Genomic DNA, 48,617 nt, shown 5'->3' with positions numbered 1-48,617 from the left:
CCCTGACACTGCCGTACGCCGTCGACGCCGAGGCCGCCTTCGCCCACCTGTACGGCGACGCCGAGTACGCGTTCTGGCTGGACAGCTCCCGCCCCCAGGGGCCGGCCCGCTTCTCCTTCCTGGGCGCGGCCACCGGCGAGGTCCTCACCTACCGGGTGGGCGGCCCGGTCCACGTGCGCACCCCCGACGGATCCGCGCACGAGGAGCCCGGCACCGTCTTCGACGCCCTGGAACGCCGCCTGCGCGAGCGCGCCCCGAGCCCGCTGCCGTTCGACTTCACCGGCGGGTACGTCGGCTACTTCGGCTACGAGCTCAAGGCCGACTGCGGCGCCGCCGCGGCCCACACCGCGCCCACCCCCGACGCTGTGTGGCTGCGCTGCGACCGGTTCCTCGCCATCGACCACCACCGAGGCCGCACCCACGTGGTCTGCGCCGACGACCTCCCCGACGGCGACACCTGGCGGGCGGACACCGCCGCCGCCCTCGCCGACCTGGCCCCCCTGCCCGCACCGGAACCGGCGGCCACCCCCGTCGACCTCCCCGGACTGCTCCAACGCCCCCGCGAGGGGTACCTGACCGACGTCAAGGAATGCCTGGGCCACCTGGCGGCGGGGGAGAGCTACGAGATCTGCCTGACCAACCGCCTCCACCTCCCCTACACCGGCGGTGACCTGGACTTCCACCGCCGACTCCGGGCCGCCTCACCCGCCCCCTACGCGGCCCTGCTGCGCCTGGGCGGGATGAGCGTCCTGAGCGCGTCCCCCGAACGCTTCCTGCGCGTGAACGGCCACGGCGACGCCGAGAGCCGCCCCATCAAGGGCACCGCGCCCCGCCACCCCGACCCCGACATCGACGCCCGCGTCGCCGAGGAACTGCGCACCGGCGCCAAGACCCGCGCCGAGAACCTGATGATCGTCGACCTGCTCCGCAACGACCTGGGCCGGGTGTGCGAGGTGGGCAGCGTCGAGGTGCCCGCGTTCATGTACACCGAGTCCTACGCCACCGTCCACCAACTGGTCTCCACGGTCCGCGGCCGGTTGCGCCCCGAGGTGTCGGCGGTGGACGCGGTCCGCGCCTGCTTCCCCGGCGGATCGATGACGGGCGCGCCCAAACTGCGCACCATGGAGATCATCGACGCCCTGGAGGGCTCGGCGCGCGGCGTCTACTCCGGAGCCCTGGGGTACCTGTCGCACCACGGTGCCGCGGACCTGAGCATCGTCATCCGCACCGCCGTGCGCCACGACGGAGGGCTGACCGTCGGCGCCGGCGGCGCGATCGTCCTGGACTCCGACCCCCAGGACGAGTACACGGAGATGCTCCTCAAGGCCGCCGTCCCCGCCCGTGGCCGCTGAAAACGGTTTGCGGACCACCGACACCGCGGTCCAAGGTGTGCGTCGTGCACACCAACGTTCCCCGCTACCGGATCCGCGCCCGGCACACCGACACCACGGTGACCGTGTACCAGGCCTACGCCCCGCGCCTGGGACTGCCCGCCGCCCGCGAGGGCCGCTTCCCCGCGACGTGGAAGCGCGACCGCATGACGTGGATCAAACCGTCGTTCCTGTGGATGATGTACCGGTGCGGGTGGGGCCTCAAGGAGGACCAGGAGACCGTCCTGGCCGTGGAGATCACCCGCGACGGGTTCGAGTGGGCGCTGCGCAACGCCTGCCTGTCCCACTACAAGGCCGACGTGCACGCCGACCGCGCCGCCTGGAAGCGCGACCTGCGCCGGGCCCCCGTCCGCGTGCAGTGGGACCCCGAACGCGACCTGCGCCTGAACCCGCTGGAGCACCGCTCCCTCCAGCTGGGGTTGGCGGGCGAGGCCTCCACCCGTTACGCCGACGAGTGGGTCGTCTCCATCACCGACGTCACCGCCACCGCGCGACGGATCCACGCCCTGCTACAACGGGAGGACACGGAGGGGGCCGCCGCGCTGCTGCCCGCCGAACACCCCTACCCCGAGACCCCCGGCCTGCTCGACCGCCTGCGCCCCGCCCCCTGAGGAGCCACGCGCGTCGTCGACGGTGACCGTCCCGGGAACGGCGGCCCCCGCTCGGGATACCTGCCGCGGGCGGGGGAGCGGGCGCACCCGACCGGAAAACACGAAAAGCCCTGGACTCCGGGAGTACCGGAGTACGGGACTTCGTGGTGTGGCAGGGTCCGGCGGGGCCGTTGCCCCTTTCGGGCTTACTTGGTTCGCCCCCTACAGGAGGATCCGGGCGGCCTCGGCGGCCAGCGGGGACGCGGCGGCGGCCAGTAGCAGCAGGGCGCACCCGCCGCCGCCCCTGCGGGGGCTCCCGCCCGCGCCGGTCGCGTAGTGGTCACGCTCGGCCTCGTACTTGCGACGCTGGATCTCGGCTCCCATCGCCCGTCCCAGGCAGTAGCCGCACTGGCTGTCGGTCTTGTGGCGTCCGCAGGTGTTGCAGGTGCTCACGCATCCTCCAAAGGCGCACTGGGGGTGGGGGCACGACGATAGTCGGGCAGAGCTGGAGCGCCTAGTGCTGTGTCCGGAAAGGTTCGCCTGGGTGTTCTCACGCCGCGAGGGGTAGCGGTCGGCCTCCCCGGGAACGGCCCGCTCACCCCGACCGGGCGGGTCGACCAGGGGAGTCACCGTCGTTTGCGACTGGTGCCACGTTCATGAGCGGCACCCCCTCTCGGGCCGCCCCGAGCCCCGGCAGCCTCTCAGATGGTCTCAGCGCCGGATCCTGTTCCGATGTTCCTCGCCCCCGAACACGCCTTGCGCGTCGCGATTTGCCCCTGACACCGGTGTCAGGTTCTAACGTGGGCGGGTGCTCCGTGCGCCAACGTGCGCACGGACGCCGGACGGCCACCACGAGGAAGAGGAACAGACGATGTCGTCTCTGGGGATTATCGGAAGCGGGAACATCGGAACCGCGATCGCGCGGCTGGCGGTCGCGGCGGACATCGACGTGGTGATCGCCAACTCACGGGGCCCGCAGAGCCTGACCGCTCTGGTCGAAGAGCTGGGACCGCGCGCCACCGCCGCCACCGTGGAGGAGGCAGCCCGTGCGGGAGAGGCGACCGTGCTCAGCATCCCGCTGACCGCCTACAGCTCCCTCCCCGAGGGACTGCTGCGCGGGCGGACGGTGCTGGACACCGGCAACCACTATCCCTTCCGCGACGGTCGCATCGCCGAACTCGACTCCGAGGAGATGACCACGACCGAACTCGCCCAGCGGCTCCTGCCCGGCGCCCTGCTGGTCAAGGCCTTCAACAACATCCTGGCCCACCACATCCCCCAGCTCGCCCGCCCCGCCGGGGCCGCCGACCGCAGCGCCCTGCCCATCGCCGGTGAGGACCCCGACGCCAAGGCCCGAGCGGCCGTGCTGATCGACCGACTCGGCTTCGGCACCGTCGACGCCGGAACCCTGGCCGAAAGCTGGCGCTTCGAACCCGAGTCCGATGCCTACACCCGGATCTACCTCGCCGACCCCGAGGTGCCGCCCGAGCAGATCATGCAGGCCCCGGCCGCTCCGGTATCGGCTGAAAAGCTGCGCGCCGCCCTGGAGGGGAGTCGACGGGTGAAGGTGGCCGAGCGCACCTTCTGACCACGCATGACGGAAGGCCTCCGCCGCAGAACCGGCGGAGGCCTTCATGTGGGCCCAGGCCGCTCCGGCGAGGACGCCGGTGGGACCGCGCGCCCTCCCGAGGCCGGCACGTCGGCCTCGATGGTGTGCGGGCCGCGTGAGTTGGCCACCTTCACGTCGTGTCCGGCGGCGCTCAACCGCTGGGCCAGGGTCTTGCCGATGTGTCCGACTCCCACAATGCCGACCTTCACAGTGGATCTCCTTCGCAGTGATGTGTGTGGTGAAACGGAACTGAGCGGCCCCCACGCTGTCGTTACGCCGACGCCGGGACGGTGGCCGCCGGCGACACACCTGACCGGCACAGGAGCAGGCGCCTGCGCGGGGCCGGTCAGAGCCCGTGATGAGGGCCTTGCGTTGGTCCCCGGCGCGCCCCGCCCAGGACGCCGGGGGTCTCGTGGCACAACGGTTCCTTCTGGGCAGGGTCGGCTCACGCGCACACCGCACGACCACGTCCCGGTGGTGCGCGGTGGCCGCGCCGCTACACTAGAACCTGACATCGGTGTCAGGGGCAAATCGGAGCGGAGGCCGCTCGTGCGGATCGGAGAACTGGCCGAGCAGACCGGGGCCAGCGTGCGTTCCCTGCGCTACTACGAGAAGCAGGGCATGCTCTCCAGCGAACGCAGCGCCAGCGGGCAGCGCCACTACGGCGAGGACGCCGTGAGCCGCGTGGTGTTGATCCGGCAGTTCTTCGCTGTGGGGATGAACAGCACGACCATCGCCGCGCTCTTGCCGCACATCAAGAACAACGGGGAGCGCTGCCCGCCACAGGTCCTGCGCCGGCTCGTCTCCGAACTCGAACGCATCGACACCCAAGCGGAGGACCTGGCCCGCGCACGCCGGACCCTGAAAGGCATGGTCGAGGCCACCCAGGAAGCCATGCGCGGCGAGTGAACACCGACTGAGCCACGGCTCTACCGCTCAATCCCGTAGCAATCCTCCTCGCCCCCCTCCTCACGCGCACGGGTCCGCACCCGCCTTCGGAGGCGGCGGTCGCCCGCGCCGGGGCGGTCTGGGGCGGGCGGGCCGAACGCGCCCGCGAGGGGAGGCCCCATGGATGTGACCCCCACCGAACTAGAACATGTTCTACAACGGTGTTAGGTTCCGGCCATGCGAGTTGACGAATACCTGCACCATGACGCCGTCGGCCTGGCCGCACTCATCGACAAGGGCGAGGTGAACGCCCTCGAAGTCCTCGAAGCCGCCATCACCCGCGCCGAACAGGTCCAACCCCGGCTCAACGCACTCGTCCTCACCATGTACGACGAGGCCAGGCGCATCGCCGCCGACCCCCCGAAAGGCCCCCTCTCCGGAGTCCCGTTCCTGCTCAAGGACCTCTTCCAGGACTACGCCGGCTTCCCCACCTCCGCCGGCAACCGCGCCCTGCGCCACATCCCCGCCCCCCACCACGCCGAAATCGTACGCCGCTGGCTCGACGCCGGACTCGTGCCCTTCGCCAAGACCAACGTCCCCGAATTCGGAGCCAAGGGCATCACCGAACCCCGCGAGTTCGGCCCCACCCGCAACCCCTGGAACACCGCCCACACCCCCGGCGGCTCCTCCGGCGGATCGGCCGCCGCCGTCGCGGCCGGAGTCGTCCCCGCCGCCGGCGGCAACGACGGCGGCGGATCCATCCGCATTCCCGCCGCGTGCTGCGGCCTGTTCGGCCTCAAACCCGGACGCGGCCGGGTCCCCTTCGGCCCCTCCTGGGGCGAACCCATGCACGGCGCCTCCGTCAACGGGGTCCTCACCCGCACCGTCCGCGACAGCGCCCTGCTCCTGGACGTGATGGCCGGCCCCGAGGCCACCTCGCCCTACCCCATCGCCCCACCCGAACGCCCCTACACCCGCGAAGTCGGCCACGACGTCGGCCGACTGCGCATCGGCTTCACCGACCGCTCACCCCTGGGCACCCGCGTCCACCCCGAGGCCGTACGCGCCGTACGCGACGCCGCCGCCCTCCTGGAGTCACTCGGCCACGACGTCGAGGAGGCCGAACCCGCCATCGACGGCCGCGCCCTCACCGAGGACTTCCTCAACCTCTGGTACGGATCCATGGCCGCCCTGGTCGATGGCATCAAGGCCGACACCGGCTGCTCCGACGACGACTTCGAAACCGACACCCTCTTCCTGGCCGCCATGGGACGCGCCCGCACCGCCTCCGACTACGTCCGTGGCCACGACCGCTGGAACGCCCACGTCCTGGCCCTGGCCGACTTCCACTCCCGCCACGACCTGCTGCTCACCCCCACCATCGCCGGCCCGCCCCTCACCATCGGCCGCCTGGACCCGCCGACCTGGCTGCGCTCCGCCGAACGCCTCCTGGTGCGCACCCGCACCGAACGGCTCGTGACCCGCACCGACCTCGTCACCACCGAGGTCATGAACAACCTCACCGCCACCCCGTTCACCCTGGTGGCCAACCTCACCGGCACCCCCGCCATGTCGGTGCCCCTGCACCGGACCCCCGCCGGGCTCCCACTGGGCGTACAGTTCATCGCCCCCGCCGCGGGGGAGGGCCTGCTGCTCCGCTTGGCCGCCCAACTCGAACAGGCCCGCCCCTGGGCCCACCACCGCCCCACCGGGGTGCCCTTCCCCGACCCCGCCGACGCCTGACCGCGCAGCGAACAAAAGGGGGCGCCGCCCCACGGCGGCACCCCCCTTCACGACCTCACCCGGCGTCCACCACCAGCACGACCTTGCCGGTCACATGACCGGTGTCACCCAACGCGTGCGCCTTGGCCGCGTCCGCCAGCGGAAACGCCTCCTCCACATGCGCCCGCAGCAGACCCCGCTCCACCAGATCGGCCACGGCGACCATCCCCGCGTGGTCGGCCTCCACCAGCAACGTCCGGGCCCGCACCCCCAGCCCGTCGGCCTTCGCGGCGTGCTCGGGCGTCGCGGCCAGCAGCGACACCGCGATCCCACCCGGCCGCAGCACCTCCAACGACCGGCTCAACGTCTCACCCGCGAACGGGTCCAACACCACGTCCACCTCACCGGCCGCCTCCACGAAGTCCGTGCTCCGATAGTCGATGACCTCATCGGCGCCCAGCCCCCTCAAGAACGCGTGCTTGGGCGCGCTCGCCGTACCGATCACATGCGCCCCGAGCGCCTTGGCGATCTGCACCGCCACGTGCCCCACCCCACCCGCGGCAGCGTGGATCAGCACCCGCTGACCGGGACGCACCCCGGCGGTGTCCACCAAGGCCTGATACGCGGTCAACGACACCAACGGCAGCGCCCCGGCCTGCACATGATCGATCCCGGCGGGCTTGCGCGCGAACGCCCGGGCCGGACCCACCGCGTACTCGGCGTGCGAGCCCACCCCGTACGGATAGGGCAACATCCCGAACACCTCGTCGCCGGGTTCGAACAGGGTGACCCCGTACCCGACCGCCTCCACCACACCCGACACGTCCCAGCCCAGCACCAGCGGCGTCCGGTTCAAGAACCCGGCGTGCTCCCGATGCTTCCAGTCGGTGGGATTGACCCCGGCGGCGCGCACCCGCACCAGGATCCCGCTCGGCCCGGCCACCGGCCGGGGCACGCGCACCTCCCTCAGGACCTCGGGGCCGCCGTGGACGTCCTGGGAGATCGCCCTCATCGTCATCTCATCGGTTTCGCTCATGGATCCCAGCCTGCCCAAAGCCCCCGGGCCACGCCATGGCATGATCGCCATCTTTCAATAAGATCGTGCCATGAGCAGCCCCGTACACCACGTGGCCGTCCTGGCCCTGGACGGCGTCTACCCCTTCGAACTGGGCATCCCCTCCCGCGTGTTCGGCGCCGCCGACGGCCGCTACGAGGTGCGCACCTGCGCCCTGGACGGACCCTCGGTACGCACCAACGCCGACTTCTCCGTCACCGTCGACCACGGCCCCGAACTCCTCACCCACGCCGACACCGTCGTCATCCCCCCGTTCGACACCACCCGCATCACCCGCCACCCCCCGCCCACCCTGCGCGCCGCCCTGGACTCCCTGCGCCCGGGCACCCGCCTGGTCTCCATCTGCACCGGCGCGTTCGTACTGGCCGCGACCGGCCTACTGGACGACCGCCCCGCCACCACCCACTGGGCCCTCACCGACACCTTTCGCGCCTGGTTCCCCCGCGTGCGCCTGGACCCCGACGTCCTGTTCGTCGACGACGGCGACGTCCTCACCTCCGCCGGGGCCGCCTCCGGCGTGGACGTGTGCCTGCACCTGGTCCGCCGCGACCACGGCAGCCGGGTCGCCAACCACGTCGCCCGCGTCTGCGTCGTCCCACCCTGGCGCGACGGCGGCCAGGCCCAGTACATCGAGCACCCGGTACCCGACCCCGACCGGACCGGCACCGCCCCCACCCGCCAGTGGGCCCTGGAACACCTGGCCGAACCCCTGTCCCTGGCGGACCTGGCGGCACACGCCCGCATGAGCCGACGCACCTTCGTACGCCGGTTCAACGAGGAGGTGGGCCTGAGCCCGGGCCGCTGGCTCACCGCCCAACGCGTGGAGCGCGCCCGCCACCTGCTGGAGTCCACCGACCTGACCGTGGACGAGATCGCCGGCCGGATCGGGTTCGCCACCGGCACATCCCTACGCCAACACCTGCGCACCGCCCTGGGCGTGTCCCCGATCACCTACCGCCGCACCTTCCGCGGCGCCCCGGACCCCGTTCCCTCAGGCGAACCCCCTATTCCCACCAGAGCAATAGGATTTCCGATACCGACATCCAGAACATCATTGGATATCCGGCGCACGCCGTCCTAACGTCGAGGACACCGCACCACACAACGAGAGGACGGTCCCCATGAGGATCGGCATCATCGGCGCCGGCAACATCGGCGGCAATCTCACCCGCGGACTCACCGCCCTGGGCCACGACGTGAAGGTAGCCAACTCCCGCGGACCACAGACCCTGACCGACCTGGCCGCCAAGACCGGCGCCACCCCGGCCACCACCGCGGAGGCGGCCCGAGGGGCCGAAGTCGTCGTGGTCACCATCCCCCTCAAGAACATCCCCGACCTGCCCACCGACCTGTTCGCCGAAGCGACCGAAGGCCTCGTCCTCCTGGACACCAACAACTACTACCCGCGCGAACGCGACGGCCGCATCGCCGCCATCGAGGACGACGGACTCACCGAGAGCCGCTGGGTGGAACACCACCTGCGCCACCCGGTGATCAAGGCCTTCAACGGCACCTACGCCTCCGACCTGCTGGACCGACCCCGCCCGGCCGGAGACCCCGAACGCATCGCCGTACCGGTCGCCGGCGACGACGAAGCCGCCAAGAAGGTCGTACGCGACCTCGTCGACGCCCTGGGCTTCGACACCGTCGACGCCGGAGGCATCGACGACTCCTGGCGCCAGCAGCCCGGCACCCCCGTCTACGGACTGCGCGGGGGAGTGGAGGCCGTGACCGAGGCCCTGGCCCGAGCCTCCTCGGACCGCCCGGCGGACTTCCGGGGCTGAACCCCGGACACCGATCCCGCTCTCGGCCCGCCCGGCGACGGCCTCACGCCGGGCGGGTCGACCGGCCATCACCCTGCGTAGGATCGGCGGCATGGCGATTCGGCTTGTTCAAATTCATATGAGTGCTCAGGACGACTCCGCGCTCGGCGGGTTCTGGGCACAGGTGCTGGGCTGGGATGTCTCCAGTGAGGGACCCGGCGTGACGAACCTGGAACCCGAGGGCTTCGTCTATCCGGACCCCGTCGCCGTCTGCCTCGACGTCGTCGCCGTCCCCGAACCCAAGACGGTGAAGAACCGTGTGCGCATCGACCTCGCCACCACTTCCGTGACCCATCAGACGGAGTTGGCCGCGCGCCTTGAGGATCTCGGCGCGACACCCGCCGACCTCGGCCAGGGCGACGTGCCGTGGACGGCCCTGGCCGACCCCGAGGGCAACGAGTTCCGCGTGCTGGAGCCTCGGGAGATCTACCGGGACACCGGGCCGATGGCCGCGGTGACGGTCGACTGCGTCGACCCCCGGGCCATGGCCCGGTTCTGGGACGAGGCGATGGACTGGACCCTGCACGAGGTGACCGACGATCGTGCGGTCCTGCGCTCCGCCAAGGGCGTCGGCCCGTATCTCGAATTCCTCCGCACACCCGACGCGAAGACCGTGAAGAACCGCGTCCATCTGGACCTCCGACCGTACCCCGGTGAAGATCAGGCGGAGGAGGTGGACCGGTTGCGGGCGCTCGGCGCCATCGCCGTCGACATCGGTCAGGGCGACGTGCCGTGGACGGTCCTGGCCGACCCCGAGGGCAACGAGTTCTGCGTCCTCACCCCGGCCTGACGCGGACTCGCGCCGACCCTCCCGGCATCCGGTCGGGCGTCACCTCCGAGCCCGGCGGGTCACGTTGACGTGTACCGTTCCGCCACGGGATCGGCGGGGGAGTGGCGCACCCTTCCCGGCTCGCCGGGGCCCACGCCGCCCGGTGGCATCGCCTGATCGTCCGGGCCGAACCGACCGTGGGGGAGAGGTCCTTGGAGGTGGAGGGTCTCTCCTCGGCCCAGGCTCGGGAGCACGAGCAGCCGCGCGGTCAGCGCAGCACGTACAGGTCCGCGAGCGGGTCCAGTGCGGTGACAGAGAGTGATTATGTGCGTTCCCTGGTACCGCCACGTCGCCTCGGTGGCCGCAGAGGGCGTCACCGTGGCGGCGCTCATGGGCGCGCCGCCCGAGAGGCAGGCGCCGGCCCATCGCGGTGCCGGCCACGAACCACGAAAGGATTCTGCGCATCGGTCTCTCCGCGTCCTGTGTTCTCCACGCTGTGAGGTGAGAGCCAACCCGCCCGAGCCGATGCGCACGGGGGTCACAGGAACGCCCAGGGGAAGGGCGATTCCAAGTTTAACTTGACATAATGTGCATTATCGGCGGTGGGCCGGTGAGGGCGGAGAGGGGCTGGAACGCCTGGTGCGCCGGGACTTTTCACGCGCATCCCGTTCTCCGCGCGCCCCAGGGCCCTCCGGGCATCGCACCCGAGGACGCTCCCGGCGGCCGTGCTCCGAAGGCCTGAGGTGACGACCGGCGACCCCGAAGGCTGATCCCGGTGTGGGCGGTCACTCCGAGTCACCAGGATTCTTCGGGTGCCCGACGATGCGCGAACGCCGGAACGAGCCTCCCGCCGCCGCCCGCCGGAGCCCCCGCCCGCGAGAACGCTCGGACCCTCGCGGGTGTCTCCCCTGTTCCAGGGGTTTCTCCGGCCCTCGCCCCCGAAGGATCGACCCGTGTCCACCCTCACCCCCGCCCCCACCGGGCGCGGACCCCGGAGTGCGCAGGGCCCCTGCCCCGATCGGTCGAGTTTTGATGCATAACATGCTTTATGCATCATTTGCGTGTCTTTGTGAAGTTCAATGTCTTTCGTCATCTGAACAGAAACTATGACCGTTTAGTGACGACTTGCCCTCAGCCCCGGGACCCCCGCCTCAAAGAGATCCGATTCGGCTCGGCGTCTGGAGTTCGGCGATCCCCGGCGGTTACCGTGGCCCTTGATCGACGCGCCCCTCCCCCACCCCGGTGGTGAACGCCGACCCCGGAGTCCCCCGTTGACACGACCATACGGATCCATGTTCAGGGAGGAACAACGGCATGGGAATCGGGCAGGACGAAATCGACCTCATCGACGCCTACTGGCGCGCCGCGAACTATCTGTCGGTCGGCCAGATCTACCTTCTGGACAACCCGCTCCTCCGCGAGGAACTGCGCCCCGAGCAGATCAAACCCCGCCTCCTGGGCCACTGGGGCACCACCCCGGGCCTCAACTTCTGCTACGCCCACCTGAACCGGGTCATCAAGGCCCGCGACCTCGACATGATCTACATCATGGGCCCCGGGCACGGCGGCCCCGCCGCCGTCGCCAACGCCTGGCTGGAGGGCGGCTACGGCGAGATCTACCGCGACGTCAGCCGCGACGAGGAGGGCATGAGGCGGCTGTTCCGCCAGTTCTCCTTCCCCGGCGGGATCCCCAGCCACGTCGCCCCCGAGACCCCCGGCTCCATCCACGAGGGCGGTGAGCTCGGCTACTCCCTCTCCCATGCCTTCGGGGCCGCCTTCGACAACCCCGACCTGGTGGTCGCCTGCATCATCGGCGACGGCGAGGCCGAGACCGGGGCGTTGGCGGGAAGCTGGGACGGCAACAAGTTCCTGGACCCCGAACACGACGGCGCGGTCCTGCCGATCCTGCACCTGAACGGCTACAAGATCGCCAACCCGACGATCACGGCGCGCATCCCCGAGGACCAGCTCCTCAAACGGTTCGAGGGCCACGGCTACCACCCGATCATGGTCAGCGGTGACGACCCCGTGTACATGCACGGTCGGATGGCCGAGGCGCTGGACGAGGCGTTGGACCGGATCTCCGACATCCAGCGGTCGGCGCGCGTCCCCGGGGCGGGTCCCCGGCCCACGTGGCCGATGATCATCCTGCGCTCCCCCAAGGGGTGGACCGGCCCCAAGGAGGTGGACGGCGTCCGGATCGAGGGCACCTGGCGGTCCCACCAGGTGCCCTTGTCGCAGGTGCGCGCCAACGACGAGCATCGGCGGATGTTGAAGGAGTGGATGCTCTCGTACCGTCCCGAGGAGCTGTTCGACGAGAACGGCGAGCCCGTGCCGGAGTTGCGCGACCTGCCGCCGGTGGGTCCGCGTCGGATGAGCGCCAACCCGCACGCCAACGGTGGTCTGCTGCTCCGGGACCTGCGGCTGCCGGACTTTCGGCGGTACGGGGTGGAGTTCCAGGGGCACGGCGTCCACACCAGCGAGGCGACCCGGGTGCTGGGGCACTTCCTGCGCGACGTCATCCGCCACAACCCCGACAACTTCCGGTTGGTGGGGCCCGACGAGACGGCGTCGAACCGGCTCGCGGCGGTGTACGAGGTCACCGACAAGGTGTGGGACGCGCAGATCCTGCCGGTGGACGAGCACCTGGCCCGGCGGGGGCGGGTGATGGAGGTGCTCAGCGAGCACCTGTGCCAGGGCTGGTTGGAGGGGTACCTGCTGACCGGGCGGCACGGGCTGTTCAGTTGCTATGAGGCGTTCGTGCACATCGTGGACTCGATGTTCAATCAGCACGCGAAGTGGCTGAAGGTCACGCGGGGGTTGGCGTGGCGGAGGCCGATCGCCTCGTTCAACTATCTGCTGACCTCGCACGTGTGGCGCCAGGACCACAACGGTTTCACGCACCAGGACCCGGGGTTCCTGGACGTGGTGCTGAACAAGCCGTCGGAGGTGGTGCGCGTGTACCTGCCGCCGGACGCGAACACGTTGTTGTCGGTGGCCGACCACTGCCTGCGGTCCAAGGACTACGTCAACGTGGTGGTGGCCGGCAAGCAGCCGGCGTTGGACTACCTGTCGGTGGAGGAGGCCGTCTGGCACTGCACACGCGGGATCGGGATCTGGGAGTGGGCCAGTACCGACGGGGGCGGTGAGCCCGACGTGGTGCTGGCGTGCGCCGGTGACGTGCCGACTCTGGAGACGTTGGCCGCCGCCGACCTGTTGCGGCGGTCGTTCCCGGAGCTGCGGGTGCGGGTGGTCAACGTGGTGGATCTGATGCGGTTGCAACCGGAGAGCGAGCATCCGCACGGGCTGCCGGACGCGGAGTACGAGGCGCTGTTCACCTCGGACAAGCCGGTGATCTTCGCGTTCCACGGGTATCCGTGGTTGGTGCACCGGTTGGCGTACCGGCGTCGCAACCATCCGCACCTGCACGTGCGGGGGTACAAGGAGGAGGGCACCACCACGACGCCGTTCGACATGGTGATGCTCAACGATCTGGACCGGTTCCATCTGGTGATCGATGTGATCGACCGGGTGCCGGGGCTGGCGGAGAAGGCGGCGCACATCCGGCAGCGGATGGTGGACGAGCGGTTGCGGCATCGGGCCCACACCAGGGAGCACGGTGAGGACCCGGCGGATATCAGGGATTGGGTGTGGCCGTACTGATGCGGGTCCTGGTGGTCAACGCGGGGTCGTCGACGTTGAAGTCGAGCATGGTGGACGGCGACGACACGGTGCTGGGGTCGGAGACGATCGAACTGGTGGGGGGTGCCTGGGATCCGGTGGCGGTGCGGGGTTTCCTGGACCGGTTCCCCTCCCCCGACGTGGTGGGGCACCGGGTGGTGCACGGCGGGCGGGAGTTCGTGTCCCCCGTGCGGTTGGATCCGACCGTCGTGGGGCGGTTGGAGGAGTTGACGCCGTTGGCGCCACTGCACCAGCCCAAGGCGCTGTCGGGGATCGCGGCGATCACGGAGGCGTTGCCGGGGGTGCCGCAGGTGGCGTGTTTCGATACCGCGTTCCACGCGTCGTTGCCGGCGGAGGCGTTCACCTACGCGGTGCCGGTGGAGTGGCGGGAGCGGTTCGGGGTGCGGCGGTACGGGTTCCACGGGTTGTCGCACGCGTACGTGTCGGGGGTCGCGGCGGAGCGGACCGGTGGGCGGCGGATCGTGACGGCGCATCTGGGTGCGGGCGCGTCGCTGGCGGCGGTCCTGGAGGGGCGGTGCGTGGACACCACGATGGGGTTCACGCCGTTGGAGGGGCTGGTGATGGCGACGCGTTCGGGGAGCGTGGACCCGGGGATGGTGCTGTGGTTGCAGCGTCAGGGCGGGTTGGACGCGGACGAGGTCGCGGAGGGGTTGGAGCGCGGCGGGGGTCTGACGGGGTTGGCGGGGACGGCGGACATGCGGGAGGTGCTGGCGGGGGTCGAACGGGGCGAGGCGCGGTCGGTGTTGGCGTTCGGGGTGTACGTCCACCGGTTGCGGGCGTCGGTGGCGGCGATGGCGGCGGCGTTGGGCGGGTTGGACGTGTTGGTGTTCACGGCGGGTGTGGGTGAGCGGTCGGCGCCGGTGCGGTGGGCGGTGGCGGAGGGGCTGGGTTTCCTGGGGGTGGCGGTGGACCGGGCGGCCAACGAGGGGGTGGACGGGGAGGCGGACATCTCGGGTGCGGGGGCGTCGGTGCGGACGTTGGTGATTCCCGCGCGTGAGGACGTGCAGATCGCGCGGGGCGCTCGGGAGGTGGTGGGGGGCTGATCGCCTCTCCCCCGGGTCGTCGGGCGGGCGCGGGCCGTGGGGTCCGCGCCCGTTCGTGTGCGCGGGGTCAGGTGGGGAGGCCGGGGAGACCGTCGATGCTGGTGGCGTTGCGGGTGCGGTGGTAGTCGGTGAAGTAGGCGGTGTCGTGGCGTTCGTGGTGGCGGTCGAGGAGGTCGCGGTCGGCGCGCAGGTCCATGAGGGGCACGGAGAAGCCGCAGGAGTCGGAGACGCGGTGGACGTCGACGACGATGATGGCGCGTTGGCCGAGGGTGCGTTGTTTGGTGAATCGGGGGCGCAGTGCGGTGAATTCGGGGTCGGTGGGCAGGAGGGTGCGGCCGGTGCCGTGGAGTCGGACGATGGTGGGCGGTCCGGTGAAGGCGCAGAACATCAGGACGATGCGGCCGTTCTCGCTCAGGTGGGCGATGGTCTCGGTGCCGGATCCGGTGTAGTCGAGGTAGGCGACGCGGTGTTCGTCCAGGACGATGAAGGTCCCGGCCATGCCCTTGGGTGAGACGTTGACGTGGCCGTGGGGGTCCAGGGGTGCGGTGCCGACGAAGAAGACGGGTTGGTCGAGCAGGAGGCGGGCCATGCGGTCGTCGATGGCGTCGTAGATCTTTCCCATGAGGGGGATTCTGGCACCCCGGGGTCCGTCGGCGCGTGGTGGGTGTCGTGGGCTCGTCCGTCGTTTCGGGGGAACCGGTGTTCCCCCGTGCGGTCCTGTCGGGGGCTCGACGCGCTCGGATCGGGGATGCTGGGGGCATGAGCGGTGAGCGGGGTCTGATGGCGGCGGTGGAGGAGTATCTGGTGGCGCGGCGGGCGGCCAAGCCGTCGGAGCACACGGTGGCGGCCTATCGGCGTGATCTGTTGGGTGTGTTGGGGTGTGCGGCCCGGGTGCGGGGGGTGGGGCCGGAGGAGCTGGGGTGGGCGGAGTTGGACGTGGCGACGTTGCGGGGGGCGTTCGCGGAGTTCGCGTCGACGAGGGCGGCGTCGAGTGTGCTGCGGGCGTGGTCGACGTGGAACGGGTTCTTCGGGTTCTGGGTGTCGGAGCGGGTGATCTCCGGTAATCCGATGTCGGCGGTGCCGCGGCCGAGGGTGCGGCCGTCGGGTCCCAAGCCGTTGATGGGCGAGGACACGCCGGAGCGGTTGTTGGAGGCGTTGGCGCGGGGGGCGCGCAAGGCGCGGGACCCGTGGCCGGAGCGGGATCTGGCGGTGTTGGCGTTGGCGTTGTTGACGGGGATGCGGTCCGCGGAGATGTTGGCGTTGCGGGTGGATTCGGTGTCGGGTCGGGCGGGTGAGCGTCGGGTGCGGGTGGTCGGCAAGGGGGGCGGTGAGCGGGTGTTGCCGATCGAGCGACCGTTGGAGGTGTTGTTGGAGGCGTACCTGGCGACGCGGCGGGAGCGGTTCGGTCCGGTGGGCGGCGGGGATCCGTTGTTGGTGGACAACCGGGGTGAGGGGTTGCGTCGGGGTGGGTTGCAGTACCTGGTGAAGCAGTGTTATCGGCATGCGGGGGTGAACGATCGGGTGGCGCGGGGGACGTTGGTGCACGCGTTGCGGCATACGTTCGCGACGCGGTTGGCGGAGGACGGGGCGTCGGTCACCGAGATCATGCATCTGTTGGGGCATGCGTCGGTGGCGTCGTCGCAGGCCTATATCGAGGTGACGGCGCGGGCGCAGCGGGAGGCGGCCTCGTCGAACCGGACCTATGGGGTGGTGCGCAGGTTGGTGGCGCAGGGCGAGCGGGAGTGAGGGGGTGGCGCTCGACCTGGACCGGTGTCCGCTCGGGGAGGAGGGTTCCGGCCGTCGCGGGTCGGTCGGTCCCGGATCGTCGCCCGGCCCGAAGGCCTTGGTGTCCTCCCGGAGCGGGGGTGACTAGTCTGTGTGCGTGCAGACGACGATGACGATCTCGACGGTCAATGTGAACGGGTTGCGGGCGGCGGCGAAGAAGGAGCCGGGGTTCTCGGACTGGTTGGCGGCCTCTTCGGCCGACGTGGTGTGCCTTCAGGAGGTGCGGGCGGAGGCGTCGCAGTTGCCGTCGGAGGTGGTCGATCCGGACGGGTGGCATGTGGTGTTGGCGCCGGCCGAGGCCAAGGGGCGGGCCGGGGTGGCGGTGTATTCGCGGGTGGAGCCCGACGCGGTGCGGGTGGGGTTCGGCGAGGCGGAGTTCGAGGGGGCGGGCCGGTACCTGGAGGCGGATTTCGGTCGGGTGTCGGTGGCGAGCCTGTACCTGCCCTCGGGTGAGGTGGGGACCGAGCGCCAGGACGAGAAGGAGCGCTTCATGAAGGCGTTCCTGCCCTATCTGGTGAGGCGGCGTGCCGAGGTGGAGGCGCAGGGCCGGGATCTGGTGGTGTGCGGGGATTGGAACATCGCGCACCGGGAGGCGGATCTGAAGAACTGGCGGGGGAACGTGAAGAACTCGGGGTTCCTGCCCGAGGAGCGGGCATGGATGGACCGGGTGTTCGGTGAGGCGGGGTACGTGGACGTGGTGCGGGGGTTGTTCCCGGATCAGGAGGGTCCGTACTCGTGGTGGTCCTACCGCGGTCGTGCGTTCGACAACGACACGGGGTGGCGTATCGACCTGGTGTGCGCGACACCGGGTATCGCGAACCGCGCGGTCGAAGCACATGTCGAACGCGCGGCGTCGCACGCGGAACGGTGGTCCGATCACGCGCCCGTCACGGTCGTTTTCGGCGTGTAGGGCGTCTCGGCCGGATCCGGTGCCTACCGGCGCCCCCGCGCCCGTACGGGGATGTGGGGGCGCTCGTGTGGGGCCGGTACCGCGGTTCGTCGATGTCCGGGGCGCGCGATGTGTTCACGGCTCGTCCGGGTCCGTTCCCTGCGGTTCCACCGCCCGGGCGTTCCTCGGCCACGACCACTCGGGGCATCGCGTGCCTCTCGCCGGTTTCCACGGTCTCGGTTCGGGTTCCGGTGCGGGGTGTTGCTTCGAGGGTCGCGGCCTCGCGGCGTTCGTGTGCGGGGTCGTCACCCTTGTGCGTGTGTCACGTGGGCGGTCCGACGTCGGGCTCGTCGTGTGGAGCGGGTATCCCGTATCGTGCGGGGCGTTGGTCCGATCATGCGCCGGTGACGGTGCGCTACCAGGTGTGAGGGGTGGGGTGCGTGGGCGGTCCGGTGGGTGTTCCGATCGTGTTGGTGCACGGGTTGCGGGTCTCGGGGAGCATGTGGCGTCCCCAGGTGGATCTGTTGGTGGAGCAGGGGCGTCGGGTGGTGGCGCCGGATCTTCCGGGTCACGGGGCGCGGCGGGGTGAGGAGTTCTCGCTGGGGCGTGCCGTGGACACGGTGTTGGAGGCGATCGACTCCGTGGGGGGTCGGGCGTTGGTGGTGGGGTTGAGTCTGGGCGGTTTCGTGTCGATCGCGACGGCGGCGGCGGCTCCGGCGAAGGTGGCGGGGTTGGTGGCGGCCAGTTGCACGGCCAAGCCGGCGCAGTCGCTGGCGCAGGTGTACCGGATTCCGGCGGTGTTGATGGATCGGTTGCCGGACAAGGGGGCCACGCTCAATGAGCGGTTCCATCGGTTGACGTTGCGCGACACCGCGGCGGACGCGGTGTTGGACGGCGGGTTGGCGGTGGAGGCGGCCACGGCGGTGATCGACGCGGTGGCGGAGATGGACCCGTTGCCGGCGTTGGCGTCGTATCCGGGCCCGGTGTGGTTGATCAACGGGGCGCGGGATCATTTCCGGATCCATGAGCGGCAGTTCTTCGAGGCCTGTGTGGAGGGCCGGTTGTTGAACGTGCCGCGTGCGGGTCACATGGTGAGCCTGGACCAGCCGGTGGACTTCACCCGGATCGTGTCCGATGCCGCGGATGTGGTGTGGGTGCGCGAGTTGGGGGTGCGGGGGCAGGGGTCGATGGAGTCCGACGGGACCTGATCCGTGCCGGTGTTCCGTATGAGGGGGTGGCCGTGGGCCGCCCCCCTTTTTCGTGTCCTCAGGCGGTGGCGTGGGCGCGGGGTCGGGTGGGTGAGGGTGGTGCGGGTCGGGCGGGCAGGTGGAAGAAGATCGCGGGGTCGGTGCGGGTGGCGGTGAGGGGGGTGTTCAGCGTCAGCTCGGTTTTGAGGTCGGTGAGGGCCTGGTGGGTGTGGGGGGCGCGGGCGGCGGAGGCGGTGAAGTAGCCGGTGGTGTTGTTGGCGAGCCAGGACAGGACGAGGGCGCCTTCGGTGAAGGGCGCGGTGCGGGGGTGGCGGAAGACGCCGTGGACGGCGATGGGGGTGTGGGGTCGGAGGGTGGGCAGCAGGTGGTGCAGGTACCAGCGGGCGAACCAGCCGCCGTGGGCGGTGTCGAGGGTGAGCAGGCCGGTGTGCGGGGGCAGGTGGGTGAGTTTGGCGCGGACGTCGCCCTTGGTGTGCTTCCAGCGGTCGGGGTCCATGCCGGGCGGGAGGTGGTGGGGGTCGGGGTCGTGGGTGTCGAAGGTGTGGAGTCGGCCGGCGCCGTTGTCGCGGAGGGCGGCGAGGGTCCAGGCGGTGGCGGTGCTGTGGGCGGTGCCGATGCGCACGACGTGGTCGGGGGTGTGGTGGCGGATGAGGAGGTAGGTGATCTCGGCTTCGATGTCGTCCAGGGCCGGCGCGGGGGCGGTGGCGGGCAGGGCGCGGATGTGGTCGCGGGCGCGGGCGAGGTCGTCGCGGTGGGTGCGGTAGAGGGCGCTGATGTGATCCAGGTCGATGGTCGGCACGTGCGGCTCCCGGGTGGGTGTGTCGGGGTGTGAGTGCCGAACGTAGCAGTGGTTTCACCTGTTGTTGGGGCGGTTGTGGGCGTGTCGTGTCGGTGGTCGGGTGATGGGGGTGGGTTCGTCGTGGTTCGTCCGCTCCCCCGGGGTGGATCAGCGGCGGGCGCGGACGAGTCCGGCGTCGTAGGCGGCGATGACGGCCTGGGTGCGGTCGCGGACCCCGAGTTTGGTGAGGATGTTGGAGACGTGGGTCTTGACGGTCTCGTTGCCCAGGTGCAGCCGGGTGGCGATCTCGGTGTTGGTGAGGCCCTGCGCGATGAGGGTGAGGGTCTGTGACTCGCGTGGGGTGAGGGTGGTGACGGCGCGGGCCGCGGGGGTGGGTGCGGGTGGCCGGGTGGCGGCGAGGTCGCGCAGGGCGGTGGGGAACAGGAGGGTGTCGCCGCGGTGGGCGATGCGGACGGCGGCGAGGATGTCCTCGGGCGGGGTGCGTTTGAGGAGGAATCCGGTGGCGCCGGCGCGCAGGGCGTCCCAGACGTGGGCGTCGTTGTCGAAGGTGGTCAGGACCAGGACGCGGGGCGGGTGCGGGCGGGCGGTGAGGGTGCGGGTGGCCTGGATGCCGTCGAGGCGGGGCATGCGCACGTCCATGAGGATCAGGTCGGGGCGGGTGCGGGCGACCATGTCGGGGACGCCGGTGCCGTCCTCGGTCTGGCCGACGACGCCCATGTCGGGTTCGGCGTCGATGAGGGCGGCCAGTCCGGCGCGGATGAGGGCTTCGTCGTCGACCAGGGCGATCCGGATCATGGGGTTTCTGTGTCTTTCCAGGTCAAGGTGAGATCGAGGGTCCAGTGGGTGGGGTGGTCGGCGGGTGCGGGTGCGGCGGTGAGGGTGCCGCCGAGCAGGTGGGCGCGTTCTCGCATGCCGGTGATGCCACGGCCGCCGGTGCGGCGTCGGCCGAGGGGGCGTCGGGGTGGGAGGGGGTTGGCGGCGGTGAGGTGGAGGTGGCCGGGGGTGATGGCCAGGGTGAGGGCGAGGGGGCGGCCGGGGGCGTGGGTGAGGGCGTTGGTGATGGCCTGTTGGGCGATGCGGTAGGTCTCGCGGGAGAGCAGCGCGGGGACGGTGGTGGGGTCTCCCGTGGTGTCCAGGCGCAGGTCGGTGCCGGTGTGCCGGGTGGTGTCGGCGAGGTGGGGCAGGTGGGTGAGGTCGGGGGGCGGTGCGGTGGGGGCGGGGGTGTCCTCGCGCAGGATGCCCAGGGCGTGGTCGAGGTCGGCGGTGGCGGTGCGGGCCTGGTCGGCGATGTGGGTGAGGGCGCGGCGTGCGAAGTCGGGGTCGGTGTCGATGAGGCGGGCGGCGGTGGCGGCCTGGAGGGTGACGACGGACAGGGCGTGGCCGAGGGAGTCGTGGAGTTCGCGGGCCAGGCGGTTGCGCTCGGCGAGGGTGCGGGCGCGGGCCTGGGCGTCGGCGAGGAGTCGGGCGGGTGAGGGGCCCAGGAGGCGGGGGGCGAGGGCGGCCATGAGGTGGCCGGTCAGGGCGATGGTGGCGATGAGGGCGAGGAGGAGGGTCAGGCCCAGCAGGGGGCCCAGGAGGCGTTGGGCGCGGGTGAGGGTGTCGTGTCCCAGGATGGTGAGGGGTCCCTGGGAGACGGTGTAGGGGTCCACGGCCAGGGGCGCGATGGCCAGGAGTGCGGCTTCGGTGAGAACGGTCATGGTGGCCAGGCAGACGGCCATGCCGATCAGGCCGTGCAGGCAGGCCCAGAGGGTGGCGCGGGGGCCGGGTGCGGGGGGTGTGTCGGGCAGGTCGGTGAGGGGGCCGCGCAGGAGGGCGCGGGCGAGTTGGTGCTGGGCGGCGGCCACGCCGGGGATGCGGGCGGTGGCGGCGACGGCGGTCAGGGTCAGGGCCGGGCCGAGGAGCCAGGCGGCCGGGCCGGGTTGGGCCAGGGTGGAGCCGCGTTGGGTGAGAAGGCCCGCCAGGACGAGACCGGCCATGGCGTAGGGGGTCAGGAGCGCGCCGCCGATGACCAGGTGGACCCAGCGCCGGTAGGTGTGGGCGCTGGTGAGGGGGCGGATCGCGAGGGTGATCGTCGGGACGAGGTGGCGCACAGGGTGATGGTGGCACAGCGGGGCGGTGGGGCGCCTCCCCCGTGGTGGGGATGGCGCGGGTCGGCGTGTCGGTGGGCGTCACGCCGGGGTGGGCGGTCGCCGATCAGGCGGGCGAAGGTCGTCGGGCTCGCCCCGTGGCCTGTCCGGTGATGGGTTGACCGGGTGTTTTCCGTGGGGCGGTGCTCTCACCGGTGGTGTGAGGCTCTTAGTGTTGACCGGGTGACGAGAAGTACGATGCCGCCCGACCCCGCGGCGCACACCCCACAGTCCACCACCACCGGACTGGCCCACACCCTGCGGCGCCGGCACATGGCGCTCATCGCGATCGGCGGATCGGTCGGGGCGGGCCTGTTCATCGGCTCCGGAACGGTCGTCCAGATGGCCGGACCCGCCGCCGTGCTCTCCTACGCCATCGCCGGCGCCCTGGTCTTCCTGACCCTGCGCGCCCTGGGCGAGATGGTCGTCTCCGTGCCGGCCGGTGGTTCCTTCTCCGACTACGCGCGCCTGGCCTTCGGCCCGCGCGCCGGTTTCACCATCGGCTGGGTCTACTGGTGGATGTACGCGGTCCTGGTGGCCGCCGAGTCCGTCGCCGGGGCCACCATCCTCGCGGGATGGGTCCCCGGGGTGCCGGCCTGGGCCCTGGCCTTGGCGGTCCTGCTGTCGATGACGGCGGCCAACCTGATCTCGGTGCGCGTCTTCGCCGAGACCGAGTCCCTCTTCTCCATGATCAAGGTCGCCACGATCGTGGCGTTCCTGTTCATCGGGGGCGCCTGGGCGTTGGGGCTGTGGCGGGGCGCCGACGGCTCCTCCATCGCCAACCTCTGGGAGCACGGCGGAGTGGCGCCCCACGGGTGGACGGCCGTACTGGCCGCCACCGTGGTGGTGCTGTTCGCCTTCGGCGGTGTGGAGATCATCACCGTCGCCGCCGGTGAGAGCGCCGAACCCGAGCGCGGTGTGGCCTCGGCGGTCACCAACGTCCTGTGGCGGATCGGTCTGTTCTACGTGGCCTCCATCCTGGTCGTGGTGATGGTGGTGCCGTGGAACACGGTCGAGCCGGGGGTGAGCCCCTTCGTGATGGTGATGGAGTACATCGGGGTGCCGGGTGCGGCCCTGATCATGGAGATCGTCGTGTTCATCGCCGTGTTGAGCGTGCTCAACGCCGCGATGTACACCTCCTCGCGGATGCTGTTCACCCTCACCCGCCAGGGCGACGCGCCGCACGTGCTGCGCGGGGCCAACCGTCGCGGTGTGCCGGTGCGGGCCATCTTGGCGGGCACCCTGGTCGGATACGTCGCCGCCGTGGCCGAGTACCTGTTCCCCGGGCGGGTGTTCCCGTTCCTGGTGGCCTCCATCGGCGCGATCCTGCTGGTGTTGTTCGTGACCATCTGCGCCTCCCAGTTGGTGGTGGGGCGCCGGGTGCGCGAGCGCGAGCCGCGGCGGCTGGGCTTCGCCATGTGGCTCTTCCCCTACCTGACCTGGGCGACGTTGGCCGGTCTGGTGATCATCGCCGTGGCGATGCTGATCATCCCCGACCAGCGTCCGGCGCTGCTGACGTCCTTGGGGGCGGTGGTGGTGGCGCTCGCCGTTTACGAGGTGCGCCGCCGGGTCGGCACGCCGCCCACCGACCGGGTGCTGGCGGTGGGGGGCCGTCCCGACGCGGACGGGCTGCGCCGGGACCCGGCGGCCCCCTGACCGGGGCGAGGTCGTGAGCGCGGGCGCCGCTCCCCCACCGGGGGTCGGCGCCCGCGGCGCGTCGGGAGCGGGTCGTCGCGGCAGGACCGGTCCGAGGGGTCGGGGAGGTGAGCGGGGCACCGCCCCCTCCGGCGGCGGGGGCGGAGGGGTTCCGAGACCGCCCGAGTAGTGGGGTTTCGCGACTTTCGTGTGCTGAACTCGTGGTTTGTCGCTAAGGTTCTCCGCAACCCCTGAGAGGAGCACCCCCGTGCGACATGTCGTCGGCTTCCTGTCCGGTCTGATCCTCGGCCCCGTCCTGGTGCTGGCCTGTGGTTGGGCCTTCTCCCACCTGCGCACCCTGCACGCGTCCGAGCGCGGCGTACTGGAGGGCACCGGTCCCCTGGTGCTGGCCGGACTGGTGGGCGTGGGGGTGATCGTGGCGTTGATGGCCGTCCCCCCGCGGCTGACGCCGATGCTGCCGCTGTCGGTGGCGTTGGTGCTGGGCTTCCTGACCGCCGTGGCGCTGGTGCGCGTCCACCTGTTGGAGCGACTGCCGCCGGTGCCCGGGTTCGAGGGCGCCATGGACCTGTTGCCGTTGGGCGTGTTCGTTCCGGTGGCGCTGGTGCTGGGGGCCACGGTGTTCGTGGGCGGGCGCTGGCGACGCCCCGAGGAGCACGAGGTCACCGAGGAGGAGTACTTCCAAGGCCTGTACGAGGAGGGCGGCGGCCCGCAGGAGGCGCAGACCCGCGCCGAGGCACCGCACGTGCCCCGGCACCGGGCCTGAGGCCGTTGCGCGCACGGACCCCTGGGGCCGGTGAACGGCCCCGGCCGGGGTCTCAGCGCCAGGTGGGTCCCCACGCGGAGCTGTTGGAGACACCGGGCGGCAGGGGCGGAAGCCCGGTGCCGCCGGAGGACGGCTCGCCCGTGCGCCGGGGCTCGGGCCGCGAGGGCTCCGGACGCGGGGCGGGTTCCCCGACCATCGGCGTGGGGGCCGGCGGGGCCTGGGGTGGGGGTTCGGCGGCGCGGACCGGATCGGGCTCGGGGGGCAGGAACCCGCGGATCCGTTCGGCCCCCTGGTCGTCCCCGGCCAGGATCGGCTCGGGGATGGGGGTGGCGTCGTCGGTGGGGTCGGGGATGGCGGGTTCGGCGGGGGCGACCCGCTTCCACCACAGGTCCGCCTCCTCCTCGGTCAGCTCCTCCTCGACCTCCAACCAGCCCCGCACCTGGGGGTGGCGCCGTCGGGCGTTCCAGGAACGGGGATAGGGCTGCTCGTCCAGGACCACGATGTGTTCGCCCCGCAGGGTGGGGATCTCGGCGGGCACGCCCTCGTTCCACACCCAGGTGCCGTCGTGGGCGACCAGGTTCCACCAGCCGCGCACGGTGCGGGCGGCCGGGTCGGGTTCGCCGTCGCGGAAGGCCCTGACCCAGCGCGGGTCGGGAGGGTCTCCGTCCAGACCCCGACCGGAGGCGCCGACGAGGGCGTCGGCGAGCAGGGTGTGGAGCTGGAAGTTGTCGCCGATGCCGTCGAACAGGACACGGAAGGCGCGGCCGGAGCGGCGGTCCAGGATCAGGGCGGAGCCGGCCTCGGCCATGCGCAGCAGGGCGCGGACCTGGTGCAGGTCGGGCAGGTGGTCGCCGAGCTGGTTGGTGACGGCGACGAGTTCGGCGTGCAGGGTGGGGTCGCGGCGCACGTGGGAGCGGACACCGGACCGGCTGAGCATGGTCTTGGCGGCCAGGCCGTGGCGGGCGACGGTCCACCAGCACATGGTGGCGCCGGGGGCGTCGGCGCCCAGGGCGCCGGCCACGCGGGCCTCGTCGTCGGCGGTGACCGAGTCGGGGTCGGGCGGGTGTCCGCCGCCGGTGCGCTGCCAGGCGCGGGCGAAGACGATGGCGCCGCGGCCGATGGCGCGCAGGCGGCGCAGGACCTCGGGGCCGCTGGGGCCGGGGTCGGTGCCCATCTCGACCAGGGCGCCGGCCACGACGCACAGGTCGGCGGTGATGCCGGGGGCGGCGTGGTCGCCGGTGAGCAGGGGGGCCAACGCCTCCAGGGCGAGTTCGCGTTCGGAGACGGGGATCCGGGAGGCCAGGGCCAGGACCCGGTTGACGGCCGAGGGGAATTCACGGGGGTCGGCGGCCACCGAGGCGTCGATCAATCGTTGGAATGCGTCGCGGAATTCGTCGACCATGGCCGTCCCCTTTCTCACGCAACCAACCTAATGTGTCGTGAGGGAAGGATCGCACGTTACGTGCTGTTTTCAGTGTCTACTGGTGGGTTTGTTGACGATTCGAGATTCGCGACGCGCCCGCCTCCCGGGTCTCACAACCCCAGCCGGGTCACCGCGTTGTCGTCCAAGGGGTCGGCGCTGCGAATGTAGTCGTGCACCGTGCGCGCGTTGGTCCACCGCCCCTGACGCATGATCTCACGGTCGGCGGCCCCGCCCAGGGCCGCCTGGGTGGCGAAACCGGCGCGCAGCGAGTGCCCCCCGAAGTCGTCGGGGTCCAGCCCGGCGCGCGCGGCGTAACGTTTGACCACGTCCCCCACCGCCTGCCCGGTCATCGCCCTGACGCCCAGGGCGCCGTGGCGTGAGACCGACACCAACAGGGGGCGGCCGGTGCCGTCGGCCAACGGCGCCAGGTCCGCGGCGGTCAGCGACCCGCACCGGTGGACCGGGGCGACGGGCGCGCCCGAGGTCCCCACGAGCAGGGCGCGCACCGCCTCGGCCCCACCTCCCAGGTGCGCGACGCGCACCTGGGCCCAGTCCGCCAGCGCGCACACCGGACACGTGTGGCGGTGGCGGCCCCGGGGCAGCGCCACGCTGTGGCCGCGCCGGCCCTCCTGGTCGGTCTTGGTGGCGCCCAGCTCCACCACCAGCGTGGTGGCCCCGCCGACGGGGTCGGTGCGCACGGTGATGTCGTCGAAGGTGACACCGGCCAGCTCCGATCGGCGCAACGCCCCGGCGAACCCGGTCAGCAGCAGCACCGTGTCGCGGCGGCGGGCGATCCCGCCGGGGTGCCCCTCGGGCGGGCGGTGGGACAGCAGGCTCTCCAGGGTGGCCAGCACCACCGGGTCCTTACGGCGGGGGCGGGCCCGTCGGGTGCGGCGGATACCGCGCAGCGTCAGGCGCACCACCTCGGCGCGGGTGGGCGATTCCAGACCGTGGGCGCCGTGCACGGCCGCGATGGCGGCGGCGCGGCGTTCGATACTGGCCGGGGCCAACGCCCACCGGCCGTCGGGGGTGCGGGCCTCGGCGCAGGCGGCCAGGTAGACGGCGACGTCGACCGGGTCCGCGGGCAGCGACGTGCGCTCCTCGGCCAGGCACCAGGCGATGAACGCGGTCCAGTCGGTGCGGTAGGCGCGCAGCGTGTTGGGCGATTGGGCGTTGGCCAGGAACCGGCCCAGGGCGCGGGCCTGGTCGTCGTCGAAGCGGTCACGGACCCGTTCCAGGGCGCGGGTGTCGATCAGGACGCTGTGGGTGCCCGCCTCCAGGCGGGTGCGCACGGCGGCCGGCAGGGCGGGGGCGCGATCGGGGACCCGCACGGTCTCCTCCTCCACGGGAAGCGGCCTCAACCGAACAGGTGGGTGCGCAGCGCGTCCCACAACTCGGCCGGGGGCATCACCCAGAACAGGGGGACCGCCGAGACGATCAACGCGGCGGTGAACCCGATGGCCGCGATCGTGCGTTTGAGGACCGCGGCGGCGATGGCGGCGGACGCCGGCACCACCAGGGCCAGCACCAGCAACCAGATCAGGGCGTTGCCGATGGAGTCCACGGCCTCCCGCGCCCCGGGGCCGGTGGGATCGACCGCAGCGGCGTCCAAGGTGGTGAACAGCAGGATCGCCAGCGCCAGCGGGGTACCCAACCCCCAGAGCAGCGCCAGGACCACCCACAGGGCGGTCACCCGCCGGTCGGGCGGGTCCTCCACGGCCACCGGGGTGCGCGAGACCTTGCGCTCCCCCGCCGCCGGGGCGGGGGGCACGGCGGTCTCGCGGGGCCGGTCCTCCTGGCGTTTGCGCTGCCTGCGCTTCTTGGGTGACACGCCCGGAGCCTATCCGCCCAGCGGGGTCAGATGGATCAGGGACACGAACACCAAGGGCCAGGCCAGCAACACCAGGGACCACAGGGCGGCCTTGCGGTCGCCGGCGACGGTGGCCACGGCGGCGGCCAACAGGGGGATGCCGACGAACGCGCCGAAGGCGAGGGTGAACCATTCGGCGGCGGAACCGGCGTGGGACTCGGCGTCGGCGCCCATGAGGTACCCGACGGGACCCAGGACGAGGGCCATCAGGGCCAGGATGAGGACGACGACGCGGATTCCGGTGGGGTGGCGGGTGTTGCGGCCACCGCCGGAGGCGGAGGGACTGTCGGACACGGGGGCCGGGGTGCCTTTCGAGAACGGGTCGAGGGTGGGCCGTCGCGCACGCGCGGCGGACGGGCCCCGGTGCGCCAGGGCCGCCCGTGACAGGGGGCGTGCTCTGTAAAACGTACTCCACCCCGAGGGGGCCCGAAACCGGTGACGGCGTGTCGTCAGCGGTGGTCGGGCCAGGGGCGGGCGGCGGTGGACAGGCGGGTGAAGGAGGCCAGCAGCCGCAGCTCCTCGATGCTGCGCGGCGCGGTCGCGGCCAGGTGCGGGGAGTGGACGAGCACCGCCGCCGACTGGGCCCGGGACAGGGCCACGTTGAGGCGGTTGCGGTCCAGGACGAACGCGGTGCCGCGGCTGGTCTCGGCGGCGTCGGAGGTGGTCATGGAACAGATGACGGCGGGGGCCTCCTGACCCTGGAAACGGTCGACGGTGCCGACCCGGATCCCCTCCAGGGCGGGGTCGGTCTCGGCGGCGCGGGCCAGGGCGCGGCGCAGGGCCCGCACCTGCAGGTTGTAGGGGGCCACGACGAGGATGTCGTGACCGGTCAGGGGTCGGGGCGCGGCGTCGGGTCCGGTCGTGACCTTGTCGGCGACCAGGGAGGTGGCGATGGCCACGACGGCGTCGACCTCCTCGGGACTGTGGGTGGTGCGGCCCCGGTGGTCGACGACGTGCGCGTACAGGCCGGGTTCGTGGACGGTCAGACCGCGCAGGGCGGTGGTGGGGTGGGCGTGCAGACGCCCCTGGTAGGACAGGTCCGACACGGGGGCGCACACCGCGGGGTGCATGCGTCGGGTCTGGTCGAGGAAGTAACCGCGGGCGGGGTCGATGATCTGACGGCCGCCCATGAGGTGTTGCAGGGCCGAGGCGTCGGCCCCCTCCCCGTGGGTGCCCTGGACCACCTGGGGCAGCTGCTGGGGATCGCCCAACAGGACCAGGTTGCGGGCCGAGGCCGACACCGCCAGGGTGTCGGCCAGGGCGAACTGGCCGGCCTCGTCGATGATGAGCACGTCCACGGGGTCGGCGACCATGGTGGCGTTGGCCATCGCCCAGGCGGTGCCGCCGATGAGGACGGGGCGACCCTTCGCGGTGTGCCCGGTGCGCCACCCCGCCAACGCCTGGGGGGTGGTGGGCTGGTCCCAGGGCAGGTCGGGGTCGGCGTCCTTCTTGGACTTGGCGCGCTTGGCGGCGGCCAGCTCGACGCCGGCCTCCTCGGCGGCGCGCAGCGCGGCCGACATCACGTTCTCGACGGCCTTGTGGCTGGTGGAGCACACGCCCACGCTCTTGCCCTGTCGGGCCAGATGGGTGATGAGACGCCCGGCCAGGTAGGTCTTGCCGGCGCCGGGCGGGCCCTGCACCGCCAGGTAGGAGCCGTCCAGACGGTCCACGGCGGCGATGGTCGCGGCGATGAGGTCGCCGTCGTGGTCGGCCGGATCCGGGAGCGGGCCGGGCGGGTCCAGGCGCGGGGGGATGCGGCGCAGCAGGTCCAGCCCGGCGTGACGGGGCCAGGCGGGCAGGTCCTCCAGGGCGCGTCCGGCGACCAGTTCCAGCGCGCCGTCCTTGGGGGCGGGGTTGACCGGAGAGCCGGGCAGGACCGCGACGGGGTGGCGAAAGTGCAGGACGTCGGCGTCGCAGGTCTCCACGATGGTGAGGGCGTCGGGGCGGGCGTCGGTGACGGTGGCCTGGGCGGCGGTGGCGGGCTGCCCGGGGGCGCCGGGGTAGAGCAGGTGGACGTCCTGACCGGTGGTGAAGGGGTGGGGGTGGGAGGTGTCCAGGCGCAGGTCGAGTTCGCGGCGGGCCTTCCTCTGACGGCCGGTGGGTTCGATCCACTCCCCCGCACGGACCCGCCAGGGCACGGCGCAGTCGGTGTCGGTCTCCAGGTCGGTGAGGGGCGCGTTGGTGCGACGGTGGTGCTCGCGCCAGGGCGGCAGGTTCTCACGCTGGTAGTAGCCGACCAGGGCGGCCAGGGAGGCGCGGGCGACGTCCTCCTCGGTGCGCAGTGCGGGGTCCTCGGGGAGCTCCTCCAGCAGCGGGCCGGTGATGGCGGCCTGGCGGGCCAGGCGTTCGGCGCGTTTGCGGGCGCGTTCGGCCTCGGCCTCGGTGAGTTCGAGCTGGACCACGGGCCGCTCGGTGATGCCCTGGAGGGTGCGGTGCTCCTCCAACCAGTCGCGCAGGCGGGCGGTGGAGTGGCAGTCGTCGCGGTTGTAGGCGGCGATGTCGGCCAACACCCGGGCGGCCTCGTCGTGGTCTCCGGCCTCCGCCGCGGCCAGGTGGGCGGCGTAGGCGTCGATGCTGGAGGTGGCGGTGGTGACGCCCCCGGAGCGGGCGGCCGGCAGATAGAGCGGTTCGAGGTACTTGATGGAGTAGGAGCGCTGGGACACGCGCAGGCTCTTGCGGACCACGGTGTACAGGTCGACGAGACGGTGTTCGCGCAACAACCGGTTGACCTCCTCCTCCCGGGTGGCGAACTCCGAACTGAGGTGCTTGAGGCGGTCCACCTCATAGGAGGCGTAGTGGTAGACGTGCGCGTCGGGGTCGGCGTCCACGCGCGCGCACACGAAGTCGACGAAGTCCTCCAGGGCCTTCTTCTCCTGGGCGCGGTCGTGGGCCCAGAAGGTGTGGAACGTCTCGGCGCCGTGCTCGTCCTCGGTGGTGGCGCCGAACAGGTACTCCAGGCCGCGACCGCCCTCGCGCGAGTGGTACGGGTAGCCCTCCATGTCGAAGAACACGTCACCGGTGGCCGGGGCGGGCAGCCCGGCCAGACCGTCGTGGGAGAACACCTCGGCGGTGACGGTGCCCTGGGGGTTGTCGGGGGTGCGGGTGGTGTCCTGACGGACCTGGAGGCAGGCCTGGGCGCGCAACTGCTCGAAGGAACGGCGGGGCAGGGTGGGCGGACGGTGCTCGTCGTCGGCCTCGGCCAGGGCGTCGATGGTGGTGATCCCGACGTCGGCGAGTTTGGCGGCCTGGTCGGTGCGCAGACCCGCCACCAGGGACAGGTGGCGGGCGGCGGTGCGCCCCTGGGAGCACCAGGCGCTGTAACCGCAGCCCTCGCAGGAGGGGCGGGGCGGACCCCAGGTGGGTGAGGGCAGGGTGGGGTCGGTCGCCAGGGAGGTCAGCAGCCGGCCGGTGACGGTGCCCAGGATGGGGGTGAAGTCGGTGGTGTCCAGGCTGTGGGTGTGACCGTCGCCGGTGAGCAGGTGCATACGGCGGGGGGTACGACCGGTGGCCACGGCGACGGCGTCGGCGTAGGCGGCGAGCTGGACGACCGCACCGGGTCCGGGGCGGCGGGCGAGTTTGGTGTCCCAGGGTTCGTAGGTCCAGGGCTCGTCGGGGTCGGCGTCGGCGCGGGTGCCCCCGGTGGCGGGGTCCAGGTCGGAGCGGATGAGGAAGTCGGCGCGACCGTGGAAGGCGACGGGGATCCGCCCCCGGGCGGGCAGGGGGTGGTGGAAACAGCCCTGGTAGATGACGGGTGCGCCCTCGGCCATGGCGCGGATGGTGGCGGTGGCCGCCTCGGCCAGGGAGGCGTCGTCGGGGTGGGGGTCGGGGATGTGCACGACGCGGCCGAACAGGGCGGTGAGACGTTCGAGTTCGGCCTGTTCGTGCAGGTGGCCGTGGTGGGCGACGAGGGGGTCGACGGGTTCGGGGGCGGGGGCGCCCTCGACACGGGCGGCCAGGGCGGCCTTCAGGGCGCTGCGGTGATCGCATTCGAGGGTGTCGACGAGGTCGGTGGGTGAGACGACCCAACCGGTGGTGGTGCGGAACAACGCCCCTGCTCCCTCGCGTGTCGGCGGTGATGATCTTCGATTGGTGGGGATTGTGCCACGGGGTGGGGACGTGCGGGGGCTCACACGCGGGGTCGCGGTCCCCGACAGAGCACGACGCCCCGCCCTCCCCAGGGGAGGACGGGGCGCCGCACGGGGTCGCGGGCGGCTACGACACGACCTGCCACCGCACCTGGCCGACGCCGGCCCCGGTGCCGATGATCTGGTCGAACGCGACCGTGGACAGGTCCAGGCAGCGTCCGGCGATGAAGGGACCGCGGTCGTTGATGCGCACGGTCACCGACTTGCCGTTGTCGGGGTTGGTGACCTGGACCATGGTGTCGAAGGGCAGGGTCTTGTGGGCGGCGGTCATCGCGTTGGGGTCGAAGGTCTCCCCGTTGGCGGTGGTGCGACCGGCGAAGTCGGCCCCGTAGTAGGAGGCCTCGCAGGTACCGCCCTCACCGGTGGGCTCACCGCCGCCACCGCCGGAGGTCCCGCCTCCGGAGGAGGACTCCGGCTCCGGTTCCGGCTCGGGCTCCTCCAAGACGTCGGAGGCGTCGACGCTGGTGGTCTGGGTGGCCCCGGCGACGGCGGTCTCGGCCCCCTGGGCGGCCTCGGCGTCGGGACCGGCGGAGCCCTCCTCCTGCGGGACGAGCGGATCGGGGTCGGCCTCGGGGACCACGATGGCGTTGCCGGCCGAGTCGGGTCCCGCGCCGGAGGTGATGACGGCGGCGGTGGCGGTGCCGCCCACGATCAGGGCCAGACCGGCGGCGCCGGCCAGGATGAGGGTGCGCTTGCGGCGTGCGCGCTTGGCGGCCACGCGCGGGCCCGCGGGTGCGGGCCCGGGGCCGGGAAGGGTGGCCCCTTCGTCGACCGGTGGGGTCTGGGGCTGGTGTTCGCCCACGTCGAAGTCCTTTGAACGGGAACAGGGCAGGGCGGGCCGCTCGGCGACCCGCGCACGGCATCGCCCATCCGGAGGGCGGGGGGTGCGCCGGGTACGCGACCCCGGTCGTCCGGGCCGTACAGGGGCCCGGTGCGGGGTCGGAGGGACCGCCGTGTGGCATCACGCGGGGTCTGAGCGCAGAGCCTAAGGGGTAACGCTGGGGTCACGGTACCGGAAAGCGGGGGTTTGTGGAACTTCTCACCGTCCCTGAGCGATGGACCGATACCCGCCCTCTAACCGGTGGTGCGCGGATCGGGCAGGTCGGCGCGGCGCGGCGGAACCCCCTCGGGGAACAGGGACCGGGCCGGATCGGGCAGATCGTGTCCGCTGAGGCGGGCGACGGCCCGGGCCAGGGAGGGGTTGTCCAGATGACCGCCGACGGTACGGATCAGCAGGGTCAGCGCGGGCAGGACCGGCGCGCCCAGCCCGGCGGCGGCGTAGCGCGCGGCCACGGCCGGGGTACGCGAGGCCCCGGCCCAGCAGTGCAGCAGGACCCGTTTGCCCTCGGCGCGCAGGGCGGCGACCGCGGCGGCGGCCTCGTCGAGGGTGAAGTGCAGGTTGGTGTTGACCTCGGGGCTGTCGTGCAACCACACCCGGATCCAGTCCACGGGCGCCAGGTGAGGGGCGTCGCTGGGGTGGGTGCGGCACAGCGACACCACGGCGTCGACGCTGTCGGGGTGGGCGCGCAGGTGGTCGATGTTGCCCAACAGGACCTGAGGGTCCAAGGGATGGGGGACGGCGAAGGGCGGCAGCCGTCGCGGTTCACCGACCAGGACCGACGCCCGGGGCCAGCGGTCGGGGCGGGCACCGTCGGCGCGGGTGAGGGCGTCGGTGACCAGGACGTGGGGGTCGACCGTCTCCGACAGGACCCGCAGAGCCTGGAGGGGGATCGCCGACAGCCCCCAGCGGGCGCCGGCCAGGGCCCCGGCGTACACGGCCGCCAGGTCGCCGGCGGTGGTGTAGGCGGCCCAGACGGTGTCCACGAGGTGGGTGCAGGCGAAGGACCCCAGGTGGGGCCGGTGGTCGGGCACCGGGGTACGGGCCAGAGCCCGCCAGGAGACGCCGAGAGGGTCCTCGGAGGGCGCGTGTTCGAGGGCGTCCGCCCGGCCGGGGGCCGCCCCGGTCCGGACCAGCGTGCGCAGCACCTCGACCCAGGCGCGTTCGAGGGGATCGGCGGACGGCTCACCGGTGCCTTCGAGGGCGGTGCGGGTCAGGTGGGCCGCGCGGGCCACGGGGGAGGGCTCCGGGGCCAGGAACCGGGTGAGCAGATCGGGGCCGGCGCCCACCAGCGCGGTGGCGGCGGCCGCGCCGCTCAAAGCGCCCATGGCGCGGTCCCGGGCGGGGGCACGGATGTCGTCGGGGGTGTGAGGGAGGGTGACCATGATCTGCCTCTCGGGCACGGGGCGGGTCCACCGGGATGTCTTCCCCGCCGGCGGGCCGCCCGCACCCGGTTGCCGCTTCCGGCCACCCCCGGCCCGACTCAGGCCGGCTGGGGGATCGCCGCCCCGTGGTAGCGGGCGGCCACCGCGTGGGCGACGGCCGCGTCCGGGCACAGGGGATCGGCGACCACATCGGCGCCGCAGTCGGCCAGACGCCGCTGGAACAGGCCCGGCGCCAACAACCACGACGCCACCGCCACCCGCCGGTGCCCCCGCGCCCGCAACTCGGTGACACGTTCGGCGACGGTGGGGCCGCACGTCGCGACGAACCCGAGGTGGACCGGGGCGCCCAGACGGGCCGCCAAGGCGTCGGCGGCGCGCTCCAGGTCGCCCATGGCGCGCGTGTCCGAGGTCCCCGCGCAGCCCAGCACCACGGCGTCGCCGGGCCGGTACCCGGCGCGGCGCAGACGGCGCACGGCCACGTCCCGCACCGCGGGGTGATCGCCCAGGGCGGGGGTGATGACGGCGTCGGCGCGCCCGGCGCGGGCGAGCTGCTCGGGAATGTCGGCGCGCACGTGGTAACCGGCGGCCAGGAACGCCGGGACCACCACCAGCGGCCCGGGGCTGTCGGCGGCGACCTCGCCGACCGTGGGGGCGAGCACGTCGGCGAAGGCCAACCGGGTGGGGACCCGCGCCAGTTCGGCCACCCGCAGCGCCAGGGAATGGGCGACGGCGGTACCGCGCGGGTCACGGGTGCCGTGCACCGCCAGCAACAGGGTGGGGTGTCTGTTCACGTCCCTCACTCGCATTCGAAGGTGTCCAGGGCCAACCGGTAACCGCGTTTGACGACCGTCTGGATGATCTTGGCGTCGCCCAGGGCGGTGCGCAGCCGCGCCACGGCGGTCTCCACCGCGTGGGCGTCGGCGTCCTCGCCCAGACAGGTCAGCAGACGGGTGCGGTCCATGACCTGGCCGGGGCGCCGGGCCAGGGCGCGCATCAGCCGCATGAGGGTGGGCGAGAGGGTGTGGACGGTGCCGTCGACCAGGACGGCGTGGCCGCGCAGCCGCAGCCGGTGCCCGGCCACCGACAGGGTGGGGAAACGGGCGGGCAGCTCCTCGGCGAGCGTGCGGACCTGGGAGCCGATGCGTGCGCGTTCGGGCCACACCGTGGGAACGTCGTGGGCCATGAGCGGGCGGGCGGTGACCGGACCCACGCACATGGCCAGCACGTCGCGGCGCAGGGCCTGCACGAGGGCGTCGGCGTGGCCGATGGTGCGCGCGCGCAGCAGGAGCCCGGCGGCGGCCGGGGCGCTGGTGAAGGTGACGGCGTCCACCCCCCCGCCCACGATGGCCTCGATGAGGCGGTCCAGGGGCGCGGTCTGCTCGGGCTGGGTCCACCGGTAGACGGGGATCTCCACGACCTCCGCGCCGGCCAGACGCAGGGCCGCGGTGAAGTCGGGCAGGGGCTCACCGTGGAGCTGGATGGCGACCCGCAGCCCCTGGACGCCGCGTTCGAGGAGGTAGTCCAGGACCTCGGCGGAGGACTCCGAGGGAGGCGACCACTCCTCGGTGAGCCCGGCGGCGCGGATGGCCCCCTTGGCCTTGGGGCCGCGCGCCAGCAGCCGTGAGGTGCGCAGGGAGCCGAGCAGACCCTCGACGGTCCCCCAGGTCTCACAGGCCTCCACCCAGCCGCGAAAGCCGATGCCGGTGGTGGCGATGACGACGTCGGCGGGACGGCGCACGAGCTCCTCGGAGACCGCCGCCAGACGCTGGTCGTCGCTCAACGGGACGATGCGCAGCGCCGGGGCGGCGATGACCTGGGCGCCCTTACGGCGCAACAGGGCCGACAACTCGTCGGCGCGGCGGGCGGCGGTGACCGCGACGGTGAACCCGGCCAGGGGCGCGATGGTGGGCGGGCCGGCGGCGCGGGCCGCCGACGTGGTCGTCGAGGCGGCGTTCACGGTGCGTCCTCCACACGGGTGTCGATGCGCACCGTGGTGCCGTCATCGTCGACCCGCCACGTGGTCAGTCGGATGTCGGGGTCCTCCAGGCTGCGCCCGGTGCGCAACGAGAAGACGTTCTTGAGCAGCGGCGAGGCGATGGTCGGTTCGCCGGCGCGGTCCCCCACGATACCGCGCGACAGGACGGCCGCCCCGGTGTAGGGGTCGATGTTGTCGACGGCGTACAGCTCTCCGCCCCGGGTGCGGAACAGCGCGGCCTGACGCCCGTCGGGCAGCAGGACGGCCACACCGTCGTCGGGGCGCAGTCTCGCGCTGGGGCAGGCGTCGATCCGGGTGGCGGCGGCCTCGGTGGCGAAGGTGGTCATCGTGCACTCTCCCGGGTGCGCAGGGCCGGCATGCCGAGCCGGACGGGTTCGGTGGGGACGGGCTGGTCGCGGGTGGTGGTGAAGGCGACGGTCGGGTCGGGGGTGTCGGGGGCGTTGGCGAAGGACTGGAACCGGGAGAGCTTGTCGGGGTCGGCCAAAACCGCGGCCCACTCGTCGGTGTAGGAGGCGACGTGGCGTTCCATGGCCTCCTCCAGTTCGGCGCCGATGCCCAGGGAGTCCTCCACCACGACCTCGCGCAGGTGATCCAGGCCCCCCTCCATGGCCTCGATCCAGGGGGCGGTGCGCTGGAGACGGTCGGCGGTGCGGATGTAGAACATCAGGAACCGGTCGATGTAGCGGATGAGGGTGGCCTCGTCCAGGTCGGAGGCGAGCAGGTCGGCGTGGCGGGGGGTGAAGCCGCCGTTGCCGCCCACGTACAGGTTCCAGCCCTGGTCGGTGGCGATGATGCCGAAGTCCTTGCTGCGGGCCTCGGCGCACTCGCGGGCGCACCCGGAGACGGCGGACTTGAGCTTGTGGGGTGAGCGCAGACCCCGGTAACGCTCCTCCAGACGGATGGCCAACCCGACCGAGTCCTGGACGCCGTAGCGGCACCAGGTGGTGCCCACGCACGACTTGACGGTGCGCAGGGACTTGCCGTAGGCGTGCCCGGACTCGAACCCGGCGTCGACCAGGCGGGTCCAGATGGCGGGCAGTTGTTCGAGGCGGGCGCCGAACAGGTCGATGCGCTGACCGCCGGTGATCTTGGTGTACAGGCCGAAGTCGCGGGCGACCTCACCGATGACGATGAGCTTGTCGGGGGTGATCTCCCCGCCCGGGATGCGCGGGACCACCGAGTAGGTGCCGTTGCGCTGCATGTTGGCCAAATGGCGGTCGTTGGTGTCCTGGAGGGTGGCCTGCTCGCCCTCCAGGATGTGGCCGTTGCCCAGGGAGGCCAGCACGGAGGCGACGGCGGGCTTGCAGATGTCGCAGCCGGCGCCGGTGCCGTGGCCGGCGATGAGGGCCGAGAAGGTGGTGATGCCGGTGGCGCGGACGATCTCCAGCAGTTCGGCCCGGGAATGGGCGAAGTGCTCGCACAGCGCCTTGGACTGGACGATGCCGGCCTTGTCCAGCAGGTTCTTGAGCATGGGCACACAGGAACCGCAACTGGTGCCGGCCCGGGTGCAGGCCTTCAGGGCGGGCACGTCGTGGGAGCCGTCGCAGATCGCCTGCGTGATGGCGCCCTTGGTGACGGCGTTGCAGGAGCAGATCTGCGCGCTGTCGGGCAGGGCGTCGGCGCCCAGGGGTTCGCCGCCCTGGGGGGTGATGAGGGCGAGCGGGTCGCCGGGCAGGGGCGAGCCGACCATGGGCCGCAGGGTGGCGTAGGCGGTGGCGTCGCCGACCAGGACGCCGCCCAGAAGGGTGGTGGCGTCGTCGGAGAGGACGAGTTTGGCGTAGCGGCCGGTGGCGGCGTCGTTGACGACGACGTCCAGACAGTTCTCGGTGCGGCCGTGCGCGTCACCGAAACTGGCCACGTCCACGCCCATGAGCTTGAGCTTGGTGGAGGTGTCGGCGCCGGTGAAGGCGGCCCCACCGCCGACGAGACGGTCGGCCAGGACCTCGGCCATGGCGTTGCCGGGGGCGATGAGCCCGTAGACGGTGCCCCGGTGGCAGGCGGCCTCGCCGATGGCGTGGACGTGGGCGTCGTCGGTGGTGCAGGTGTCGTCGATGACGATGCCGCCGCGCTCACCCACGGCCAGGCCGGCGTCGCGGGCGAGTTCGTCGCGGGGGCGGATGCCCACGGAGAAGAGGACCAGGTCGGTGTCCAGGTGGGAGCCGTCGGCCAGGCGCAGACGGGCGACGCGGCCGTCGGGGCCGGCCTCGACCGCGGTGGAGGCGGTGCCGGTGTGGATGCGCACGCCCAGGTCCGAGACCAGTCCCGCGAGCAGGGCGCCGGCGCCCTCGTCGATCTGGGCGGGCATCAGGTGCGGGGCGAGTTCGACGACGTGGGCCTCCAGCCCCAACAGGCGCAGGGCGTTGGCGGCCTCCAACCCCAGCAGGCCGCCGCCGATGACCACACCCGTGCGGGCGGTGCGGGCGTCGGCGGTGATGGCGTCCAGGTCCTCGATGGTGCGGTAGACGTGGCAGCCGGGCAGGTCGCGGCCGGGCACCGGCGGCACGAAGGGGGAGGAACCGGTGGCCAGGACCAGCCGGTCGTAGGTGAGGGTGCGGCCGGTGGAGGTGGTGACGGTCCGGGTGGCGCGGTCGATGGCGGTGGCGCGTTCGTCGACGTGGACGTCGACGGCCGGTCCGGACAGGTCGCCCAGGGACAGGTCGTCGGCGGTGGCGCCGTCGAAGTAGGAGGACAGGGCGACACGGTCGTAGGCGGTGCGAGGTTCCTCGCCCACGACGGTGATGTGCCAGTGGCCCGCTCCGTCGCGGTCGCGCAGGGCCTCGACGAGTCGGTGACCGACCATGCCGTTGCCGATGACGACGAGTTCTTCCATGGGGTGGTGGGCTCCTCCCGGTGCGGGGTGGCGGGTGGTTTCAGGCAACCGCCGGGGTGTTACCCGCGCGTTGGGCGACGGTGTCGGGAATGTTTCGTTGTGCTGTCGCCGCAGGTCGGAGAGGAGTGATGGATGCCGACCGCTCGGGAAAGACCGGGTGGGGCGTGGTGCGCGCGATACCGCGCGCCGCCGGTGGGAGGTCGGTCACACCCGCCCGGCCCCTCGGTCCGGGGACGAAGGGGCGTGGACGCGGCCCCGGGCGCCGGGGAGGATGAGGGGAGATGAACACGACCACCACCTCCGAGCGCGCCCGCCGCGCCCTGTCCAGCCTGTCCGCCCTGGCCGTGGGCGATGCCTTCGGCTCGCAGTTCTTCGTCCCCGACAACCGCCGCTTCCACCGCGGGCGCGAACTCCCGCCCGGCGTGTGGGAGTGGACCGACGACACCGAGATGGCGGCGTCGGTGTACCTGGAGGTGACCCGGTCCGGGAGGGTCGACCCGGACCGGTTGGCGGTCTCCTTCGCCGCCCGCCACGACTTCGACCGCGGGTACGGGCCGGCCACGGGACGACTGCTGCGCCTGGTGCGCGAGGGCGCCGACCACCGGCCCTTGGCGTCCGGCCTCTTCGACGGGTCGGGGTCCTGGGGCAACGGCGCGGCCATGCGGGTGGCACCGCTGGGCGCCCACCTGGCCGATGACGTGGAGGCGGTCGCCGAGCAGGCGGCGGTGAGCGCGCGGGTGACCCACACCCACCCCGAGGCGGTGGACGGCGCCGTGGCGGTCGCCGTGGCCACCGCGCTGGTGGGGCGAGGTGAGGCGGTGGCGCCGGGCCCGTTCCTGGACCGGGTCGCCGCGACGCTGCCCCCGGGAACGTTGAGGGAGGGGGTGCGCGTCGCCCGCTCCCTGTTGATCGTCTCCGACCCGGTGGGGGCGGCCCGGGAGTTGGGCAACGGGTCGCGGGTGCGGGCCCTGGACACGGTGCCGTTCGCGTTGTGGGTGGTGGCCAAGCACCTGCGGGGGACGCTGGCGTCGGCGCTGTGGGCGGCGGTCGCCCCGGGCGGGGACATGGACACCGTCGGCGCGATCGTGGGCGGTGTGCTGGGCGCGGGCGTGGTCGGCGCGGTGGACCCGGAGTGGGCCGCCCGTGTGGAGGCGCTCCCGGAGTGGGCGCTGACCCGAGGCCACCGGCGACCCGCCCCGTGACCCGTTTTGAAGGTTCTCCCCTCCCTTCTCCCGCTCTGGGGGGCGTACGCGGAGCCAGGGTTCAGAAAGGAGTTCAAGGCCACGATGGAAGGTACGGGCCACCGACCGGGGCCCGGGAACCGACCCTGAGAGGTCTTGGGATGACCCTGGACGAGATCATCGGATTCACGACGGCGCTGCCGCAGGTGGGCGTGTTGCGGGCCGGACCCGAGAACGGGGCCCCGGAGGCGGCGTGGGGGGACGTGTTCTTCTTCCACGACCCCGACGGGGACGCCTACGAGCGGCGGCGCATGCCGTTCGCGACGATCGTGGTCAAGGACCACCCCGGTTTCGACACCGCCTCGGAACTGGACCGGCCCGGGGTGTTCCGGGTCAACATCGCGGTGGGGCGGCGCCTGTTCGAGGAACTGGTGGGCCACCCTCCCGCCGCGCACCCCGAGCACGCCGCCGAGGTGGACCCCGCCGCGGCGGACCGGATCATCGGCCATCCGGTCTACGCCGCCCAGGGGTGGGTGGCGGTGGTCTGCCCGGGCGAGGCGACCTCGGCCCGGGTGCGCGAACTGCTGACGGCGGCGCGCGAGCGCGACGCGGCCCGCCACGGCGGACGGGCCCGGCGCGACTGAGTCGGTCGCGACGCGGGGGGCGCCGGCGGGCCGTGGGTCGGGGAGCGCGATCGTGGCGTTGGCGGGCGTCCCGGATGTCCTGGCGGTGCTCGGCGGCCCACCGGTCCAGCGCGGTGAGGGGTTCGAGCGGGGTGCGTCCCGATCGGTCAGGGCGTACTCCACGCGCGGGGGACGTCGGCGTGCGCGGGTCCCCCGAACGGGGGAGGCGGTTCCCCTGCGGGGGTGAGGACCGGGCGGGGCCGTGCCGACAGGCTCAAGGGAGCAGGAACGAGAGCCCTGGAGGAGCCCGCCATGAACACCCGAACATCCCCCGTACCACCCCCCGCCGCCGCCGTGCGGCCCGCACCGACGACCTGGGCCGTGCTGGCCTGGTCGGCCCTCGCCCTGGCCCTGGGCCCGGGATGGATCTTCGGCCTCCTGCCGTCGGGCGTCCCCGAGGGGGACGGATTCGGGTCCCTGTTCGGAACCTGGGGGCCGACCTGGGCCGCGTGGCTCACCCTCGCCCTGGGGCTGGTGGGCACGGTGTGCGCGGTGGTGATGACGCGCCCGGGCCGGGGCGGCCCGGCGGTGGCGTACACCGCTTGGGGTCTGTCGGCGGCCATCGTGGCGTTCTTCCTCACCGGAAGTCTGCTGGCGCTGTTCGGCTACACGATGATCATGCCGGTGGCCGCGTGGTTCGTGCCCGGCCTGGCCGGGCTGTGGATGGAGCAGGTCCTGAAGCCCGAGACCCTGACCCTGATGTTCTTCACGGTGGGAGCGGCGCTGTGGGCGGTGGCGGGACTGGCGGCCCGACGGGCCGCGAGCGCCGCCTGCCCGGACTGCGGTCGCGCACGTGACTGGACGCCGCAGGTGGAGCGCACGGTGCGGGCGCGGGCCCTGAGGGTGGGCCGCGTCGCGGTCCTCATCGCCTGCCTGAGTTCGCTGGCCTACCCCGCGCTGCGGTTCCCGTGGCTGCTGGGCATCACGCCGGGGATGGGGGCGGACTTCTCCGAGGAGTTCGCGGCCACCCCCGGGACCCTGTTCATCGGGGTGGGCCTGGGTGCGGCGGGTGCGGCGGGCACCCTGCTGATGACGGGGCTGGTCCTGCGCTGGGGCGTGCGCTTCCCGTTCTGGGCGGTGGGGCTGAGGGGACGCCGGGTGCCGATCCCCCTGGCGGTGGTGCCCGCGACGTTGGTGGCGCTCGCGCTGATCGCGATGGGTCGCAGCGTCCTGGTGCAGATCGTCCTGGGACAGGCGGGCATGCTGACCGCGTCGGACCCGCACGCGTGGGTGTTCCTGGGCATGGGGGTGTGGGGTGTGGCGCTGGCGGTGGCCACGGTGGCCTACGCGGTGCGCCGGCGCGCCGAGTGCGACACCTGTGAGCGGGGCCTGCCCGAGGTGGACCCGCGCGGCCCGCGCGCCGCCGCCTGACCCGCCGGCGGCCCCGGGCGGGGTCGGGGCCGCCCCCGCCCGGGGCCGACCCTCGGAGCGGCGACGGAATCCCGTGCGGTCGCGATCGCGCACGTGAGGGGCGGCGGGGCGGACGGATCCGGCGATGCGCCTTTGAACTGCGATGACCCTCCCTCGACGGAAGCCGGTCCGCTACCCCCCGAGCGCCTTCCGGAGAGCCCACTCGAACAAAGACGCATCAATACCCCATGCAGGGGTAGTAGGCCATAGAACAAGAAAAAATTGTTCGATTCGTGATCATCGACCGGGTTTTCCAGACCGAACACCACGCGTGTTCCGAGCCGGTCGCGCGAGATCCCGGTGCCACCGACGTCAGGTGGGGCCCGACGCGGTGCCGCGCAGGACACGGACTTCGACATCGACGAGGAGATCGACATGAGGAACCCTCTGAAGAAGGCACAACGCCTGGCGAAGTCCCCTTCGACGAAGGGGCGCTCGAAGCCCGGTAACCCCCTGTCGGGAGGCCGTACCGCTGGGCCCAAGGGCAAGGGGAACCCGCTCACGGGCCCCGGAGGCGGGAGCCGGAACCCCCTGAAGAGGCTGGCGAGCGGCAAGGACCCCTTGAAGGGCCCGGGCGACCGCACCTCCCCGGGAGGACGACGGAACCGCAAGAACCCCCTTCAGTGGCTCGGCGACCTGGGCAGGAAGCGCAAGACCCTCTGACCCCCGGGCGGGATCGGACCCGAAGGAGGGGCCGGGGCGGGCGAACCCGACAAGGGCGGTGCCCGACCCCGGGCCACGACGAAGGCCCCCGCCCGGGGGCCTTCGTCGTCCGTGCACACGGCGCGCGACCCGCCCCTGGAGGGGCGGATCCGTTCGTGCGGGGCGGCCTCGACGCCGGGGGCGCCGGTGCCCGGCGGGGTCAGCCGAGGGTGTCGTGGCGGTCGCGCCAGGCGGTGTCGGGGACCCGCTCCAGCAGATCGATGAGGGCGTCGGCCCGACCCACCACCCGTTCGGGGTCCAGTTCCCGGTCCTCCCACGACAACAGGTGGGTGCCGGCGAACCGGAACGGCACCGGCACGTCGGCACCGCGTTCGGACAGCGCGGCCCGGACCCGCTCGCCCAGCACCGCGCGGGCGAAGTCCGCGTCGTCGGTGGCGATGAGGAACCTCCCGTCGAAAACGGGATCGCCCACCTTCAGGTCGTGCGCCCCCACGGCCCCCGGATGCGGGCTCCCCGTGTCCTCGGTGCGCACCTCCACCATCGGGGAGCGCGCGGGCAGGGCCACCGCCACGATGGTGTGGACGTGCGCGGTCGTGGTGGTCCGCCGGCCGTCGTGGTGGGAGGTGTTGTAGGAGTACTCGTAGGCCATCACCCGGCGACCGCGCACCTGGGCGCACAGCACGTGCCGGGCGTGGGCGTTGGAGCGGCGTTCCACGAAGGGGTACCCCGCGAACCGGTCCACCAACTCGGGGCGTTCGCGGTCGTAGCTCCACCCCTGACGGCGCGCCCGGGCGGCCAACCTCTCACAGTGCCTGCGCTCGGGGACCGTCCCCACGACACGGAAGGCGATGACGGCGACGGCCAGAACGACCACCGCCCCCAGCACGACGGCCTCCACGACGATATCCACGGGGAACTTCCTTCCACCCAACGGCTCTTGTCAGTGAGACGACCGTCACCGCCCTTCCGGTTCCCGTTCGTTCTCCCCCCGCTTGCGAGAGGACTCGGTGGGCCGCACCCGGACATGGGCACGTTCCCCTTGCGGACCGAACAGGCCCAGGTAGGAGACCGGCCCCGGTCCGGGGTTGAAGAAACCGTGCGGGATGCGGGTGTCGAACTCGGCGACCTCCCCGGCGGTGAGGACCATGTCGTGCGGCCCCAGCAACAACCGCAGCCGCCCCTCCAGCACGTAGACCCAGTCGTGCCCCTCATGGCTGCGCTGCTCGGCCTCGACGTACCCCTTGGGCGGCGGGATGGTGATGCGAAAGGCCTGGATGCCACCGGGGTTGCGCGACAGCGGCAGGTACTCGACGCCGTCGCGGGTGAAGGGCGGGGTCCGCACCCGCGGGTCCCCCGTTCGGGCGCCGACCAGTTCGTCCAAGGGCACCCCGTGCACCTTGGCCAGCGGCAACAGCAGTTCCAGGGTGGGGCGCCGCCCGCCGGACTCCAACCGGGACAGGGTGCTCACCGAGATGCCGGTGGCCTCCGACAGCAGGGTCAGGGTGACGCCGCGTTCGCGCCGCAGCTCGCGCAGCCGCGGTCCGACCGAGGCCAGCACCGGGGCGAGTTCATCGTCCATGGGCGCCAATGTGCCACAGACCACCCCGCCCCCGAAGAACGGACGGTGGTCGGGTGGCGGGCCTGGGGTCACCGCGGGCGCCCCCAACGGCGCCGGTGCCCCTTCGGCGAGGACCGCGCGCGGCATCTCACGGGCGCGCGGTCGACGGCGGACGACGACCCCCACTGGGGATGCAAGGGGGTTGGCCGAACCCCAGTGGGGGTAGTGCGGGGTGACAGAATACCCCCATAAAAGGGCGATTCGATACCGAAGATCAACGTCTACCTGCCCGAAGACCTCGCCGACGCCGTGCGCGAGAGCGGGATCCCCGTCTCGGCCGTGTGCCAGCGCGCCCTGGAACAGGCGGTGCGCCGCCTGTTCACCGCCCGCGAGGCCGTGCGCGGCCCGATCCGAGCCGAGGACCTCGACGCCCTCCCCCTGTTCACCGCCCGCACCCGCACCGTACTGCGCCTGGCCGCCGCGCGCCGCGACCGGGACGCCCACATCACCACCGCCGACCTGCCGGCCGCCCTGGTACAGGAGGGCGACGACCGCTCCCTCCAGGTGCTGCGGGCCATGGAGATCGACCCCTCCCACATCACCCGCGCCCTCACCGGCCGGGACGCGGCCGAGCCGCCCGGCCCCAACGCCCCACCCTCCTTCAGCGTCCCCGCCACCCGCGCCCTGGAGGCCGCCCTGGGCGAGGCCACCGCCCTGGGCCACCACCACGTGGGCTGCGAACACCTGCTACTCGGCCTGGTCGCCGAGGAGGAGGGGGCGGGCGGTGACGTCCTGCGTTCCCTGGGCGCCGAGTCCCGATCCACCCGACGCGCGCTCACCGCCGCCCTGGCCGGGTACGTCCACTCACCACAGGCCGGCCCCGGGCCGGGTGCCCCGCCCGACACGCTCGACGCCCGGCCGGCACCCCTCCTGGCGCGGATCCAACGCCTGGAGGAACGGCTCGACGCCCGGGACCGAGCGGGACGGGTCGCACCGGCGGCCCCGGACGGCCGCCGGTGACGCTCAGGCCTGCTCCGGCCCCTCCGGACGGGCGAGCAGGTCCAGGTACTCCTGAAGGCGCGCCACCCCCTCGGTCAGGGTGCGCGCCCGCGCCCGCAAGGCCTCCTCCCTGCGATGGAGCGCCTCCAGCGGGCCACGGCCGCCGCCCTCCCCGCGCAACTCCTCCATCACCGGACCGATCTGTTCCAGCCCGTACCCGCTGCGCCGCAACTCCCGCACCACCCGCACGTCGCGCACCTGCTCGGGCCCGTACACCCGGTACCCCGTGCCCGCCTCGCGCACCGGCACCACCAGCCCGGCCCGCTCCCACACCCGCAACGCCGAGGGACGCACCCCCACCAGCCGCGCCACCCGACCGATCCGCAGCGCGTCCGACCCCGCCCGCGGCACCCGCACCCCCGCCAGCAGGTCCCCGGACTCACGGGCGGCCACCCCCTCCTCGGAGACGGCCGCGGCCACCACCGCCAACGCCCGAGCCGCCTCCCGCACCGCCCGACGCTGTTCGTACGCCCGCGCGTAGGCCGCCTCCACCGACTCCAGGGCCCGATCCACCCCGGCGGTGTGCAGCGTCCGCATCACCTCCCCTGCCGCGGCCACCCCCATGCCCGACGCCAGCGCCCGATAGGCCACCAACGCCGCCAGATGCCGACGACCGAACCGCCGCTGCCCCGACTCCGTCCACCGCGCCGGCGGCACCACCCCCGAGGCCTCGCAGTCGCGCACCGACTGGGTGGAGACCCCCACCGCCCGCGCCAGGTCCACCGGCCGCAACCGTTCGACCACTCCCCCGCCCCCGTCTCGAAGAACCACAACAGAGAACCCATGATCACGCAGCCGGGCCCAGGCGCCCACCCCGCGACCGCCGCCCAGGAACGGGCCCGCCGCCCGAAGTGATACCGCGACCGCACCCACCGGTGTTAGGATCCCGACCGTTCCCACGAACACGGGGCGAAACGGGAGGTGGGGTCGATGACCGTGGTGCGAACCACCATCGCGGGCGCTATCCCCCACACCCACTTCTCCCGGGTCCCCGTCCGACCGCACCCACCGCGCGCCCGAAGCGCCACCGCCGTCGGACCGGACCCCCGCTCCTCGGAGGGTTCCCCGTGAACACCACCCGCTTGTGGAACACCCGCGTCGAGACCGACGCCGACATCACCGCCGTGCACGCCCTCAACACGGCCGCCTTCGACACCCCGGCCGAGGCCGACCTCGTCGACGCCCTGCGCGCCGACCCGGCCTGGATCGACGGCCTGTCGATGGTCACCGTCACCGACGACGACACCGTCATCGGACACGCGCTCATCACCCGCTGCCACATCGGCGAGGTCCCGGCCCTGTGCCTGGCCCCCTGCGCCGTCCTGCCCGGCTACCGGCGCACCGGCGCCGGCTCTGCCGCGATCCGCGCCGTGCTGGACGCCGCCCGCGCCCGGGGCGAACGTTGCGTCACCGTCCTGGGACACCCGACCTACTACCCGCGCTTCGGGTTCGACCGCGCCTCGCGGTACGGGATCGGGCTGGGCATCGAGGTCCCCGACGAGGCCCTCATGGTCCTGTCGTTGGACCCCGACGACGTTCCGCCCGCCGGCACGATCCGCTATGCCGCACCGTTCGACATCTGAGACGGTAGGGCCCCATGGAGGTCCGACCACAGGGGGTGGGCGGGGACGTTCGCGTCCCCGCACACCCCCGACCCCTACCCGAAGACCTTGCCGGGGTTGAAGACGCCCGCCGGGTCCAGCGCGTTCTTGACCGCGCGGTGCATGTCCAGCACGTCCGGACCCAGCTCCCGGGCGGCCCCGCCCCTCTTCAACAGGCCCACGCCGTGCTCACCGGTGACCGTGCCGCCCAACGCCAGCGCCTCGTCCACGATGACCTCGAACGCCTCCTTGGCCCGCTTCTTCGCCCCCTCGTCCCCGGCCGGGACGACGAACAGCGGATGCAGGTTGCCGTCACCGGCGTGGGCGATGTTGGCGATGTGGACCCGGAGGCGGCGCCCCGTCTCCTCGATGCGCTCCAACATGCGCGGGACCAGCGCCTTGGGCACGCACACGTCCTCGGTCAGCAACGGGCCGAGCCGCTCCAGGGCCGGGTAGGCCAACCGGCGCGCGGCGAACAGGGCCTCGGCCTCCTCGGCGTCGGTGGAGCGCACCGCGTAGCCGGCGCCCTCGGCCTCGAAGCAGGCCAGGATGGCGTCGGCCTCCTGCTCCCCCACCGCGCCCGGCTGGTCGCTGCGCGCCAACAGCAGCACCTCGCCCTCCGCGGACAGACCCATGTTCTTCCACTCGTCGACGGCCTGGAGGCAGAACCGGTCGATGAGCTCCAGGGCGGAGGGGATCACCCCCGACGCGGCCACCGCCGCGACCGCCCGCCCGGCGTCGGTGAGGGAGTCGAAGTAGCCGATCACGGTGTGCTCCACACCGGAGCGCAGCGGGCGCATCCGCAGGGTCACCTCGGTGATCAGGCCCAACGTGCCCTCCGAGCCCACCATCAGCCCGGCCAGGTCGTAGCCGGTCACCCCCTTGGCGGTGCTGCGGCCCAGGCGCACCACCCGGCCCCGGCCCACCACCGCCTCCATGCCCAGCACGTAGTCGCGGGTGACCCCGTACTTGACGCAGCACAGGCCGCCGGCGTTGGTGGCGACGTTGCCGCCGATGGTCGACCAGGAGGCCGAGGCCGGGTCCGGCGGGTACCACAGGCCGTCCTCGGCGACCCGTCGCCGCAGGTCCTCGTTGACCACCCCGGGTTGGACGACGGCGCTCTGCTGAACGGGGTCGACCCTCAGCACCCGGTCCATCCGCTCGAAGGAGACCACCACCCACCCGTCGACGGCGTTGGCCGCTCCGGACAGGCCGGTCCCGGCACCGCGCCCCACCAGCGGGACGCCGTGCTCGGCGCACAGCGACACCACGGCGGCCACGTCGGCGGTGTCACGGGGGCGGACCACCGCCTCGGGCCGCCCGTGGGGGGCCCACTCGGCCTCGTCGTGGGCGTACCCCTCCATGATCTCGGGGTCGGTGACGACCTGGTCGGCGCCGATCGCGGCGACCAACCTCTCGGCGATGGACATGGTCCTCCTCGATGCGATGGGCCGGCCCCGGGGGCCGCCGCTGACCAGCACCCTAACGATCACCCCGGCGGGACCCGCCGCGCGCCCGGGAGGGAGCGGACGACGATCCCGATCACCGGTGGCACGGGCGGGGGTCTTGCGGCGGTGGTGGCCCACCCGGGCGGGCTCGGGCGATCGCGGACGGACCGCGCACCTCTTCTAAACGTTTCGTTGAAAATTTTATGTTGACAACCTCGGGTTGTCCATCGATGCTGGAGACATGACCTCGACCGGACTCACCCCGCCCGACCCCGAGCAGGCCCGCAAACGGCGCACCCATCGGGCCCTGACCCGCATCACCGAACGCCACGCCACCGGCGAGGACCGCGCCCGCTGGGAGACGCACTCCCGACCCATGGCACCCCTGGACGCCCTGCGCCGCGTCTGCGACCTGGCCGCCGGCAGCGCCATCCCCGACGAGGACCGCCCCGGTGTCGACACCGAGGACCTGATGGCCGCGCTCACCCTGCTGCCCCTGGCCCGCGCCGAATTCGACCAACTCGAACTCGGCCTGCTCCAGATGGCCAAGGGACGCGACATGACCTGGCAGGACATCGCCTTCGGCCTGGGCCTGGGCTCGGCCCAGGCCGCCCGCCAACGCCACGACCGCCTCACCCGACGCACCCCGTGACCCCGACCCGAGGACGGCGGTGGCCGCACCCCCCGGG

Annotated in this window: 44 protein-coding genes; 22 read left to right on the top strand and 22 right to left on the bottom strand. The window is 72.7% G+C overall.

What is annotated here, in order from left to right:
- Positions 1 to 1,352 (top strand): aminodeoxychorismate synthase component I (gene pabB / locus RM479_RS26490; protein WP_311514413.1); only part of this gene is annotated, 1,352 nt, incomplete at its 5' end.
- A gap of 44 nt (positions 1,353 to 1,396) precedes the next feature.
- On the top strand, positions 1,397 to 2,002 hold the full coding sequence (locus RM479_RS26485; protein WP_311514412.1) for a DUF4291 domain-containing protein: 606 nt from the start codon (positions 1,397 to 1,399) through the stop codon (positions 2,000 to 2,002).
- A 201-nt stretch (positions 2,003 to 2,203) separates the two neighbouring features.
- Here the strand turns inward: RM479_RS26485 and RM479_RS26480 are convergent, their stop codons facing one another.
- The gene (locus RM479_RS26480; protein ID WP_311514411.1) at positions 2,204 to 2,434 is read right to left on the bottom strand and encodes a hypothetical protein; all 231 of its coding nucleotides are present in this window, start codon (positions 2,432 to 2,434) and stop codon (positions 2,204 to 2,206) included.
- A 355-nt stretch (positions 2,435 to 2,789) separates the two neighbouring features.
- Here RM479_RS26480 and RM479_RS26475 point away from each other — a divergent pair, with 355 nt between their 5' ends.
- The gene (locus tag RM479_RS26475) at positions 2,790 to 3,569 is read left to right on the top strand and encodes an NADPH-dependent F420 reductase (protein WP_311514410.1); all 780 of its coding nucleotides are present in this window, start codon (positions 2,790 to 2,792) and stop codon (positions 3,567 to 3,569) included.
- A 44-nt stretch (positions 3,570 to 3,613) separates the two neighbouring features.
- Here the strand turns inward: RM479_RS26475 and RM479_RS26470 are convergent, their stop codons facing one another.
- Complete coding sequence (locus RM479_RS26470; RefSeq protein WP_311514409.1) at positions 3,614 to 3,799, bottom strand: NAD(P)-binding domain-containing protein; 186 nt, start codon at positions 3,797 to 3,799, stop codon at positions 3,614 to 3,616.
- A 340-nt stretch (positions 3,800 to 4,139) separates the two neighbouring features.
- Here RM479_RS26470 and RM479_RS26465 point away from each other — a divergent pair, with 340 nt between their 5' ends.
- Together RM479_RS26465 and RM479_RS26460 are read left to right on the top strand one after the other, a co-directional pair.
- Positions 4,140 to 4,499: a MerR family transcriptional regulator gene (locus RM479_RS26465; RefSeq protein WP_311514408.1), complete on the top strand. Its 360-nt coding sequence runs from the start codon at positions 4,140 to 4,142 to the stop codon at positions 4,497 to 4,499.
- A 216-nt stretch (positions 4,500 to 4,715) separates the two neighbouring features.
- Positions 4,716 to 6,221: an amidase gene (locus RM479_RS26460; RefSeq protein ID WP_311514407.1), complete on the top strand. Its 1,506-nt coding sequence runs from the start codon at positions 4,716 to 4,718 to the stop codon at positions 6,219 to 6,221.
- A 55-nt stretch (positions 6,222 to 6,276) separates the two neighbouring features.
- Here RM479_RS26460 and RM479_RS26455 read toward each other — a convergent pair whose 3' ends face one another.
- Entirely contained in the window at positions 6,277 to 7,236 is a 960-nt protein-coding gene (locus RM479_RS26455; RefSeq protein ID WP_311514406.1) for an NADP-dependent oxidoreductase, read from the bottom strand.
- 70 nt (positions 7,237 to 7,306) lie between these two features.
- Here RM479_RS26455 and RM479_RS26450 point away from each other — a divergent pair, with 70 nt between their 5' ends.
- From RM479_RS26450 to RM479_RS26430, 5 genes are all read left to right on the top strand, one after another.
- Positions 7,307 to 8,356 carry a GlxA family transcriptional regulator gene (locus tag RM479_RS26450; RefSeq protein WP_311514405.1) on the top strand — a complete coding sequence of 350 codons (1,050 nt, stop codon included), beginning with the start codon at positions 7,307 to 7,309 and terminating at the stop codon, positions 8,354 to 8,356.
- The gene (locus RM479_RS26445; protein WP_311514418.1) at positions 8,334 to 9,059 is read left to right on the top strand and encodes an NADPH-dependent F420 reductase; all 726 of its coding nucleotides are present in this window, start codon (positions 8,334 to 8,336) and stop codon (positions 9,057 to 9,059) included. The genes RM479_RS26450 and RM479_RS26445 overlap by 23 nt, the downstream gene beginning before the upstream one ends.
- Before the next feature lie 118 nt (positions 9,060 to 9,177).
- Entirely contained in the window at positions 9,178 to 9,888 is a 711-nt protein-coding gene (locus RM479_RS26440) for a VOC family protein (protein WP_311514404.1), read from the top strand.
- A gap of 1,293 nt (positions 9,889 to 11,181) precedes the next feature.
- Positions 11,182 to 13,530, top strand: coding sequence for a phosphoketolase family protein (locus tag RM479_RS26435; protein ID WP_311514403.1), 2,349 nt, complete (start codon positions 11,182 to 11,184; stop codon positions 13,528 to 13,530).
- Entirely contained in the window at positions 13,530 to 14,612 is a 1,083-nt protein-coding gene (locus RM479_RS26430) for an acetate/propionate family kinase (RefSeq protein ID WP_311514417.1), read from the top strand. Before RM479_RS26435 ends, RM479_RS26430 begins: the two co-directional genes overlap by 1 nt.
- A 67-nt stretch (positions 14,613 to 14,679) precedes the next feature.
- Here the strand turns inward: RM479_RS26430 and RM479_RS26425 are convergent, their stop codons facing one another.
- A complete protein-coding gene (locus RM479_RS26425; RefSeq protein WP_311514402.1) occupies positions 14,680 to 15,234 on the bottom strand; it encodes a pyridoxamine 5'-phosphate oxidase family protein in 555 nt (184 codons plus the stop codon).
- Between the two features lie 137 nt (positions 15,235 to 15,371).
- Between RM479_RS26425 and RM479_RS26420 the strand changes: the two genes are divergently transcribed.
- From RM479_RS26420 to RM479_RS26410, 3 genes are all read left to right on the top strand, one after another.
- Entirely contained in the window at positions 15,372 to 16,358 is a 987-nt protein-coding gene (locus tag RM479_RS26420) for a tyrosine-type recombinase/integrase (RefSeq protein WP_311514401.1), read from the top strand.
- 148 nt (positions 16,359 to 16,506) lie between these two features.
- Positions 16,507 to 17,307: an exodeoxyribonuclease III gene (locus RM479_RS26415; protein ID WP_311514416.1), complete on the top strand. Its 801-nt coding sequence runs from the start codon at positions 16,507 to 16,509 to the stop codon at positions 17,305 to 17,307.
- Between the two features lie 431 nt (positions 17,308 to 17,738).
- On the top strand, positions 17,739 to 18,494 hold the full coding sequence (locus RM479_RS26410) for an alpha/beta fold hydrolase (RefSeq protein ID WP_311514400.1): 756 nt from the start codon (positions 17,739 to 17,741) through the stop codon (positions 18,492 to 18,494).
- A 58-nt stretch (positions 18,495 to 18,552) separates the two neighbouring features.
- On the opposite strand, the gene RM479_RS26405 is transcribed toward RM479_RS26410, so the two are convergent.
- The 3 genes from RM479_RS26405 to RM479_RS26395 form a co-directional block, all read right to left on the bottom strand.
- Positions 18,553 to 19,293, bottom strand: a complete 741-nt coding sequence (locus tag RM479_RS26405; RefSeq protein ID WP_311514399.1) for a class I SAM-dependent methyltransferase — start codon at positions 19,291 to 19,293, stop codon at positions 18,553 to 18,555.
- A gap of 147 nt (positions 19,294 to 19,440) precedes the next feature.
- Positions 19,441 to 20,088, bottom strand: a complete 648-nt coding sequence (locus RM479_RS26400; protein WP_311514398.1) for a response regulator transcription factor — start codon at positions 20,086 to 20,088, stop codon at positions 19,441 to 19,443.
- Positions 20,085 to 21,383, bottom strand: coding sequence for a sensor histidine kinase (locus RM479_RS26395; protein WP_311514397.1), 1,299 nt, complete (start codon positions 21,381 to 21,383; stop codon positions 20,085 to 20,087). Before RM479_RS26395 ends, RM479_RS26400 begins: the two co-directional genes overlap by 4 nt.
- A gap of 309 nt (positions 21,384 to 21,692) precedes the next feature.
- Here RM479_RS26395 and RM479_RS26390 point away from each other — a divergent pair, with 309 nt between their 5' ends.
- On the top strand, positions 21,693 to 23,075 hold the full coding sequence (locus RM479_RS26390) for an amino acid permease (protein ID WP_311514415.1): 1,383 nt from the start codon (positions 21,693 to 21,695) through the stop codon (positions 23,073 to 23,075).
- Positions 23,076 to 23,322: 247 nt separating this feature from the next.
- A complete protein-coding gene (locus RM479_RS26385; protein WP_311514396.1) occupies positions 23,323 to 23,838 on the top strand; it encodes a hypothetical protein in 516 nt (171 codons plus the stop codon).
- Between the two features lie 52 nt (positions 23,839 to 23,890).
- Here the strand turns inward: RM479_RS26385 and RM479_RS26380 are convergent, their stop codons facing one another.
- The 11 genes from RM479_RS26380 to nirB form a co-directional block, all read right to left on the bottom strand.
- Entirely contained in the window at positions 23,891 to 25,240 is a 1,350-nt protein-coding gene (locus tag RM479_RS26380) for a hypothetical protein (RefSeq protein WP_311514395.1), read from the bottom strand.
- 131 nt (positions 25,241 to 25,371) lie between these two features.
- On the bottom strand, positions 25,372 to 26,592 hold the full coding sequence (locus tag RM479_RS26375) for a site-specific integrase (protein WP_311514394.1): 1,221 nt from the start codon (positions 26,590 to 26,592) through the stop codon (positions 25,372 to 25,374).
- Between the two features lie 26 nt (positions 26,593 to 26,618).
- Positions 26,619 to 27,092 (bottom strand): hypothetical protein, encoded by a 474-nt coding sequence (locus tag RM479_RS26370; RefSeq protein ID WP_311514393.1) that lies wholly within the window; start codon positions 27,090 to 27,092, stop codon positions 26,619 to 26,621.
- A gap of 9 nt (positions 27,093 to 27,101) precedes the next feature.
- Entirely contained in the window at positions 27,102 to 27,425 is a 324-nt protein-coding gene (locus RM479_RS26365) for a hypothetical protein (RefSeq protein ID WP_311514392.1), read from the bottom strand.
- Between the two features lie 155 nt (positions 27,426 to 27,580).
- A complete protein-coding gene (locus RM479_RS26360; RefSeq protein ID WP_311514391.1) occupies positions 27,581 to 31,177 on the bottom strand; it encodes a TM0106 family RecB-like putative nuclease in 3,597 nt (1,198 codons plus the stop codon).
- A gap of 166 nt (positions 31,178 to 31,343) precedes the next feature.
- Positions 31,344 to 32,078, bottom strand: a complete 735-nt coding sequence (locus tag RM479_RS26355; protein ID WP_311514390.1) for a septal ring lytic transglycosylase RlpA family protein — start codon at positions 32,076 to 32,078, stop codon at positions 31,344 to 31,346.
- A 272-nt stretch (positions 32,079 to 32,350) separates the two neighbouring features.
- Positions 32,351 to 33,499 carry a dual specificity protein phosphatase family protein gene (locus RM479_RS26350; RefSeq protein ID WP_311514389.1) on the bottom strand — a complete coding sequence of 383 codons (1,149 nt, stop codon included), beginning with the start codon at positions 33,497 to 33,499 and terminating at the stop codon, positions 32,351 to 32,353.
- Positions 33,500 to 33,597: 98 nt separating this feature from the next.
- A complete protein-coding gene (locus RM479_RS26345) occupies positions 33,598 to 34,290 on the bottom strand; it encodes a sirohydrochlorin chelatase (RefSeq protein ID WP_311514388.1) in 693 nt (230 codons plus the stop codon).
- 5 nt (positions 34,291 to 34,295) lie between these two features.
- A complete protein-coding gene (locus tag RM479_RS26340; RefSeq protein WP_311514387.1) occupies positions 34,296 to 35,456 on the bottom strand; it encodes a uroporphyrinogen-III synthase in 1,161 nt (386 codons plus the stop codon).
- A complete protein-coding gene (gene nirD, locus RM479_RS26335) occupies positions 35,453 to 35,821 on the bottom strand; it encodes a nitrite reductase small subunit NirD (protein WP_311514386.1) in 369 nt (122 codons plus the stop codon). Before nirD ends, RM479_RS26340 begins: the two co-directional genes overlap by 4 nt.
- Positions 35,818 to 38,325: a nitrite reductase large subunit NirB gene (gene nirB, locus RM479_RS26330; RefSeq protein WP_311514385.1), complete on the bottom strand. Its 2,508-nt coding sequence runs from the start codon at positions 38,323 to 38,325 to the stop codon at positions 35,818 to 35,820. Before nirB ends, nirD begins: the two co-directional genes overlap by 4 nt.
- A 281-nt stretch (positions 38,326 to 38,606) precedes the next feature.
- On the opposite strand from nirB, the gene RM479_RS26325 reads away from it, so the two are divergent.
- From RM479_RS26325 to RM479_RS26310, 4 genes are all read left to right on the top strand, one after another.
- A complete protein-coding gene (locus RM479_RS26325; RefSeq protein ID WP_311514384.1) occupies positions 38,607 to 39,527 on the top strand; it encodes an ADP-ribosylglycohydrolase family protein in 921 nt (306 codons plus the stop codon).
- A gap of 140 nt (positions 39,528 to 39,667) precedes the next feature.
- Positions 39,668 to 40,150: a DUF6194 family protein gene (locus RM479_RS26320; protein ID WP_311514383.1), complete on the top strand. Its 483-nt coding sequence runs from the start codon at positions 39,668 to 39,670 to the stop codon at positions 40,148 to 40,150.
- A 291-nt stretch (positions 40,151 to 40,441) separates the two neighbouring features.
- A complete protein-coding gene (locus tag RM479_RS26315) occupies positions 40,442 to 41,560 on the top strand; it encodes a hypothetical protein (RefSeq protein ID WP_311514382.1) in 1,119 nt (372 codons plus the stop codon).
- A 414-nt stretch (positions 41,561 to 41,974) separates the two neighbouring features.
- Positions 41,975 to 42,262, top strand: a complete 288-nt coding sequence (locus RM479_RS26310) for a hypothetical protein (protein ID WP_311514381.1) — start codon at positions 41,975 to 41,977, stop codon at positions 42,260 to 42,262.
- 199 nt (positions 42,263 to 42,461) lie between these two features.
- Here the strand turns inward: RM479_RS26310 and RM479_RS26305 are convergent, their stop codons facing one another.
- Together RM479_RS26305 and RM479_RS26300 are read right to left on the bottom strand one after the other, a co-directional pair.
- Positions 42,462 to 43,172, bottom strand: a complete 711-nt coding sequence (locus RM479_RS26305; protein ID WP_311514380.1) for a hypothetical protein — start codon at positions 43,170 to 43,172, stop codon at positions 42,462 to 42,464.
- Between the two features lie 45 nt (positions 43,173 to 43,217).
- Positions 43,218 to 43,841 carry a helix-turn-helix domain-containing protein gene (locus tag RM479_RS26300; protein ID WP_311514379.1) on the bottom strand — a complete coding sequence of 208 codons (624 nt, stop codon included), beginning with the start codon at positions 43,839 to 43,841 and terminating at the stop codon, positions 43,218 to 43,220.
- Positions 43,842 to 44,129: 288 nt separating this feature from the next.
- Between RM479_RS26300 and RM479_RS26295 the strand changes: the two genes are divergently transcribed.
- Positions 44,130 to 44,840, top strand: coding sequence for a Clp protease N-terminal domain-containing protein (locus tag RM479_RS26295; protein ID WP_397223225.1), 711 nt, complete (start codon positions 44,130 to 44,132; stop codon positions 44,838 to 44,840).
- A gap of 3 nt (positions 44,841 to 44,843) precedes the next feature.
- On the opposite strand, the gene RM479_RS26290 is transcribed toward RM479_RS26295, so the two are convergent.
- Complete coding sequence (locus RM479_RS26290) at positions 44,844 to 45,623, bottom strand: MerR family transcriptional regulator (RefSeq protein ID WP_311514378.1); 780 nt, start codon at positions 45,621 to 45,623, stop codon at positions 44,844 to 44,846.
- Between the two features lie 323 nt (positions 45,624 to 45,946).
- On the opposite strand from RM479_RS26290, the gene RM479_RS26285 reads away from it, so the two are divergent.
- Positions 45,947 to 46,462 carry a GNAT family N-acetyltransferase gene (locus RM479_RS26285; protein ID WP_311514377.1) on the top strand — a complete coding sequence of 172 codons (516 nt, stop codon included), beginning with the start codon at positions 45,947 to 45,949 and terminating at the stop codon, positions 46,460 to 46,462.
- A gap of 74 nt (positions 46,463 to 46,536) precedes the next feature.
- Here the strand turns inward: RM479_RS26285 and RM479_RS26280 are convergent, their stop codons facing one another.
- Positions 46,537 to 47,910: an FAD-binding oxidoreductase gene (locus RM479_RS26280; protein WP_311514376.1), complete on the bottom strand. Its 1,374-nt coding sequence runs from the start codon at positions 47,908 to 47,910 to the stop codon at positions 46,537 to 46,539.
- A 259-nt stretch (positions 47,911 to 48,169) separates the two neighbouring features.
- On the opposite strand from RM479_RS26280, the gene RM479_RS26275 reads away from it, so the two are divergent.
- A complete protein-coding gene (locus tag RM479_RS26275) occupies positions 48,170 to 48,580 on the top strand; it encodes a DNA-binding protein (protein ID WP_311514375.1) in 411 nt (136 codons plus the stop codon).
- Positions 48,581 to 48,617 lie beyond the last annotated feature (37 nt).

The sequence above is a fragment of the Nocardiopsis lambiniae genome (genome assembly GCF_031845465.1).
Taxonomy (GTDB): domain Bacteria; phylum Actinomycetota; class Actinomycetes; order Streptosporangiales; family Streptosporangiaceae; genus Nocardiopsis; species Nocardiopsis lambiniae.
This window is presented reverse-complemented; position numbering and strand designations above follow the sequence as displayed.

Excerpts from the sequence above, each read along its gene's own strand:
- RM479_RS26420 (WP_311514401.1), top strand. The coding sequence starts at position 15,372 with ATGAGCGGTGAGCGGGGTCTGATGGCGGCGGTGGAGGAGTATCTGGTG.
- RM479_RS26350 (WP_311514389.1), bottom strand. The coding sequence starts at position 33,499 with ATGGTCACCCTCCCTCACACCCCCGACGACATCCGTGCCCCCGCCCGG.
- RM479_RS26415 (WP_311514416.1), top strand. The coding sequence starts at position 16,507 with ATGACGATCTCGACGGTCAATGTGAACGGGTTGCGGGCGGCGGCGAAG.
- RM479_RS26315 (WP_311514382.1), top strand. The coding sequence starts at position 40,442 with ATGAACACCCGAACATCCCCCGTACCACCCCCCGCCGCCGCCGTGCGG.
- RM479_RS26450 (WP_311514405.1), top strand. The coding sequence starts at position 7,307 with ATGAGCAGCCCCGTACACCACGTGGCCGTCCTGGCCCTGGACGGCGTC.
- nirB (WP_311514385.1), bottom strand. The coding sequence starts at position 38,325 with ATGGAAGAACTCGTCGTCATCGGCAACGGCATGGTCGGTCACCGACTC.
- nirD (WP_311514386.1), bottom strand. The coding sequence starts at position 35,821 with ATGACCACCTTCGCCACCGAGGCCGCCGCCACCCGGATCGACGCCTGC.
- RM479_RS26455 (WP_311514406.1), bottom strand. The coding sequence starts at position 7,236 with ATGAGCGAAACCGATGAGATGACGATGAGGGCGATCTCCCAGGACGTC.
- RM479_RS26430 (WP_311514417.1), top strand. The coding sequence starts at position 13,530 with ATGCGGGTCCTGGTGGTCAACGCGGGGTCGTCGACGTTGAAGTCGAGC.
- RM479_RS26325 (WP_311514384.1), top strand. The coding sequence starts at position 38,607 with ATGAACACGACCACCACCTCCGAGCGCGCCCGCCGCGCCCTGTCCAGC.
- RM479_RS26320 (WP_311514383.1), top strand. The coding sequence starts at position 39,668 with ATGACCCTGGACGAGATCATCGGATTCACGACGGCGCTGCCGCAGGTG.
- RM479_RS26390 (WP_311514415.1), top strand. The coding sequence starts at position 21,693 with ATGGCGCTCATCGCGATCGGCGGATCGGTCGGGGCGGGCCTGTTCATC.
- RM479_RS26275 (WP_311514375.1), top strand. The coding sequence starts at position 48,170 with ATGACCTCGACCGGACTCACCCCGCCCGACCCCGAGCAGGCCCGCAAA.
- RM479_RS26400 (WP_311514398.1), bottom strand. The coding sequence starts at position 20,088 with ATGATCCGGATCGCCCTGGTCGACGACGAAGCCCTCATCCGCGCCGGA.
- RM479_RS26460 (WP_311514407.1), top strand. The coding sequence starts at position 4,716 with ATGCGAGTTGACGAATACCTGCACCATGACGCCGTCGGCCTGGCCGCA.
- RM479_RS26425 (WP_311514402.1), bottom strand. The coding sequence starts at position 15,234 with ATGGGAAAGATCTACGACGCCATCGACGACCGCATGGCCCGCCTCCTG.
- RM479_RS26435 (WP_311514403.1), top strand. The coding sequence starts at position 11,182 with ATGGGAATCGGGCAGGACGAAATCGACCTCATCGACGCCTACTGGCGC.
- RM479_RS26310 (WP_311514381.1), top strand. The coding sequence starts at position 41,975 with ATGAGGAACCCTCTGAAGAAGGCACAACGCCTGGCGAAGTCCCCTTCG.
- RM479_RS26380 (WP_311514395.1), bottom strand. The coding sequence starts at position 25,240 with ATGGTCGACGAATTCCGCGACGCATTCCAACGATTGATCGACGCCTCG.
- RM479_RS26440 (WP_311514404.1), top strand. The coding sequence starts at position 9,178 with ATGAGTGCTCAGGACGACTCCGCGCTCGGCGGGTTCTGGGCACAGGTG.
- RM479_RS26280 (WP_311514376.1), bottom strand. The coding sequence starts at position 47,910 with ATGTCCATCGCCGAGAGGTTGGTCGCCGCGATCGGCGCCGACCAGGTC.
- RM479_RS26300 (WP_311514379.1), bottom strand. The coding sequence starts at position 43,841 with ATGGACGATGAACTCGCCCCGGTGCTGGCCTCGGTCGGACCGCGGCTG.